Here is a 57,671-nt window from a genome sequence, read left to right as displayed (position 1 = left end):
GCGGCCGTCGGCGTGGACGCGCGGTAGTCCGCCACGAGGTCGAGGAGCGGGCTGTCCGTCTCGTGCCCGATCGCGCTGACGAGCGGGGTCCGGCACGCCGCCGCGAGCCGGACGAGGGCCTCGTTCGAGAACGGCAGCAGGTCCTCCACCGCGCCGCCGCCGCGCGCGACGACGATCACCTCGACGTCCGGGTCGGCGTCCAGCGCGCGGATCGCGTCGCCCACCTGCTGGACGGCGTGCGCCCCCTGGACCGCGACCTCCCGGATCTCGAACCGGACCCGGGGCCAGCGGGCGCGCGCGTTGACCACCACGTCGTGCTCGGCCTTGGACTCCCGGCCGCACACCAGCCCGACGACCTTCGGCAGGAACGGCAGCGGCCGCTTGCGGTCGGCGTCGAACAGCCCCTCGGCGGCGAGGACGCGCTTGAGGTGCTCGATGCGCGCGAGCAGGTCGCCGACGCCCACCGGGCGGATCTCGCGCGCCTGGAGCTGGAGCGAGCCGCGTCGCGCCCAGAAGACCGGCTTGGCGTGCACGACGACGTGCGCGCCCTCCGCGAGCGGCGTGCCGTCCAGCACGCGCGTGGCCGCGGACACGGGCAGCGACATGTCCAGGTCCGTGTCGCGCAGCGTGAGGAAGGCGGTCGACGTCCCCGGCCTCCGGTTGAGCTGCACGACCTGGCCCTCGACCCACACAGGGGCCATCCGCTCCACGTACTGCTCGATCTTGCGGGCGAGGAGACGCACCGGCCACGGGTGCTCCGCGCTCGTCTCGAGCGCGCGCGCCGGGAGCGGGCCACGGTCCCCGGGCCGGGAGCCCCGCGCGGACGCGCCCGACCGGGGGACGTCGTCGGGCGGGGGGAGCGAGGCGGTCACGGGTCCAGCCTGCCGTACCCCACCCACGTCCACCCGGCGCGCCCACCGGTCGACGCGTGCGGCGCGGGGGACGCGCGGTCGCTCACGGGGCGAGCAGGTCGACCGTCACGAGCCGGTACCCCTGGGCGCGCAGGTCGTCGATGATGCCGGGCACGGCGTCGACCGTCGTGGCGTGGATGTCGTGCATGAGGACGACGCTCCCCGGCCGGGCGCCCTCGACGGCGCGCCGTCGGGTCTCGGCGGCGTCCTTGGTCTTCCAGTCGAGCGTGTCCAGGTTCCAGAGGATCACCTGCAGCCCCGTGCGGGTCGCGATCGACCGGACGCGGTCGTCGACGTCGCCGTAGGGCGGGCGCAAGAACGTCGGCGTCGCCCCGGACGCCGTGGTGATCGCCTCCTGGGTGCGCTCGAGCTCGGCGCGCACCTCGTCGTCGTCGAGCGTCGTGAGCTGGGGGTGGTCCCACGTGTGGTTCGCGAGCAGGTGCCCCGCGGCGGCCGTGTCCCGCACCACGTCGGGGCGCTTCTCGACGTTGGTCCCGACGAGGAAGAACGTCGCGGTGACGTGCTTCTCGGCGAGCGTCCGCAGCAGGCGCTCGGTGTCCGCGCCGGGCCCGTCGTCGAACGTCAGCGCGACGCACCGGTCGACCGCGCAGTCCACGCCCTGCGCGCGTCCCAGCTCGCGGCGCTGCTGCAGCGTCAGCGCCAGCCGGTCGCTCCACACCGCCTCCGTGGCGGCGAGCACGGCGTCCCGCTGTGCCACCGTCTCGGCGACGGGTGCGCCGCCCACCCCGGCGTCGAGCGTCGTGCCGGCGGCGGCGAGCGCGGTGTCGAGCGCCGTCCGGTGCGCCTCGTCCGAGACGAGCCCGGCCGACTCCGCGAGCACCGGTCGCCCCTCGGCGACCGCGCCCTCGAGCCCGTCGTACGCCCACTGCTGCCACGCCGTCGCGACGTCCTGCGTCGCCACGGCGACCGCGGACGTCGCGTCGTCGAGCGCCTCCGGCGACGGCGTGGATCCGGTGACGACCTCGGACCGCCGCTCCGGCAGGTCGCGGGGGAAGAACGGGTTCGGGCGCGAGAGCGCGTCGACCGTGCGGACCTCGACCGGGTACTCGACGGGCGTCCCGAGGAGAGCCGCGGCGTCCGGCAGCGCCGCCGCCAGCGGGTCCCGCACGGCGGCGTCCGCGACCTGGCCGTCGCTCTGCGTCAGCACGGCGCCGCCGACCACGTCCGCGACGGCGAGCGCGGCGAGGCGGGGCACGTACGCCGCCTCCGCCGCGGCACGGGCGGTCGCGGCGTCGTGCTCGGCCCGCTCGACGTCGGCGTGGTACCGGTCGACGGACGCGACCCACCGGTCGTGCTCCACGGACGCCGCGAGGACCAGCGCGCCTGCCACCACGACCGCGACGCCGGGCACGAGCCACCACCACGTGCGCCGCCTCCTCCGCCCGGGCTCGGCAGGTCCGGCGGGGTCGGTGGTTCCCGCGGACTCGCCCGGGTCGGCGGCGGCGGGAGTCTCGGGGTCGGTCGGGTCGAGGTCGTCGGCCATCCCTCGATCCTCACGGCCGCCCGGAGGTCCGGCGACCGGGAGGGCCGTCCCGCGCGGGTGAGATCCGTCTCGGCGCTCCGGCGTCCTCGCGCGGACGCGGGGGAGGGACGGTGGAGCACCGGCGGCGGTGCTGTGACGAGGGCGGGAGGAGTGCGGGCACGGGCGACGGGTGACGGGCCTCACCGGGGTCGGCGCGCGGGCGCTCGCCTAGACTCGAGGCGTGAGCGACCTTCCCGCCGGCTCGTCCGCGCACCCGTCCGACCGCCCCGCCGTCCTGTCGGAGGCGGTCCTGCCGAGCGTCGCGCCGCGCAAGCGCGTCCTGCTCGCCGCGCCCCGCGGCTACTGCGCGGGCGTGGACCGTGCCGTCGTCGCGGTCGAGAAGGCGCTCGAGCACTACGGCGCTCCGGTGTACGTGCGCAAGGAGATCGTGCACAACAAGTTCGTCGTCGAGACGCTGAGCGAGCGCGGCGCGGTCTTCGTCGACGAGACCGACGAGGTGCCGGAGGGCGCGCGCGTCGTGTTCTCGGCGCACGGCGTCTCGCCCGCGGTCAAGGCGGCCGCGGCGGCGCGCAACCTCGACACGATCGACGCCACGTGCCCGCTCGTGACCAAGGTCCACAAGGAGGCCGTGCGCTTCGCCAAGGACGACTACGACATCCTCCTCATCGGCCACACGGGGCACGAGGAGGTCGAGGGCACGGCCGGCGAGGCGCCCGACCACGTCCAGGTCGTCGACTCGCCCGACCACGTCGACGACGTCGTGGTCCGCGACCCCGACAAGGTCGTGTGGATCTCGCAGACCACGCTGTCGGTCGACGAGACCATGGAGACGGTCCGCCGGCTGCGGGAGAGGTTCCCGACGCTCCAGGACCCGCCGAGCGACGACATCTGCTACGCGACGCAGAACCGCCAGGTCGCGGTGAAGAAGCTCGCACCGGACGCCGACGTCGTCATCGTCGTCGGCTCGGCGAACTCGTCGAACTCGGTGCGCCTCGTCGAGGTCGCGCTCCAGGCGGGTGCCGGTGCGTCCTACCGCGTCGACCGGGCGAAGGAGATCGACCCCGCCTGGCTCGACGGCGCGACGACCGTCGGGGTGACGTCGGGCGCGTCGGTGCCCGAGATCCTCGTGGACGACGTGCTCGCATACCTCGCGGAGCGCGGGTTCGGCGAGGTCGAGGAGGTCCGCACCGCGACGGAGGACCTCATGTTCTCGCTGCCGCGCGAGCTGCGCGCGGACCTCACGTCGTCGGGGTCCGACGGCGGTCGTCCGGCCCGCGGGGGCCGCACCTCGCTCTCCGTCCAGCCCGTCTGACGGTCGGGTCGTCCGTGGCCGCCGGCTCCGGACGGGCGGTCAGGCGCTCGCCCCGCCGGCTGACGGCTCCCGGCGGGAGTCCTCACGGTCCTCAGGGCGCTCGTCGATCGCGACCACGGACTCGTTCACGGACGCGAGCAGCTCGGGCGCGCTCACGGCGCTGAGCCGCGGGTTCACCGTCGGCGGCGTCGTGAGGTCGTCGTCCACGACGTGCAGGTCCGCGAACCGGCGCGCGCTGACGAGCACGCGCGTCTCGAGCGAGCCGACCGTCCGGTTGTAGGAGTCCGCGGCGCTCTGGAGCTGGCGCCCGAGCTTCGCGAGGTGCGACCCCATGACGGCGAGGCGACCGTGCAGCTCCTTGCCGAGCGTGAGCACCTGCTGGGCGTTGGTGGCGAGCGCGTCCTGGCGCCACGCGTACGCGATGGTCCGCAGCATGGCGACCATCGTCATGGGCGTGGCGATGACGACGTTCTTCGACACCGCGTGCTCGAGGAGCGACGGGTCCTGCTCGACGGCCGCCGAGAGGAACGACTCCGCGGGCACGAACATGACGACGAACTCGGGCGCCGGGCCGAACTGGTCCCAGTAGCGCTTGGCCCCGAGGTCGTCGACGTGCTTGCGCATGTGGCGAGCGTGCGCGGCGAGCCGGTCGGCGCGCACCGCGGGGTCGGTGGCGCCCTGCGCGTCGAGATAGCCGAGGAACGCGACCTTGGCGTCGACGACGACCTGCTTGCCCCCGGCGAGGCGCACCACCATGTCGGGGCGCAGCGCGCCGTCGTCCGTCGCGACCTGGTCCTGCTCCACGAAGTCGACGTGGGGAAGCATGCCGGCCGCCTCGACCACGCGGCGGAGCTGCAGCTCGCCCCACGCGCCGCGCACCTGCGACGACCGCAGCGCGGTGACGAGCTGCGACGTCTCGGCGCGCAGCAGCTCCGACGCGTCGCGGACCCCCCGCACCTGCTCGGCGAGGCTGCCGTGCGCCGCGAGCCGCGCACGCTCGGCCTCCGCGACCTCGGCGCGCACCTTCTCGAGCGCACCCGCGAGCGGCTCCACGAGGTGGCGCACCGCCTCCTCGCGGCGCTCCAGCTCCGCCGCGCCCTGCTCCTGGCTCCGGCGCAGGCGCTCCTCCGCCTGGACGAGGAACTGCTCCGTGCCCGCGGCCAGCACCTTGCGCGAGAGCGCCTCGAACTGCGCCTCGAGCCGGCGGTGGTCGCCCTGGACCTCCTCGACGCGGCGCTCGGCCGCGGCCCGCAGCTCGGCGAGCTGCTGCTCGTGCGTCGCCCGCGCGAGGTCGAGGCGCTCGTCCGCGCTGCGCTGCGCCGCGCCGAGCTGGCGCACGAAGCCCTCGCGCTCGGCCTCGAGCCGCTCCGCCAGCCCCGCGCCGCGCGCGGCCTCCTGCTGCGCCTGGCCCAGGAGCTGGGTGAGGCGGCGGACCTCCGCCGCGGCGGCGTCGGGCGACGCGCGCCGCACGGTGAGGACGAGCGCGGCGCCGCCGACGAGCCCCAGCACGAGGCCGACCGCGAAGAGCAACCATCCCGAGGTGTCCATGGCGGCACCCTCCCACGGGGGACCGACACGACGGGTCCGACACGTCGCGCGCCCCGTCCCGGCGGACACCTCGTGACAAAAGGCACCGCCCGGCGTCGGGACCCTCCGCTACGTTGGCGGCATGGTCGATCCCACGCCCCTACCACCCGTCGCCCCGGCCGGCGTGCCCGGCGCCGTGCCCGGACCGGTGACCGGGCCCGTCCCCGGGACGCAGCCCGGACCCCCCACGCCGCCCGACCCGACCGCCGCGCTCTCCCTGCGCGGGCTCTGGAAGCGGTTCGGCGAGAAGATCGCGGTCGCCGGCATCGACCTGGACGTCCCCGCGGGCTCCTTCTACGGGCTCGTCGGGCCCAACGGCGCCGGCAAGACGACGACGCTCTCGATGGCGACCGGGCTCCTGCGCCCCGACGCGGGCTCCGCGCACGTGCACGGCACCGACCTCTGGGCCGACCCGGTCGCGGGCAAGCGGCAGCTCGGCGTCCTGCCCGACGGGGTCCGGCTGTTCGACCGGCTGACCGGTGCGCAGCTCGTCACGTACGCGGGCCTGCTGCGCGGCATGGACCGGGACACCGTGGCCGAGCGCACGGCGGAGCTCCTCGCCGCGCTCGACCTCGCGAAGGGCGCCACGACGTTCGTCGTCGACTACTCGGCCGGCATGACCAAGAAGATCGCGCTCGCGACCGCGCTCATCCACGCCCCCCGCACCCTCGTCCTCGACGAGCCGTTCGAGGCCGTCGACCCGGTCTCGGCCGCCAACATCCGCGACATCCTCGCGGGCTACGTCGCCAGCGGCGGGACCGTCGTCGTGTCCTCGCACGTCATGGACCTGGTGCAGCGCATGTGCGACCACGTCGCCGTCGTCGCGGGCGGCCACGTCCTCGCGGCGGGCACGGTCGACGCGGTGCGCGGCGACCAGAGCCTCGAGGACCGGTTCGTCGACCTCGTCGGCGGGCGGCAGAGCACGGAGGGCCTCGCGTGGTTGCGCAGTTCGTAAGGCTCAAGCTCACCCTGATGGGCAACACGTTCCGGCGGAGCGTGTGGCAGACCATCGGGTTCCTCGTCGCGGCGCTCTACGGGGTGTTCGTCGTAGGGCTGCTCGTCGTCGGGATGGTGGTCCTCGGCACGGACGACCCCGCGCTCGCCGGATCGATCATGATCCTCGTCGGGACGCTCGCCGTCCTCGGGTGGTGGGTGATCCCGCTCTTCGCGTTCGGCGTCGACGCCACCCTCGACCCGCAGCGCTTCGTCCTGTTCGGCATCCCGCAGCGCCGGCTCCTCGCCGGGCTCGCGGTCGCGGGCGTGGTGTCGGTCCCCGGGATCGTCACGGCCCTCGCCGCGCTCGGCGTCTCCTTCGCGTGGTGGCGCACGCCCCTCGCGGTGCTCGCCGCGCTGGTCGGCGCCGTCCTCGCGGTGGCGCTCTGCGTCGTCGGCTCGCGGGCGACGACGACGGCCCTCGCCCCGCTGCTCGAGTCGCGCCGCTACCGCGAGGTCGTGACGATCGCCGCGTTCGTGCCGCTCGTCCTCGTCGGCCCGGCCTTCGCCTGGGTCGGCTCGCAGCTCGGGGAGGGCCCCGTCGACGGCGACGCGGTGCGGGGCATGGTGACGCGCCTCGCCGAGATCGCGGCCTGGACGCCGTTCGGTGCCCCGTGGGGCCTGGGCGCCGCGGTGCACGACGGCGCGTGGGGCCTCGCGCTCGCGCGGCTCGTCGTCGCGCTGGCGACCCTCGCGGTGGCGTGGGTCGTGTGGGACAAGGCCCTCGCCCGTGCGCTCGTGACGCCGCCCACCTCCGGGTCGGGCGGGCGTGCCAAGGGGCTGGGCTTCTTCTCCCGGTTCCCCGCGACGCCGACGGGGGCGGTCGCGGCGCGCACCGCGACGTACTGGCTCCGCGACCCGCGCTACTCGGGGTCCATCGCGGTCGTCCCGCTCATCCCGGTCGTGCTGCTCGTGGTGGGCGGGGGGTCGGGCTCCGAGATCTTCCTCGCCCTCGCGCCGTTCACGGCATGGATCCTCGGCTTCTCGATCTCGGCCGACATCGCGTACGACCACACGGCGTTCGCGCTGCACGTGTCGACGGGAGTCTCCGGGCGCGCGGACAGATGGGGACGGGCCCTCCCGGTGCTGGTCGCGGGTGGCGTCGTGACGCTCGTCTTCGCGGTGGTCTCGGTCGCGGTAGCCGGACGCTGGGACGCGCTGCCGGCGTTGCTCGGCCTGACCGTCGGCACGCTCCTGGTCGCGACCGGCGTCTCGAGCGCGACGTCGGCCCGGCTGCTGTACCCGGTGCCGAAGCCCGGCGACAGCCCGTTCAAGCAGCCGCAGGGCGCCGCGATGGCGACGCTCGTCGCGCAGTCGGTCGCGATGCTGCTCGTGCTCGCGCTGTCGCTCCCGTTCCTCGTGCCCGGTCTCGTCGCGATCCTGGCCGACCTGCCGGTCGTGGGCTGGGTGACGCTCGTCGTGGGGGCCGCGGTCGGGGTCCTCGTGCTGCTCCTCGGCGTCCGCTGGGGCGCCCGTGCGTACGACCGGCGCGCGCCCGAGCTGCTGCAGAAGGTGATGTCCGCGGCCTGACCTCCGGGCCGGGGTCCGCGCACCGCGGCCCCGGCCCGTAGACTCGGGCGACGTGGCACTCACTATCGGCATCGTCGGCCTGCCCAACGTCGGCAAGTCCACCCTGTTCAACGCCCTGACGCGCAACCAGGTCCTCGCGGCGAACTACCCGTTCGCGACGATCGACCCGAACGTCGGCGTCGTCTCGCTCCCCGATCCGCGGCTCGACAAGCTCGCCGAGATCTTCGGCAGCCAGCGCATCCTGCCCGCGACCGTGTCGTTCGTCGACATCGCCGGGATCGTCAAGGGCGCGAGCGAGGGGGAGGGGCTCGGCAACAAGTTCCTCGCCAACATCCGCGAGGCCGACGCGATCTGCCAGGTGACCCGCGCTTTCGCCGACCCGGACGTCGTCCGCGTCGAGGGCTCGACGGACGCCGAGGGCGACATCGAGACCATCAGCACCGAGCTGATCCTGGCCGACCTCCAGACGCTCGAGAAGACGGTCCCTCGCCTCGAGAAGGAGGTGAAGATCAAGAAGGGCGACGCCGCCCTCCTCGACGCCGCGCAGAAGGCACAGGCCATCCTCGAGGCCGGCACGACGCTCTTCCAGGGCGCGGCCGCCGCCGGGCTCGACCTCGCCGACGTCGCGAGCCTCCAGCTCCTCACGGCCAAGCCGTTCATCTACGTCTTCAACACCGACGACGCCGGTCTCGCGGACGACGACCTCCAGGACCGCCTGCGCGCGCTCGTCGCACCCGCCCAGGCGATCTTCCTCGACGCGAAGTTCGAGTCCGAGCTCGTCGAGCTCGAGCCGGACGAGGCGAAGGAGATGCTCGCCGAGTCGGGGCAGGACGAGGCCGGGCTCGACCAGCTCGCGCGCGTCGGGTTCGACACCCTCGGGCTGCAGACCTACCTCACCGCAGGCCCCAAGGAGGCGCGAGCCTGGACCATCCGCAAGGGCTGGACCGCGCCGCAGGCCGCGGGCGTCATCCACACCGACTTCGAGCGCGGCTTCATCAAGGCCGAGGTCGTCTCGTTCGACGACCTCGTCGCGACGGGGTCCGTCGCCGCCGCGCGCGCCGCGGGCAAGGCGCGCGTCGAGGGCAAGGACTACGTCATGGTCGACGGAGACGTCGTGGAGTTCCGCTTCAACGTCTGACCCTGAACGGTCGTGAGCGAGCGGAGCGAGACGAGACGCGCACGTCGGCTCACCCGGTCAGCCGATGCCTTCGACGATACGGAAGTCGCGCTGGAAGCCTGGAGGGAGGGCCGCCAGCGCGTCCTGGTACGTCTCGCTCTCGTAGGCCGCGGGTCGCCTGTCCGAAGCTGTCGAACTCGATCAGGACGACGCGTTCGGCGATTCCGGCCTCGTGGGCGACGACTCGACCGAAGTTCGACAGGACGCGCCCGCCTCCGGCCCGGACGGCCAGACCAGCCAGCCCGTTGTAGCGAGTCAGCCGTTCGCGGTCGGAGATGGCGGGGTAGACGCTGACCCAGTAACCCTTGGTCATGGACGCTCCGGTGTTGAGAGAGGTGGATCTGGCAGACGAGCTGGTGCGGACGGGCGTCGGCGTGCGAGAGCGAGGCAGGTCAGCGTGGTGACCACCATGATGCCGATGCCCACCAGCGCCGCGGTGGTGTAGGCGTTCTCGTCGGGGACGAGAGCGCCGGGGTCGGTGCCCACGCTGAGGACCAGGCCGCCGAGGGCGCTGCCCAGGGAGTATCCGGCGCTGCGGACGACGTAGTTGACGCTCATGGCGCTCGACGTCTCGCTGCGAGGCGTGACAGCCAGGATGACGCCCGGCATCGCGGCCGAGAATCCGCCGACGCCGAGGCCGAGCACCCCCATGGCTGCGAACAGCTCGGCCGGGTCCGACCGGGCGGCCCCGAACAGGGCGAACCCGCCGCAGACGACGAGGGCGCTGCCGGCCAGGAGAACGGGGTCGGCGACCCGCCTCCGGAGCCGGGGGATGACCTTGCCCGCGACGAACCCCAGTGCCGAGAACGGGACGACGACCAGCCCGGCGACGAAGGGCGTCAGCGCGAAGCCGTAGCCGGCACCGGGCGGCGTCTGCGCGTACCGGGCGACGAGGGTGAGCAGGAGGTGCATGCCGACTCCGCCGACGAACATGGCGAGGTTCGCCCCCGCGACCGCAGGCTGCCCGAGGCTGCGCCGTCCTTCCGATCGTTAACCCAGGACGCAGGGGACGTTGCTCGACCCGTCGTTGTTCGAGGTCGGGCCGGCTGCGAGGCTCGAGACGTACCGAGCAGCCACCAGGCAAGGAGAACTGAGATGACCTCGACGACCCCCCTCGCGACACCCCGGATGTCGAACCCGGCCACGCTCCTCGACGGCGCCTCGGGTGCGATCTTCGCGCTCATGAAGGCAGCCCGCCAGACGGACCTGCCGCACTCGACGCTCGAGCTGGTGCACCTCCGGGTCAGTCAGATCAACGGTTGCAGCGTCTGCGTCGACTCGGGCGTGCGGTCGGCGAAGCAGGCGGGCGAGACCGACGAGCGCCTCCACGCGGTGGTCGCGTGGCGCGAGACGCCGTACTTCACCGACGAGGAGCGCGCCGCGCTCGCGCTGGCGGAGAGCGTCACCCGGCTGGCCGACCGCCCGGACCCCGTCCCGGACGACGTGTGGGACGAGGCGGCGAGCTTCTTCGACGAGCGCCAGCTGGCGGCCCTGGTCCTCTACGTCGCGACGACCAACCTGTTCAACCGGCTCAACGCCACGACGCGTCAGCTCGCCGGCGCTTCCTGGGGCTGAGCGCTCCCGACCCGATCAGACGACCTGCCCCGACACTCGAGAGGCACGACGATGGCAGCTGTGCGAGACCAGAGATCCGTGAACGGCGACGAGGCGTCCGCAGGGAAGGAGATCGATGCGATCGTCGCCCACGCCGGCGGGTGGCGTGCGGAGACGCTCGCGCGTGTCCGTCGGGTGATCCTCGACGCCGACCCGGGGATCGTGGAGGAGATCAAGTGGCGCAAGCCCTCGAAGCCGGAGGGCGTCCCCACGTGGGTGTGCCAGGGGAACGTCTGCATGGCGGACCTCCTGAAGCGAGCCGTGCGGCTGACCTTTCCCGCGGGGGCCCGGCTGGACGACCCGGCTCGCCTCTTCAACGCCCGGCTGGACGGCGCCACGGTCCGGGCGATCGACCTCGTCGAGGACGCGGAGATCGACGACGACGCGCTCCGCGAGCTCGTGCGTCGCGCGGTCGCCGAGAACCGGCGAGGGTGATCCAGAGCCTCAGGGCACACCTCTGGTGAAGTACTTGAATGATCGTTGAGTACATGATTCCATGGCAAGCATGAGCTCGTCTCGTGCAGACACCCGTTCCCGAGCTGGAGGCATCGTGTCGACACCGGAGGACACCAGCGGTTCGTGGCCGTCGACAGCGGCGGAGGCCCTCGCCGCGGCCGACCAGGTCGGTCGCCGGATCCGCTCGCGCCGGCGGTGGTACGTCGTCGGCGCGCTCGTCATGGCGACCACCCTGACCGCGTTCACCGTCGCGCTGGCGTCGTGGCCGGAGCGTCTGGCCGAGGTGATCGTCCCCGGCCTCGTCGTCGTCGGCGCGACCCTCGCCCTCCTCGCGTGGTGCGGACGGACCGTCCCGGCCGCCGCCACGGCGGCGACGCAGCGCGTGCTCTTCCTCGGCGCCCTGCTCCTCGTCGTCGCGCTGCTCGTGATCCGGCTGGTCCTCCCCGAGGGCTTCTCCGGATGGGTCCTGCTCGTCGGTCTGCTGCCCGGCCTGCCCTTCCTCGAACTCGCACGGCGGGTGAGCCGAGCGTGACGCACCCGCGTCATCGCCTCGACGACCTCATCCACTCGCCGGTCCGGCTCTCGGTCATGGCCGCGCTCCGCGCCGCGGACGCCGTCCACTTCGGGCTGCTCCGGGACACGCTGGAGGTCAGCGACTCCCTGCTGTCCAAGCACCTCGCCGCGCTGGAGTCGGCCGGCTACATCGAGGTCACGAAGGGCTATGCCGGACGTCGGCCCCGCACGTGGTACTCCCTCTCGTCGGAGGGCCGGGCCGCGTTCGACGCGTACGTCGTGGCGCTGCGCGAGATCGTCGACGCGTCCGACCCCTCGGACCCGCTTCCTCGTTCCCCGGCGTGAGGCGGCGCATGCCTGTCGTGCCCCGGACCGCGGAGCGCCCCGTCGTCGCCCAGCGCGGCGGTCCGTCGTGCGCGGCGCTGCGGGCGATGCGCTCCGGCCGATCCGAAGACCGGTGAACGCCCGCCGCATCGTGAGACGCGGCGGGCGTCGTCGCCTCGCTCGGCGGCGCGTTTCACGCGTGTTTCTCTGCCGTCTCGGGGTGGCGACGCGCCCGTACCAGCCAGTATCAACTCGATAACGATCGACCGCAGCAACCGGGCAAGGGGGAGAAGCGTCGCAACTTGCTGGGTAGCGTTGCCTCAAACCGTGGTGGGCATTCCCGTCCACGCGCACCGACACCAACCGGGCGCGCGGGAGACGGGGCGGCCGGGGGGCGAACGACGCCCGTCCGTCCGCGCCCACCATCCCTTGGAGGAGGAACATTGAAGATCAGGCGCACGAGTGCCGCCCTTGCGGTGACGGTCACCGGGGCACTGCTGTTCTCGGCGTGCAGCGGCACGTCGGGTGACGGCAACACCGAGACCGACGACTCCGGCATCAACACCGAGTCCGCCGTCACCGTCGCGTGGGAGGCGCCCCTCAACGAGCTCAATCTGAGCTCCGCGAACGGCAACGCGACGCAGAACGCGGTCATCAACTACATGCTCAACGCGGGCTTCAACTACTACGACGCCGACCTGAACCTCGTCCAGGACGAGTCGTTCGGCACGTACAAGAAGGTGTCCGACGACCCGCTGACGATCGAGTACACCGTCGGGGACGACACGAAGTGGTCTGACGGCACCCCGTTCGACGCGACCGACATCCTCCTCGAGTGGGCCGGTTCCGGGACCAACCTCAACACGGTCCAGGCGGAGACCGACGAAGAGGGCAACGTCACCAACCAGGACGCGGTGGACGCCGGTGTCTACTTCGACGGCAGCTCGCCGGGCGTGGCGCTCATCCAGGACACCCCGACGATCAGCGACGACGGCAAGACCATCACGATGGTCTACTCGAAGCCGTTCGGTGACTGGGAGCTGAACTTCACCAACCAGTTCGTCCCGGCGCACGTCGTCGGCCAGAAGGCCCTCGGCATCGAGGACGCGCAGGAGGCCAAGGACGCCGTCCGCGACGCCATCGTCAACAACGACGTCGCCGCGCTGTCGAAGATCTCGGCGTTCTGGAACTCGGGCTTCGAGTTCGTCAAGATGCCGGACGACCCGGCGCTGACGGTCTCGACGGGCCCGTACACGCTCGACGCGTACGAGGAGAACCAGTTCCTCACGCTCAAGGCGAACCCCGACTTCGCGGGCCAGAACAAGGCCTCGATCGACACGGTCACGGTCCGCTACATCGACGACCCGATGGCCCAGGTCCAGGCGCTGCAGAACGGTGAGGTCGACCTCATCGGCCCGCAGGCGTCCGCCGACGTCCGCACGGCGCTCGAGGCGCTCGACGGCATCGAGACCCGCTCGGGCATCGAGGGCACGTACGAGCACGTCGACCTGGTCTTCCAGAACGGTGGTCCGTTCGACCCGGCGACCTACGGTGGCGACGCGGAGAAGGCCAAGGCCGTCCGCCAGGCGTTCCTGCTGACGATCCCGCGCCAGACGATCGTCGACAACCTCATCAAGCCGCTCAACCCGGACGCCGAGGTGCGCAACTCGAACATCCTCATCCCGGGCTCGCCGAACTACGACCAGATGGTCCAGGAGAACGGCTCGGCCGAGTACCCCGACGCCGGTGACGTCGAGAAGGCGAAGGAGCTCCTCGCCCAGGCGGGCGTCCAGACGCCGATCAACGTGCGCTTCGCGTACAACAACGAGAACACGCGCCGCGTGAACGAGCTCGCGCTCATCCAGGACACGGCGACCCAGGCCGGGTTCACGATCGTCGACACGGGCCGCCCGGCCGCCGAGTGGGGCACGCTGCTCCAGTCCGGCCAGGACCAGTACGACGCCTCGCTCTTCGGCTGGCAGTCGACCTCGACCGCCGTCACCGAGTCGGACGCCAACTTCCGCTGGTCGCCGACGCCGGGCATCAACAACTACGGCCAGTACAACAACCCGGCCGTGGACGCCGCGCTGGACAAGCTCCAGGTCTCGACCGACCCCGAGGAGCAGTTCCAGCTCCAGCTCGAGGTCGAGAAGAACCTGTGGGCGGACGCCTTCGGTGTGACGATCTTCCAGTTCCCGGCCATCCAGGGCTGGAACGACGGCCTGAAGGGTGTCGAGCCGATCACGATCAGCCCGACCATCTTCCACGGCTTCTGGAACTGGTCGTTCGAGGGCTGACAGCCCTGACCGCCTGACGTGGCCCGTCGTCGTCCGCGAGGACGACGGCGGGCCCGTCCGGACGTGAGAGACCGGGGGTCTCGACGGCCCGCCCGTCGAGGCCCCCGGTCCTCGCGTGCTCCCGTCCCCGACGTCCTGACACCGCGGCGTCCCGTGCCCCTCGGTTCACGATCACGCGAGACCCACGCGTAGAATCGACCGGCCCCAGACCCGGGGTCCCTACCGACCAGCGAGGTAAGACCTCCGATGTTCTCCTTCATCTCGCGGCGTGTGCTGGCAGGGTTGGCGACCCTCCTCGTGTCCACGTTCGCGATGTTCCTGCTCGTCAGCGCCGCGATCCGGCCGTACATCTTCATGGATCTCGAGGGCAGCACCAACCCCAACAAGGCGCAGCTGATCGAACAGCGCACGATCGACCTCGACCTGCACACGAACGTCGTCATCCGCTACTTCAAGTGGCTCGGCGACTTCGTGCAGGGGGATCTCGGCGTCGCGTGGCGCTCCGGCCAGCAGGTCACGGCCCTGCTCCAGGGCGCCGTGATCTCGACCATCCAGCTCGTCGCCGCAGCAACGGTGCTCGCGGTCGTCTTCGGCGTCATGGTCGGCATCGTCAGCGCGCTGCGTCAGTACAGCACCTTCGACTACCTGACGATCTTCGTCTCGTTCGTCCTGTACTCGCTCCCGGCCTTCTGGGTCGCCGTCCTGCTCAAGCAGTGGGGCGCGATCGGCTTCAACGACTTCCTCCGGGACCCCAACCTCTCGATCCTCGCGATCGCCGTGGTCGGCGTGATCATCGGTCTGCTGTGGTCGCTCGCGTTCGGGGGGACCGCACGACGCCGTGCGACGGTCTTCGGCATGGGCTTCGCCGCGAGCGCGCTCGCGCTGCTCTACCTCCAGCTCTCGGGCTGGTGGGCCGAGCCGAACCTCGGTCCCGTGATCATCGTCGTCACCGGCACCGCCCTCGCGTTCGCGATCACCGCGCTCGTCTCGGGCCTGCAGAACCGTCGCGCGCTCTACGCCGCTCTCACCACGGTCGTCGTCGGGGTCGTCGTCTACTTCCCGATCCAGTCCGTGCTCCGCCAGGTCGACAACTGGTGGCTCGTCCTCGTCCTCGCCGTCGTCACGGTCGCCGTCGGCATCGGGATCGGGTTCGCGTGGGGCGGCCCGGACAAGGGCGTGTCGGCGCGTGCTGCGGCGATCACGGCGTTCCTCGTGGGGTCGATGATCTTCGTCGACAAGGTGATGTCCGTGTGGCCCGCCTACTTCGCCGCCCCGGCGATCAACGGCCGTCCCATCCCGACGATCGGCAACAGCACGCCGAACCTCGGCGGCAACTTCTGGGTGCAGGTCCTGGACCAGTACACGCACCTGCTGCTCCCGACGATCGCGCTCGTGCTCATCCAGTTCGCCGGCTACACGCGGTACTCGCGCGCGAGCATGCTCGAGGTGATGAGCCAGGACTACATCCGCACGGCGCGCGCCAAGGGCCTGCCCGAGCGGACCGTCGTCATGCGGCACGGGTTCCGCAACACGCTCATCCCGCTCGCGACGATCGTCCCGATCGACGTCATCACGCTGCTGGGCGGCGCGATCATCACCGAGAAGGTCTTCGGCCGGCCCGGCATGGGCCTGCTCTTCCTGAACTCGCTGCAACGAGGCGAGATCGATCCCGTCATGGCCTATCTCGTCATCGTCGCGGCCCTCGCCATCATCGCCAACATCGTGGCTGACCTCATCTACGCAGCCCTCGACCCGCGGATCCGGGTGAACGCATGAGCAACACACCGAACGACGCGTCGCAGAGCGGCGCGCTCGAGAACCAGATCGAGCTGCTCGAGGTGGAGGGCCTGTCGCAGGGCCAGATCGTCCGGCGGCGCTTCTTCCACCACAAGGGCGCGGTCGTCGCGCTCGTCGTCCTCGTCGGCATCGTGCTGCTCGCGGTGACGTCGATCGGCGTCGCGGGCTGGAACGGCTGGTACGCCTACAAGGCGACCGGCCAGGGCTCGACGTACCCGCTCGTCAACGGCGGTGCGCCGTCGGCCGAGCACATCTTCGGCCAGGACGAGGCGGGCCGCGACGTGTTCGCGCGCGTCATGCTGGGTACCCAGACGTCGCTCCTCGTGGTGCTCTCCGTCGGCGTCATCTCGACCGTGGCGGGCATCCTCTTCGGGGCGCTCTCCGGGTTCTTCCGCGGCCGCGTGGACTCCTGGCTCATGCGGTTCACCGACCTCATCATCACGATGCCCGTCATCGTCATCGGCGCGGTGCTCGCCCTGCTCTCCGGGGGGAGCAACCCGCTCATCCTGGGTGCGTTCCTCGGTCTGGTGCTGTGGCCGCCGCTCGCGCGTCTGGTGCGCGGCGAGTTCCTCTCGCTGCGCGAGCGCGAGTTCGTCGACGCCGCGCGCGTCGCGGGGGCGAGCAGCAGCCGGATCATCTTCAAGCACATGCTGCCCAACGCCGTCGGCGTGATCATCGTCAACGTGACGCTGCTCATGAGCTCGGCGATCCTCCTGGAGACGGCGCTCAGCTACCTGGGCGTCGGCATCCAGAACCCGGCGACCTCGCTCGGCAAGCTCATCAGCGACTACCAGGAGGCGTTCGCGACGCGTCCGTGGCTGTTCTGGTGGCCGGGCCTGTTCATCGTCGCGATCGCGCTGTGCGTCAACTTCATCGGCGACGGCCTGCGCGACGCGTTCGACCCGCGCCAGAAGCGCATCCCGTCGGAGCGCAAGATGGCTCGTGCGCAGCGCGTCGCGCGTCCGACCGCCACCGCCACGCCGGGCGCGACCGGTGAGGCCGGGGCGAGCTGATGACCGCCGTCGTCGCCGCCCGCCCGAGAGGTCGTGGACCTCTCGGGCAGGGCGGCGCGCCGCGGTCAGGCGGTGAGCACCACGACCGTCCCCGCGACGAGCGCGCACAGAACGGCGAGCTGCACGACGTGCCACGTCGTGCGCGCGCCGGGTGCGCCCGGCACCGCACGGTCGAGGTGGCCGGCGGCCACGAGCAGGCCGTGCCGCTGCGTCACGGCCTCGGCGACCGTCTCGGCGTTCGTGCCGGTGACCACCCGCTCGCGGTCCACGGGGTGTCTCCGAGAACTGCGCAGCCAGCGGGCCGACCCGCTCGAGCGGGGCGCCGCCCAGGCGGTCACGCGACCGCCGGTGTAGCGCACCTCGAGCGAGTAGCGGGTCTCGACGCCCTCGTACGCGGTCCACGGCACGTGGACGGTGCGGGTGACGTTGCGGACCTCGACCCCGCCGTCGGACACCTCGACGGCGGGACGCCAGAACAGCATCCAGACGAGGTACGTCACGAGCGCGGCGGGCACGAGAGCCCCCACGACCGCGCCGACGTCCCCCGTCAGGGCCGTGCTCACGCCCAGCGCGACGGCGACGGCGCCCGTCGCCACCGTGAGGACTCGGCCGTACGTCGAACGGAAGACCAGCGTGGGACCCATGCGCCCATGCTCGCAGAGTCGCGGCGCCACGAGCGCCGGCTCCAGCAGGAAGGACACTGATCAGCGTGGCCATCGAGACGTCTCCCGCGGCCCCGGCCGCGCGCCAGGGCAGCCCCGTGCTGACCGTGCGCAACCTCGGCGTGGACTTCTACGTCGACAAGGCCTGGTACCCCGCGGCCACGGACGTGAGCTACGACCTCCACTCCGGTGAGGTCCTCGCGATCGTCGGCGAGTCCGGCTCGGGCAAGTCCCAGTCGTCGCTCGCGCTGCTGGGCCTGCTCCCGCCGAACGGTCGCGCGCGCGGTTCCGCCAAGCTCGGCGACCGCGAGCTCATCGGCATGTCGCACGGCTCGCTGCGGCACGTCCGCGGCAAGGAGATCTCCATGATCTTCCAGGAGCCGATGACGGCGCTGAACCCCGTGTACACGGTGGGCTTCCAGATCGTCGAGACCATCCGGACGCACTTCAACGTCGGCCCGGCCGACGCGAAGAAGCGAGCGATCGAGCTCTTGCGGCTCGTGGAGATCCCGGAGCCCGAGCGTCGCTTCGACGCCTACCCGCACCAGCTCTCCGGCGGCCAGCGCCAGCGCGCGATGATCGCCCAGGCGCTCGCGTGCGACCCCAAGCTGCTCGTCGCCGACGAGCCGACCACGGCGCTCGACGTCACGGTCCAGGCCGAGATCCTCAAGCTCCTGCGCGACCTGCGCTACCGCGTCGACGCGGCGATCATCCTCATCACGCACGACATGGGCGTGGTCGCGGACATGGCCGACTCGATCATGGTCATGAAGGACGGCCAGGTCGTCGAGCGCGGGACGTCGGCGGAGATCTTCGGCAGCCCGCAGCACCCCTACACGGTGCGTCTCCTCGAGGCGGTCCCGCACCTCGGCTCGAAGCGCGACACGACCACGGTCACGGACCGCGTGCCGTCCGGTGCGGCGACGCAGGACCGCGCGCTCGTCCTCGACGCGCAGGACATGGTCATCGAGTACCCGGGGCGTCGCCGCCAGGCGGCGTTCCGCGCCGTCGACGAGGTCTCGCTGCAGATCCACCAGGGCGAGGTCGTCGGGCTGGTCGGCGAGTCGGGCTCGGGCAAGACGACGATCGGCCGTGCGGCCGTGGGACTCCTGCCCGTCACGGGCGGGTCGCTCCGGATCGTCGGCAGGGACATGGTCGGCGCCAAGCCCAAGGACCTCAAGCCGCTGCGCACCGAGGTGGGCATCGTCTTCCAGGACCCGGGGTCGTCGCTCAACCCGCGTCTGCCGATCGGCGAGTCGATCGGCGAGCCGCTCATGCTCCACCGCGGGGTGAAGGGCAAGGAGCTCAGCCGCGAGGTCGAGCGCCTGCTCGACCAGGTCGAGCTCCCGCGCGCGATGCGCAACCGCTACCCGCACGAGCTCTCGGGCGGTCAGCGCCAGCGCGTCGGCATCGCGCGCGCGCTCTCGCTCGAGCCCAAGCTGCTGGTGGCGGACGAGCCGACGTCGGCGCTCGACGTGTCGGTGCAGGCCAAGGTCCTCGACCTGTTCACGGACCTGCAGCGCGAGCACGGCTTCGCGTGCCTGTTCATCTCGCACGACCTCGCGGTCGTCGAGCTCCTGTCCGACCGTATCGCCGTCATGCACAAGGGCAAGCTCGTCGAGGTGGGCGAGACGTCGCAGATCGTGCACGCCCCGAAGCACCCGTACACGCAGCGGCTCCTCGCCGCGGTGCCCGTGCCGGACCCGGCGGCGCAGCGCGAGCGCCGTGCGGCCCGGGACGCGCTGCTCGAGGCCGCGGCGCGCGACATCGCGAACGACGAGCTGTCGTCGCTGGTGGACGAGGAGCGCTCGCTCGCCGAGGCGCGCGACGACATCGACCACGAGCGCAGCGCACCCCCCACGGCGGGCGCGGGGTTCTGACGGCGCGACCCACCTCCGGTGGCGCGGCGGACGCCGCGCGGCCGACGACACCGACGCCCCGGCGCGGCCACGTTCGTGGCCCGCGCCGGGGCGTTCCGGTTGCCGGGCGCGGGGTGCGCGGCAAGCCTGGGACGCATGACACCAGCGGAGGACGACGTCCCCGGGACGCCGAGCGCGGACCGGCCCGGGCCGGGTGACGCGGGCGCCCCCGCCCGCGGGGCCACGGCCGCCGACGACCTCGACAGCCCGCGGACCGGACGTCCGGACCCCCGGGTCTTCTACCCGGCGGCCGGCCTCATCCTGCTGTTCGTGCTGGCGACCATCCTGTTCACCGACACGGTGACGGCGCTCATGAACACGCTCCAGCGCGACGTCATCGGCGTCTTCGGCTGGTACTACGTGATCGTCGTCGCCGGGTTCGTCGTGTTCTCGCTCTGGATGGGCATGAGCCGCTTCGGCGACATCGTGCTCGGCAAGGACGAGGACGAGCCCCTGTTCCGGCTGCCCGTCTGGTTCGCGATGCTCTTCGCGACGGGCATGGGGATCGGGCTCGTGTACTGGGGGGTGGCGGAGCCCCTGTCGCACTACGTGAGCCCCAAGCCGGGCGTCGAGGGGAGCGACCCGGCGCTCGCCCAGGCCGCCATGGGGCAGAGCTACCTCCACTGGGGCGTCCACGCGTGGGCGATCTACGTCGTCGCGGGCCTCGCGCTCGCGTACGCGATCCACCGCAAGGGCCGGCCGGTGTCGATCCGGTGGGCCCTCGAGCCGCTGTTCGGCGACCGGGTCCGGGGCCGGCTCGGGGACGTCATCGACGTCGTCGCGATCATCGGCACGGTCTTCGGCGTGGCGACGTCGCTGGGCTTCGGCGTCCTCCAGATCGCGGCCGGGCTCGGCTACCTCGACGTGGTGCAGCCGAGCACGGCGCTCGAGATCGGGCTCATCGCGGCGATCTCCGCGCTCGCGACGATCTCGGTCGTGTCGGGGCTGGGCAAGGGGATCAAGTGGCTGTCCAACGGCAACATGATCCTGGCCGGGGTCGTCCTGGTCCTGGTGCTGGCCCTCGGGCCGACCCTCTTCCTCCTGCGCGAGTGGGTCCAGTCGCTCGGCTACTACGTCCAGAACATCGTGCGGCTGTCCTTCGACACCACGGCCTTCCAGGGCGAGGCCGGGCTCGAGTGGCAGTCGTCGTGGACGATCTTCTACTGGGGCTGGTGGATCTCCTGGGCGCCGTTCGTCGGCGTCTTCATCGCCCGGATCTCGCGCGGGCGGACCGTGCGGGAGTTCGTCCTCGGGACGCTCCTCGTGCCGACGGTCGTCACGACCCTGTGGTTCTCCGTCTTCGGCGGGTCGGCCCTCTACCGCGAGCTGACGGAGCCGGGGAGCATGCTCGTCGACGGCGAGGTCGACACCGACACGACGCTGTTCCAGCTCTTCGACGGGCTGCCTCTCGGCAACGTCCTCTCGGTGGTGGGTATCCTCCTGATCGTCGTGTTCTTCGTGACGTCGTCGGACTCCGGCTCGCTCGTCGTGGACATGCTCGCGAGCGGGGGCAACCCGAACCCGCCCACGTGGAGCCGCATCTTCTGGGCCGGCGTCTCGGGCCTGCTGGCCATCGCGCTCCTCCTCGCCGGTGGGCTGCAGGCGCTCCAGACCGCGGCGATCCTCATCGCGCTGCCGTTCTCGGTCGTCATGATCGGGATGGCCGTCTCGACCGTCCGCGCCCTGCGCGCGGAGCACGCCGCGATCCTGCGCGCCGAGCGGAGGGCGGCGCGCGCGGCGCTGACGGAGCACGTGACCACGCGCGTCTCGGAGAGCATCTCGGAGCAGTGGGAGGAGCTCTACCCCGACCGGCCGGAGCGGTGGCGCGCGCTGACCCGGCGCCCGCGCAAGGGTTCGCCGCCGTGACGTCTCTGCCCGGTCGACGGGTCGCGGAGCGACGGTGCGGCGCCGGGGTGACGTGGGTCATGGTGGCGGGGAGCGCGACCCGGTAGGATAGCCGTGCCCGGGTGACGGCCCGTGCTCCGTGATGCCGCGGCGGGCTGCTCCCGCGCCGTGCGCGCAGAGGTGGCCGGCCGTCGTCGCCCCTCGAACCCCACGAAATGAGAACCGTAGATGTCTGTGCGCTCCGACCTGCGCAACGTGGCGATCGTCGCCCACGTCGACCACGGCAAGACCACGCTCGTCGACGCGATGCTGCGCCAGTCCGGCGCCTTCTCCGCGCACCAGCACGTGGACGACCGCGTCATGGACTCCGGTGACCTCGAGCGCGAGAAGGGCATCACGATCCTCGCGAAGAACACCGCGGTCCGCTACGCCGGCCCGGCCGCCGCCGCGGTGGGGGAGCCCGACGGCATCACGATCAACGTCATCGACACCCCCGGTCACGCCGACTTCGGCGGCGAGGTCGAGCGCGGCCTGTCGATGGTCGACGGCGTCGTCCTCCTCGTCGACGCGAGCGAGGGCCCGCTCCCGCAGACCCGGTTCGTGCTGCGCAAGGCGCTCGCCGCGAAGCTCCCCGTGATCATCGTGGTCAACAAGGTCGACCGTCCGGACTCGCGCATCACCGAGGTCGTCGCCGAGGCGACGGACCTGCTGCTCGGCCTCGCGTCCGACCTCGCGGACGAGGTCCCCGACCTCGACCTCGACGCCATCCTGGACGTCCCGGTCGTCTACGCGTCGGCCAAGGCCGGCCGTGCGTCGCTCGACCAGCCCGTGGACGGCCAGCTCCCCTCGAACGAGGACCTCGAGCCGCTCTTCACGACCATCCTCGAGAAGATCCCCGCGCCGACGTACGACGAGGGCGCGCCGCTCCAGGCGCACGTCACGAACCTCGACGCGTCGCCGTTCCTCGGCCGCCTCGCGCTGCTGCGCATCTTCAACGGCGAGCTCCGCAAGGGGCAGGTCGTCGCGTGGGCCCGGCACGACGGCACGCTCCAGAACGTCAAGATCACCGAGCTCCTCGAGACCAAGGCCCTCGACCGCGTCCCGACCGAGTCGGCCGCGCCCGGCGACATCGTCGCCGTCGCGGGCATCGCGGACATCACGATCGGCGAGACCCTCACCGACCCCGAGGACCCGCGCCCGCTGCCGCTCATCACGGTCGACGACCCGGCGATCTCGATGACCATCGGGATCAACACCTCGCCGCTCGCGGGCAAGGGCGGCAAGGGCCACAAGGTCACGGCGCGCCAGGTCAAGGACCGCCTCGACTCCGAGCTCGTCGGCAACGTGTCGCTGCGCGTCCTGCCGACCGAGCGTCCCGACGCGTGGGAGGTCCAGGGCCGCGGCGAGCTCGCGCTGGCGATCCTCGTCGAGCAGATGCGCCGCGAGGGCTTCGAGCTCACGGTCGGCAAGCCGCAGGTCGTCACGCGCACGATCGACGGCAAGACGCACGAGCCGATGGAGCGCATGACGATCGACGTCCCCGAGGAGTACCTCGGCAACGTCACGCAGCTCCTCGCGCAGCGCAAGGGCCGCATGGAGACCATGTCCAACCACGGCACGGGCTGGATCCGCATGGAGTTCATGGTCCCGGCCCGCGGGCTCATCGGCTTCCGCACGCGCTTCCTCACGGAGACGCGCGGCACGGGCATCGCGGCCTCGATCTCCGAGGGCTACGAGCCGTGGGCCGGGCACATCGAGACCCGCACGACGGGCTCGCTCGTGGCCGACCGCGCCGGCAAGGTGACGCCGTTCGCCATGATCAACCTCCAGGAGCGCGGCTCGTTCTTCGTCGACCCCACGCAGGAGGTCTACGAGGGCATGATCGTCGGCGAGAACTCGCGCAACGAGGACATGGACGTGAACATCACCAAGGAGAAGAAGCTCACGAACATGCGGTCCTCGACGGCCGACAACTTCGAGAACCTCGTCCCCCCGCGCCACCTCACGCTCGAGGAGTCGCTCGAGTTCGCGCGCGAGGACGAGTGCGTCGAGGTCACGCCCGAGGTCGTGCGCATCCGCAAGGTGATCCTCGACCAGACCGAGCGCGCCCGCGCGGTCTCGCGCGCCAAGCGCGCCTGACGTCGCCGCACGGGTGACCGTCCCCCCGGTCCCGCAGGCCGCCGTCGTGCCCGACGGCGGCCTGCTGGCCGTGCACGCCCACCCCGACGACGAGACGCTCGCCACGGGCGCGCTCCTCGCGACGTGGGCGCGCGCCGCGCAGCCGGTCACCGTGGTGACGTGCACGCGCGGCGAGCGGGGCGAGGTGATCGACACCCCGGCGCACCCGACCGGCGTCGGGCACCTGGAGGGCGACGGCCCCGCCCTCGCGGCGCACCGCGAGGGCGAGCTCGCCCGCGCGCTCGGCGCCCTCGGCGTCACGGACCACGTCTTCCTCGACACGGTCGCGCCGCCGACGGCGGGTGCGGTGCCCGACGGCGGAGCCCGCCCCCGGTTCGAGGACTCCGGCATGGCGTGGGTCGCGCCCGGTGTTGCGAGCGGGGTCGCCACGGAGCAGCTCCCGCCCCGCGCGTTCGTCGGCGTTCCGCTCGACGAGGCGGCCGCCCGGCTGGCCGCCGTCGTGCGCGACCGCCGTCCCGCGGTCGTCGCGACGTACGAGCCCGGCGGCGGCTACGGGCACCCCGACCACGTGCGCGCGCACGACGTGACGGTCCGGGCGCTGGAGCTGCTCGAGACCGCCGGCGATCCCGTCCCGGCGCTGTGGCTCGCCGTCGCCCCCGAGAGCACGGTGCGCGCGGCGCGGCGGGCGCTCGCCGCGCAGCCCGCGGTCCGCGCGCTCCTCGCCGTGGGCGCGGGCCTCACCCTGCCTGGCCCGGACGAGGCCCTGCCGCCCGTCGCGCGCCCCGACGCCTCGCTGCCCCCGCTCGTGGCGGTGCCCGTGGCACCCGTCCTCGACGAGCTCCTCGTGGCGATGCGCGCGCACGCGACGCAGGTGCAGCACGTGACCGCCGCCGCGACCGCGGGGTCCACCGCGGAGGAGGAGCCCACGGGCATCCTGGGCTGGTACGCCCTCAGCAACGACGTGCTGGCGCCCGTTCCTTCACACGAGTTCTACGCTCCCTCCGGCGGCGCTCTCCCGCGCGGCCAGGTCCGGCGCGAGCCCACGCGTTAGCCTGGGGCCCGTGGAGACCGGTATGGGGCGGCTCATCGGCCGCGGGGTGGCGAGCGCGCTCGTCGGCGTGCTCGTCGGGCTCGTCGGCACCGTCGCGCACCGGTCGCACCTGCTCGGCGTGGACCTCCCCGGAGGCGTCGGGCTGGGCATCGTCCTCGCCCTGCTGACCGTGCTCGCGGCGGGGACCCTCGCGCGCGCCTGGGGCGGCATGGCCGGCCTGCTGGGCTACGGCATCGGATGGGTCGTCGTCGTCCAGCTCCTCTCGCTCGAAGGGCCGGGCGGCGACGTCCTCGTGCCGAGCGAGCCCGTCGGGTACGTGTGGATCTACGGGGGTCTCCTCGTGGTCGCGGCGGTCGCCTTCCTGCCGCGCTCGTGGTTCAGCGACCGCCCCGTCCGCCCGGCGCTGCACGGGCGTCCCACCAGGCACGACGGACCCGAGGACCCCCTCGCGTCCCGCTAGAATTCGCGGTGCGGGTCCCCGCACACCCCTCGTCGTCGCGCGCTCGACCGCGCGCCTTTCGTCACGGAGACAGTGGATGGGTCAGCCGACCGACCGAGACGCCGAACTCGACTCCCCGCAGGACGCCGTGCCCGAGCCCGCTGCGTCCGGTGAGGAGCGCGCGCCCGTCGGTCAGACCGGTGACGACGCGCCCGCGACGCTCGACGACGTGGCGGAGCGCGAGGACGACGCGGTCCGCGGCGCCGAGACGGTCGACGAGGCGGTGCCCGGCGCGCAGGACGAGGTGTCCACGGCGCCGGAGCGGGGCGACGCGCCTGCGGCACCGGCCGGCCCGGTCGAGGACCCCACGGAGCCGGTGACGGCGGCCGCGGAGGACCAGGCGGCGGAGACTCCCACCGACCCGGTCGGGGAGCCGGACGCCGTGGCGGACGAGACCCCCGGGCACGGCACCGACGAGGCGGTGACGGATCCCGTCGGACCGGCCGAGCCCGTCGGACTTGTCGCGCCCGTGACGGAGCCCGCCGAGCCGACCGAGCCCGAGGTCGCGGAGCGACCGACGGCCGAGGCGCCGCCCGCGGGCGAGGACGTGTCGGCGGTGGCCACGGACCCCGAGGGCGACCCGGCCGGGGACGGCAGCGCCGAGGCGGGCGCGACGACCGACGACGCCGCGACGACCGACGACGCCGCGACGGTCGAGGGGCCGGCCGACGTACCCGCACCCGCCTCCGCACCGGGACCGGATGCGCCGACCGCCACCGAGGGCGTCGCCGCGTCCGCGCAGGCCGACGACGAGGACGAGCCGTACGTCCCGCGCGTGTTCGCGTTCGACCCCGACGTCCCGGCCGTGCTCGTCCCCCCGCCCGGCTCCGACGCGCAGCCCGCCGCGGTGACGGGTGACCCGTCCGTCGCTCCTGTCGACCCGCCCGCTGCGACGCCGGAGGCGGTGGGCCGAGCCGCGGCGGACGAGCCCGACGCCGACCCGACGGCCGTCGTGCCCGTCGTGCCGCCGCAGGCGCCCGTCTCGCCCGCACCCGGCGCCGCGGAGCCGACGTCGGCGGCCGACGCCACGCAGGTGATCCCGCCCGTCGACCCGTGGTCGCGGCCGGCCCCCGTCGTCCGCACGTCCGTCCGTCCGGCCCCGCAGGCTGCCACGGAGGCCGCGGCGGCCCCGACGGCGACCCCCGCGGCCGCCCCGGCGGCGGGCCTGGGCAGCGCCTTCGGCCCCGTCCCGCCCGACGAGTCGCGGGAGACCTCGCCCTTCGACGGCTTCGAGGAGGAGGCGCCGCGGCGCGGCTGGGTGCGCGGGCTGCTGTGGACCGGCGTCGGGGTGCTCGTCCTCGGCGGCCTCTACACCGGTGCGCAGTGGTTCTTCTCGGACAAGGTCCCGAGCGGGACGAGCGTCGCCGGCGTGGACGTCGGGGGACAGACCCGGACGGCGGCGCAGGACACGCTCGAGGCCGAGCTCGGGCCGCGCGCGGCCGAGCCGGTCACGCTCACGGCGGGCGAGGCGAGCACGACCCTCGACCCGGCCGCCGCCGGGCTGACCTTCGACGCCGCGGCCACCGCCGAGGAGCTCACGGCGTTCTCGATGAGCCCCGCCAGGCTCTGGCAGCACCTCTTCGGCGGCCAGGACGAGGCGCCGGTCCTCGCGGTCGACGAGGCGGCGCTCGACGCCCAGGTCGAGGCGCTGCGGGGGAGCCTCGAGATCGAGCCGGTCGACGGCACGGTGCAGTTCGTGGACGGCGCGCCGACGAGCACCCCGGCGGCCGACGGCTCGGCCCTCGTGACCGACGAGGTCCCGGCCGTCATCACCGGGAGCTGGCTCGTCACGGACGGCCCGGTCGCGCTGCCGACCGAACCCGTGGAGCCCGCGATCACGCAGGAGGAGACCGACGCCGCGCTCGCGCAGGCGCAGAAGGTCGTCTCCGCGCCCGTCGTCGTGTCCGTCGGCGGCCAGAACCCCGAGCTGCCGCCGGAGGCGCTCGCGGCCGCCGCGTCCTTCCAGGCTGCCGACGGCGTGCTCACCCTGACCTTCGACGGGGCTCTGCTCGTCCAGTCGGTGGTGGACCGGACGAACGACCTGCTCACCGCCGCGGACGACGCCCACTTCGTCTTCCAGGACGGCGTCCCCGTGATCGAGGGCGGGGAGCCGGGCACGACGATCGACCCCGCGGCCATCGCGACGGCCGTCACGACGGCGGCCTCCGGTAACGAGCGGACCGCGACCGTCGAGCTCGTGGAGTCCGACCCGGCGCAGTCGGTCGCCGCGCTCGAAGCCCTCGGGATCACGGAGAAGGTCTCGGAGTTCTCGACCCCGGTGCCCAACGTCCCGGTCCGCACCGCGAACCTGCGCCGCGGGGCGGAGAAGGTGACGGGGACCCTCGTCAAGCCGGGCGAGACGTTCTCGCTCGTCGACACGCTGTCGCCGATCACGCTCGAGGGCGGCTACTTCGCCGCCGGCATCGTCGAGAGCGGGAGGCACACCGAGGGCGTCGGCGGCGGGCTGTCCCAGATGGCGACGACCACGTACAACGCGGGCTTCTTCGCGGGGCTCGAGGACGTCGAGCACCGGCCGCACAGCTACTGGTTCGACCGGTACCCCGCGGGGCGCGAGGCGACGATCTTCGTCGGCTCGATCGACATGAAGTTCAAGAACGACACGCCGTACGGCGTCCTCATGCAGTCGTGGGTCGGCGGCGGCGAGCTGCACGTCGCGATCTGGAGCACCAAGTACTACGACGTGGAGACGTCGTCGAGCGGCAAGACGAACGTGGTCCAGCCGACGACGGTCACGCACTCGGGCGCGGACTGCGCGCCGACGCCCGCGGGCAGCCCGGGCTTCTCCATCACGAACTACCGCAAGGTCTACCACGAGGGGGAGCTCGTCAAGGACGAGTCCTACCGGTGGACGTACAAGCCGGACAACGCGGTCGTCTGCGAGTAGACGACCCGGTCCACCACACACACGGAGGTCCCATGCTCGGACGCAGCGAACGGGAGTCGGGCGCGCAGGCGCTGCTCGCGGCCACGGCGGCAGGCTGGGTCGCCGGCGACCCAGCCGAGGCGGACGCGCTGCTCGACCTCGGGTCGACGACGGCGACGCTGTCGACCGTCGCGAGCATCGACGGGCTGTCGGCCGTCGTGCACCTGGGGCACCCCGCGCAGCCGTCGCACGAGCTCGAGCGGGCGCTGCTCGCCGCGCCGCCCTCGCTCGTGCTCACGGGTGCGTCGGCCGTGCCCGCGCAGTGGGTCTGGGTGGGGCGCTCGGCCTCCGCGCGGGACCTGACGGGGCACGTCGTCGTGGACGAGGCGGGCATGCGCGACCGCCGCCACGTGCTGCGCACGATGGGCGTGAGCCCGTCCCTCGTCCCGACGCGGACGAGCCTGGAGGAGCGCGTCGCGCTCGCCGGCCCGGACGGCAGCCTCGTCGTGGAGCGCTCCGTGGCGGCGGGCCCGCTCGCCGCGCTCGGGTACACGGAGCTCTCCGGGAGCGAGGTCCTCGGGGAGGGTGCGCCCGTCTGGTACGGGCTCCTGGAGAGCCGGGACGTGGTGCCGCGGGTCGACGGCGTGGCGCAGGTCTGGCTCGCGTTCGGGCCCCGGGACGACCACCGCGGCTCGTTGCAGCAGACGCTCGGGCTCGTCGCCCGGGCCGGCATCGACCTCCAGCACCTGCGCAGCCACCGTTCGCAGACCGGGACGCACATCTTCTTCTGCGCGTTCTCCTGCCCGGACGCGGCGACGCTGGACGCCCTCGTCGCCGGGTTCGCGGAGCGCGGCGTCGCGCACCGCCTGCTCGCCGTCCTGCCCGGGCAGGAGTTCGTGCCCGGCCCGGACGCGCTCGCGCCGCGCTGGGCGTCGGCGTCGGCGCCGGACGCCGTGCGCGCGTGAGCGTCGTCGGCTACCTCGGCCCGGAGGGGTCGTTCACGCACCAGGCGGCCGCCGCGTGGTGCGCCGACCGCGGGGACGACCCGGCGTACCGGTCGGCCCGCCTCGCGGCGCGCACGACGGTGGCGGACGTGTTCGCCGGGGTCGCCGCGGGAGACCTCGCGCGCGGGGTCGTGGCGATCGAGAACACCGTCGAGGGCTACGTGGTCCCGTCGCTCGACGCGATCGTCGGGAGCGCGACGGTCGTCGCGGTCGACGAGGTCGTGCTCGACATCTCGTTCGACGCGTTCGTGCGGCCCGGCCACGGCGAGCTGACGGAGGTCACCGCCCACCCGCACGGCCTCGCGCAGTGCCAGGAGTTCGTCCGCCGGACGGGCCTCGCCCCGCTCGCCGCGTCGTCGAACGCGGCGGCGTGCCGGGACGCCGGGCCGCACCAGGTCGCGCTCGGGCCGACGATCTGCGGCGAGCTCTACGGGCTGGAGACGTTCGAGCGCGCGGTCGAGGACTTCGCCGGTGCCCGGACGCGCTTCCTCGTGCTCGCCCCGCGGGCGGAGGCGTCGGCGACGCTGGAGGGCGCGCGCACGCGCGGGGACGGGCCGTGGCGCACCATGCTCGCGGTGACCCCGGTCGTCACGGGGCCGGGCGTGCTCGCCCGGATCACACGGTCGTTCGGCGAGCGCGGCGTCAACCTGTCGAGTCTCATCACGCGACCGCTCAAGGCGGTGGCCGGCACGTACGTGTTCGTCCTGACCGTCGACGGCGCCCCGTGGGACGCGCCGGTCCGCGCCGTGCTCGACGACCTGGTCCGCGCGGGCGACTCGCTCAAGACGCTCGGGGTCGTGCCCGCGCGCGGCGAGCTGGACGAGTCGGTGCACGCCGACGTCGACGTCGCGCACGTCCCGGTGGGCAGCGTGGATGCCTCGGTGGACCCGTCCGCGCTCGCGGCGGGGCTGCTGTGGTGACGGTCGACGCCGCGCTGGCGGCGGGCACCGGGCTGCGGGTCGGGGTCGTCGGGCTCGGGCTGGTCGGCGGCTCGGTCGCGCGGCTCCTGCACGAGCAGGGCGTCGACGTGACCGCCCACGACACGACGGCCACCACGCGCGCCGCGGCCCGCGCCGCGGGCCTCCGGGTCGTCGGCGACGTGGCCGACGTGTGCGCGGCGGAGCCCGACGTCCTCGTGCTCGCGGTCCCGCTGCGGGCCATGCGGTCCGTCGCGGCCGAGGTCGCGCGGCACGTGCGCGGCGCGACCGTCGTCACCGACGTCGGGAGCGTCAAGGGCGCGGTGCGCGACGCCGTCCGCTCGGCGGGTCTCGACGCGCGCTACGTCGGGGCGCACCCGATGGCCGGTACGGAGCACTCGGGGTTCGCGGCGTCGGACCCGGCGATGCTCGACGGCGCACGCTGGGCCGTCACGGTCGACGGGACGACGCGGCGCGAGGCTCTCGTGACGCTGCTCCGGCTCGTGACCGGACCGCTGGGCGGGACCGTCCACGTCCTCACCGACGAGGTCCACGACGAGTCGACGGCGCTCGTCAGCCACGTCCCGCACGTCCTCGCCACGGAGCTCCTCGGCGTCGTCGCCGACGCGCCCGTGCGGGACGTCGCGCTCGGGCTCGCCGCGGGCAGCTTCCGGGACGCGACGCGGGTGGGGCGCACCGACCCGCGGCGCACCGAGGCGATGGTCACGGACAACGCCGCCTGGGTCGCGTCCGCCCTGCGCGTGGTCGTGCGCGACCTCGAGCAGCTCGTCGCGGCGCTCGAGTCCAACGCGCCCGTGGGGGAGTTCTTCGACCGGCCCGAGCCGGTCCGCGGTCCTGCCCCCGCGCCGGGCAGCGGGGAGCGGCGGCGGATCGACCTCGACGAGGCGGGGGAGTGGCGCACGGCGCTGAGCGACGCCGGCGCCCGGGGCGCGGTCGTCGTGGACGTCGCGGACGACGCGGTCGTCGTCGCCTGACGGCGCTATCTCGGGGACGCCGGGCGCCGCGGGGGACGGGGCGGCACCGGCTTGCCCGCCACGATCGCGTCGAGCGGGACCGTCACCAGGGGCGGGACGTCGTCGTGCGTCCCGTGACCGCGGTGCGGCGGGGCGGCGCTCCCGCCCGCGTCCTCGCGCAGGACCAGCTCCGTGGGGGTGGTCCGGACGACCACGCCGATCACGTCCGTGAGCGGCTTGCCCGCCGCGGCGGCCTCGTCGGGGGCGAGGCGACGGCGCACGACCACCCGGGTGCCCGGCGCCCACGTCGTCCAGGGCGCGTCGTCGGGCACGGGAGCGCTCCTCGGGTCTGTGACGTTCGTCCACGGGCTGGTCAGGGAGGGTCGGGCACGGTCCGACCTGAGCGATACTAGTCCTGCGTCTCCCTGTCGTGACCTCGCCCCTCGCCGGGTCGGGGTCCGGACGAATCCAGAAAGGTACTCGGTCGTGACTTACGTGATCGCTCAGCCGTGCGTGGACGTCAAGGACAAGGCGTGCATCGAGGAGTGTCCTGTCGACTGCATCTACGAGGGCAAGCGGTCGCTGTACATCCACCCGGACGAGTGCGTGGACTGCGGTGCCTGCGAGCCGGTCTGCCCGGTCGAGGCGATCTACTACGAGGACGACGTCCCGACGGAGTGGAGCGACTACTACCGCGCCAACGTCGAGTTCTTCGACGACCTCGGCTCGCCCGGCGGCGCCGCGAAGATGGGTCTCATCGAGAAGGACGACCCGATGATCGCCGCCCTGCCGCCGCAGGCCTGAGCACCCGGCACCGCCGCACGTGGGACTCGCCGACCTCTCCGGTCTCGCCTATCCCTGGGACACGCTGACCCCCTACGTCGAGCGCGCCCGCGCGCACCCGCGCGGCGTCGTCGACCTCTCGATCGGGACGCCCGTCGACCCGACGCCGGCCGTCGTGCGCGACGCCCTCGCCGCCGCCTCGGACGCGCACGGCTACCCGACGACCCACGGCACGCCGGCGCTGCGCGAGGCGGTCGCCGCATGGTTCGCGCGGCGACGCGGCGTGCCGGGCCTCGACCCGGACGCCGTGCTCCCCACGGTCGGCAGCAAGGAGCTCGTCGGGCTCCTGCCCGCGCTCCTGCGTCTCGGGCCGGGCGACGTCGTCGTGCACCCGCGCACCGCCTACCCCACGTACGACGTGGGCGCGCGCCTCGCCGGCGCGACGCCGCTCGCGACCGACGACGTCGACGAGTGGGCGGGGCGGGCCGACGTCCGGCTGGTGTGGGTGAACTCCCCGAGCAACCCGACCGGCCGCGTGCTCGACGCCGCCCACCTCGCGCGCGTCGTCGCGGCGGCCCGCGAGATCGGTGCGGTCGTGGCGAGCGACGAGTGCTACGCCGAGCTCGCCTGGGTCGAGCCGTACGCGTCGCGGGGCGTGCCGAGCCTGCTCGACCCAGCCGTCGCGGGGGGCTCGCACGAGGGGCTCCTCGTCGCCTACTCGCTCTCGAAGCAGTCGAGCATGGCCGGCTACCGCGGCGCGTTCGTCGCCGGCGACCCGGCCCTCGTGGCGGACCTGCTCGGCACCCGCAAGCACCTCGGGATGATCGTCCCCGCGCCCGTCCAGGCGGCGATGGTGGCCGCGCTGTCCGACGACGCCCACGTCGCCGCGCAGCGCGACGTGTACGCGCGGCGCCGCGAGGTGCTCGTCGGGGCGCTCGGCGACGCCGGGCTGCAGGTCGACCACTCCGAGGCGGGCCTCTACCTCTGGTCGAGGCCGGCCGGTGACCGCGCGGGCGACTGCTGGCGGACCGTGTCCGACCTCGCCGATCTCGGCATACTCGTCGGGCCGGGAGCGTTCTACGGACCGGAGGGCGCGGGCCACGTGCGCGTCGCGCTCACCGCGACCGACGAGCGCGTCCACGAGGCCGCCGCTCGACTCTCCGGAGCCTGAACTCTGACGTGACCTGCCTCACAGAGGCGTGGTGTTCTCGTGACGGTTCAGGATTGGTCACGTGCGGGTGAAGCGGGGTACGGTCGACCGCGCGGCAACGGCGCGAGCAGCAGCAGGAAGGGAACCATGACCACCACTCAGCAGGCGAAGGTCCGCCTCCTCGTCGACGACCAGGCGCAGGACCTGCCCGTGGTCGCGGCGACCGAGGGCAACGACGGCATCGTCGTGTCCTCCTTGCTCAAGTCGACCGGCCTCGTGACGGTGGACCCGGGCTTCATGAACACGGCGTCGTGCGAGTCGAGCATCACCTACATCGACGGTGACGCCGGCATCCTGCGGTACCGCGGGTACCCCATCGAGCAGCTCGCGGAGCAGTCGACCTTCCTCGAGGTCGCGTACCTGCTCATCCACGGCGAGCTCCCCGACACCCCGACGCTCGAGGCGTTCGTCGAGCGCGTGAACCGCCACACGCTGGTGCACGAGGACTTCCGCACCTTCATGGGGACGTTCCCCCGCGACGCCCACCCGATGGCCGTGCTCTCGTCCGCGATCAACGCGTTGTCGACGTTCTACCCCGAGTCGCTCGACCCCTTCGACGACGAGACGGTCGAGCTCGCGACGGTCCTGCTCCTCGCGAAGTCCCGCACCATCACGTCCTACCTGCACCGCCGCCGCGTCGGCGAGCCGCTGCTCTACCCGGACTACTCGCGCGGCTACGTCGACGACTTCCTGCGCATGACGTTCGCGACGCCGTACCAGCAGTACGAGGCGGACCCGGTCGTCGTCGACGCCCTCGACAAGCTGCTCATCCTGCACGCCGACCACGAGCAGAACTGCTCGACGTCGACCGTCCGCGTCGTCGGGTCCTCGCACGCGAACCTCTACGCGTCCGTCGCCGCGGGCGTCAACGCGCTCTCCGGCCCGCTGCACGGTGGGGCCAACGAGTCGGTGCTCACGATGCTCGACAAGATCGCGGGCGCGGAGTACGACGTCGACACCTTCATGAAGAAGGTGAAGAACAAGGAGGACGGCGTCCGCCTCATGGGCTTCGGCCACCGGGTCTACAAGAACTACGACCCGCGTGCCGCCATCGTGAAGAAGTCCGCCGACGCCGTGCTCTCGACCCTCGGCAAGAAGGACCAGCTCCTCGACATCGCCATGGGCCTCGAGGAGATCGCGCTCAACGACGACTACTTCATCGAGCGCAAGCTCTACCCCAACGTGGACTTCTACACGGGCCTCATCTACAAGGCCATGGGCTTCTCGCCCGCGATGTTCACGCCGCTCTTCGCGCTCGGCCGCATGCCCGGCTGGATCGCGCAGTGGCGCGAGATGATGAAGGACCCGCAGACCAAGATCGGCCGCCCGCGCCAGGTCTACGTCGGCGAGACCGAGCGCGACTACGTCCCGGTCTCCGACCGCTGACACCCGCACCCCGGACGCCGCGTCGCTCACCCCGGTGAGCGGCGCGGCGTCTCGTCGTTCTGGCACTCGGGTCTGCCGTCCGGTATCCCCGCTGTGGCTGGGTCCGCGGCGGGTACGGCGTCGGTGCTCGGGGCTGCCGCGCCGTCACCTCGGTCTGTCAGGCGTGGGTCTGAGGAGCGCGGCTCTGACGCCCCTTCGCATCCGACGCCGCACCCGCCGCTCGGCAGTCGTCGTACGGTTCGTCGGTGGTCGCCGCCGTACCGGGGCGACCACACGACCGCGCGACCAGGGCGCCGTCAGGACTCGTCGGGGACGGCGACGTGGACGCGGACGCGGCCCGGGTCGAGCGGGGCGAGGTCGTCGGGGTCGAGCGGGCTCCACGTCGAGTCGTCGCGAGACCACCGGCGGTCCGCGACCTCGACGGCGACGACGTTCGTCGCGTCCGCGGTGGCGACGGCCCACTGTGCGACGGCCCATGCCGCACGGTCGAGACCGCCGTCCTCGGCCGCGGTGGGCAGACCCGAGGCGTCGACCTTGAGCGTGCTCCCGTCGCCGCCGTCGAAGGGCTCGACGCGGGCGCCGTCGCCGAGGTCGCGGGCCAGGCGGTCCTCGAACGGCTGCGTGGCGGCGCCGTCGGTCGGGAGCTCGGTCGTGGCCACGGGGCCCAGGTCGCACGTGAGGGACGTGGGGGACCAGCCGGTGAGCGCGGAGGCCCAGGCGCGCGACCGGGGCTCGTGCTGCGCGTAGGCGTCGGGGAACGCGGAGCGCTGGACGGTCTGCGCGGCGACCGTGACCTCCATGCCCTCGTAGCCCTCGACCGTCTCGAGCACGTCGTAGAACGCGTTGGTCGAGTACACGGGGTCCATGATCTGCTCGACGCTGCCCCAGCCCTGGGACGGGCGCTGCTGGAACAGGCCGACGGAGTCGCGGTCGCCGTAGTCGATGTTGACGAGGCGGGACTCCTGGAGCGCGGTCGCGAGCCCGATCGTCGCGGCGCGGGCGGGGAGGCCGCGGCGCACGGCCGTGCCCGCCACGAGCGCGGCGTTGTCCGCCTGCGTGACGGACAGGTACCAGGTACGGCCGTCGGCGGTGGCCGCGCACCGCTCGGCGACGGGCGTCTCGTCGTCGAGCCGGTTGAGGGCGACGACGACGCCGCCCACCCCGACCGCGGCCACCGTGAGGAGGGTGACCGCGGCGCGGAGCGGGCGGCGCCGGCGGCGCGCCCGACCGACGTCCGGGAGGTCCCGGGGACGGGATGGTCGGGTCGCGGTCATGCGGGGCGCCGTCGTGCTCGTCGGCGGGTCAGTTGGCGTGCAGCGCGGCGTTGAGCTCGACGCCGGCGCCGGTGCGGGACACGGCCTCGACACCACCGGTCAGCGAGTTGCGGCGGAACAGGATGCCGGAGCGACCGGAGAGCTCGCGCGCCTTGACGACGAGCGGCTCGCCCGTGGCGTCGGTCTGCCCGACGACGGTCACCTTGGTCCCCGCGGTGACGTACAGGCCGGACTCGACGACGCAGTCGTCGCCCAGGGGGATGCCCAGACCCGCGTTGGCGCCGAGGAGCGAGCGCTGCCCGACGGAGATGACCTCGCGACCGCCCCCGGAGAGGGTGCCCATGATCGACGCGCCGCCCCCGACGTCGGAGCCGTCGCCGACGACGACGCCGGCCGAGATGCGACCCTCGACCATCGACGTGCCGAGCGTCCCGGCGTTGAAGTTGACGAAGCCCTCGTGCATGACGGTGGTGCCCGGGGCGAGGTGCGCGCCGAGGCGGACACGGTCGGCGTCGGCGATGCGGACGCCGGCGGGGACGACGTAGTCGACCATGCGCGGGAACTTGTCCACGCCGTACACGGTCACCGGCTGGCCGGTCGCGCGCAGGCGGAGGCGCGTCTCCTCGAAGCCGTCCACGGCGCAGGCGCCGTGGTTGGTCCACACGACGTTCGTGAGGACGCCGAAGAGGCCGTCGAGGTTCTGGCCGTGCGGGGCGAGGAGGCGGTGGGAGAGCAGGTGGAGTCGCAGGTACGCGTCGGCGGTGTCGGCGGGGGCGGCGTCGAGGTCGATCTCGGTCCGGACCACGACCACGTCCACGCCGCGCAGCTCGTCGCGCTCGGCGAGGGCGTCGAGCGAGGCGGGGACGGTCGTGTCCGCCGGTGCGGCGCCGAGCGCCGGGGCCGGGTACCAGACGTCGAGGGTCGTGCCGTCGTCGGTGACGGTCGCCAGGCCGTAGCCCCACGCCGTACGCGGCTCGGACGCGGCCGCCGAGGGGGCGGTCGCGGGGGTCGCAGAAGTCATGCGCCCCACCCTATCCGCCGCCGGTAGGGTGCTGGCGTGACCTCTCCCACCACCGGTACCACGCCCGTGCTCGACCTCCGCGGCGATCTCGTCGCGCTCTTCCGCGCGGTGTGCGACACCCCGTCGGTGAGCGGCGACGAGCGCGGGCTCGCGGACGCGGTCGAGGCGGCGCTGCGTGCGTACCCGCACCTGGAGGTCGTGCGCGACGGCGACACGGTCGTCGCGCGGACGTCTCTCGGCCGGGAGCGGCGCGTCGTCGTCGCGGGCCACCTCGACACCGTGCCGCTCACGGACCCGCCGAACCTCCCGACGCGCGTCGTCGGCGAGGGCCTGCGCGCGGAGGTCTGGGGCCGGGGGACCGTCGACATGAAGGGCGGGGTAGCCGTCGCCCTGGCGCTCGCGGCCGAGCTCGACGCCCCGGCGCAGGACGTGACGTGGGTGTTCTACGACAACGAGGAGGTCGCGTCCCACCTCAACGGGCTCGGGCGCCTCGCGCGGAACCGCCCCGACCTGCTCGTGGCCGACTTCGCCGTCCTGGGCGAGCCGACCTCGGCGGGCCTCGAGGGCGGGTGCAACGGGACCCTGCGGGTCGACGTGCGGGTGCCGGGCGTGACGGCGCACTCGGCGCGCGCGTGGACGGGTTCCAACGCGATCCACGCCGCGCACGAGGTGCTCGACCGTCTGGCGGCGTACGTGCCGCAGGAGATCGAGGTCGACGGCCTCGTGTACCGCGAGGGCATGAACGCCGTGGGGATCCGCGGAGGGATCGCGGGCAACGTGATCCCGGACGAGTGCGTGGTCACCGTGAACTTCCGGTTCGCGCCGTCGCGCACCGTCGCCGCGGCGGAGCAGCACGTGCGCGAGCTGTTCGACGGCTTCGAGGTCGTGCTCACGGACGCCGCCCCGGGCGCGCGCCCGGGGCTGGACGACCCGCTCGCGGCGGACTTCGCCGCCGCGGTGCTGGGCGTCACCGGCGGCGCGCCGGCGCCGAAGTACGGCTGGACCGACGTCGCGCGCTTCGCCGAGCTGGGCGTCCCGGCGGTGAACTTCGGGCCCGGCGACCCGCTGCTCGCGCACAAGGACGACGAGCGCTGCCCGGTCGGCGAGCTCGCGCTGTGCCGCGACGCGCTGCGTGCGTGGCTCACGGCCGCCCCCGCGGCATAGGCTCGTGACCATGAGCGACACGGTGCGTGACCAGGGTTCCGACGACGGCCTGCCCCAGGCGGGGACGGGGTACCGCAAGGGGCCGGTCCTGCTGCGCGGGGACCAGATCCCGCGCCAGACGACGGACCAGCGCCTCCTCGACACGGGGGGCAGCGCGGACTGGGTCCACTCCGACCCGTGGCGCGTGATGCGGATCCAGAGCGAGTTCGTCGAGGGCTTCGGCGCGCTGGCCGAGGTCGGCCCGGCCGTGTCCGTGTTCGGGTCGGCCCGGACCAAGCCGGACCACCCGGACTACGCGCTCGCCGAGGACGTCGGCCGTCGCCTCGTCGACGAGGGCTTCGCCGTCATCACGGGCGGCGGGCCGGGCATCATGGAGGCGGCCAACAAGGGCGCGTCCGAGGCGGGCGGGCTCTCGATCGGCCTCGGCATCGAGCTCCCGTTCGAGCAGGGCATGAACCGGTACGTCAACCTCGGCGTGAACTTCCGCTACTTCTTCGCCCGCAAGACGATGTTCGTCAAGTACGCGCAGGGCTTCGTCGTCCTGCCCGGGGGCTTCGGCACGTTCGACGAGCTGTTCGAGGCGCTCACGCTCGTCCAGACGCACAAGATCACCGAGTTCCCGGTGGCGCTCGTCGGCACGGACTACTGGAGCGGTCTGCTCGAGTGGGCACGCACGGCGGTCGCGGGACGCGGCATGATCAGCGCGCACGACCTCGACCTCGTCCACCTGTGCGACGACCCGGCCGAGGCCGTCGAGTACGTCTGCGACCGCGGCGCCGAGCTGCGCGCCGAGGAGCTCGAGGCGACCGAGGAGCTCGCCCGGGCGCAGGCCGGCGACGCGAGCTGACGGTCGCGGCGCGATGACGTCACCTGGCTCGGCCGCGCCCACCGGGCCGGGGTCCGTGCGCCGCGACGACGGTCCACTGCCCCTGCCGCCGCTCGGTGTGCCGCCTCGCGGCACGTCGCTCGTCCTGCGCGGGCGGACCCTCGCCCGGCCCGCGGTGATGGCGATCCTCAACCGGACCGACGACTCGTTCTACGCGGGAGCGCGCCAGCTCGACGACCGCGCGGCCCTCGCCGCGGTCGAGCGCGCGGTGGTCGAGGGCGCGGAGATCCTCGACGTGGGCGGCGTCCGGGCCGGCGTGGGGCCCGAGGTGACGCCCGAGGAGGAGGCCCGGCGCGTCGTGCCGTTCGTCGCGCGGGTGCGTGCGGAGTTCCCGGACCTGCTCGTGAGCGTCGACACGTGGCGGGCCGAGGTGGCGCACGAGGCGGCGCTCGCGGGTGCCGACCTCATCAACGACACCTGGGCGGGTCACGACCCTCGCCTGGTCGAGGTCGCGGGCGAGCACGGCGTCGGCGTCGTGTGCTCGCACACCGGGGGAGCGACGCCGCGCACCGACCCGTTCCGCGTCGCGTATCCCGCCCGGCCGGGAGCCGCCGACCCGCGCGACGGCGTCGTCCAGGACGTCGTGGCGACCCTCCGTGCGGCGGCGGAGCGCGCGGTCGCCTGCGGGGTCCCGCCGGCGTCGGTCCTCGTCGACCCCACGCACGACTTCGGCAAGAACACGTGGCACTCCCTGCACCTCCTGCGGCGGACCGAGGTCCTCGCGGGTCTCGGGTTCCCGCTGCTCATGGCCTTGTCCCGCAAGGACTTCGTCGGAGAGACGCTCGACCTGCCGGCCGACGAGCGGCTCGAGGGCACGCTCGCCGCGACGGCCGTCGCGGCGTGGCTCGGGGCGCGCGTCTTCCGCGCGCACGACGTGGCCGCGACCCGGCGCGTGCTGGACCTCGTCGCCGCGGTGCGCGACGAGGCGCCCCCGGCGGCCGCGCTGCGGGGCCTCGCGTGACCACGCCGCGCGCCGTGGTCGGCCCGGGCGGGAGCCCACGGCTGCTGCGTCCGGCCACCTGGCCGTGGTGGGCGCAGGTCCTCGCGGTGTTCGCCCTCGCGCGCGGGGTGAGCGCGGTGATCCTCCTCGTCGTCGCGAGGTCCCAGGAGGCGAACCCCTGGACGGACGCCGCGCCGTCGTACCTGCCGTACGTCGCGCGCATGTGGGACGCGAGCTGGTACGAGCAGATCTACGCGTCCGGCTACCCCGACACGCTCCCCGTGGGTCCCGACGGCGCCGTCGAGCAGAACGTCTGGGCGTTCTTCCCCCTGTTCCCGGCGCTCGTCCGCGCGCTCGACGCCGTGACCGGCCTCGGGTGGGACGTGCTCGCGCCCACAATCGCGCTCGTGTGCGGCGCCGGTGCCGTGCTCGTGATCCACCGCCTCGTCACGACGGCGGGCGCCGCGGCGGTCGAGCGCAGGCCGGGCCTGCCGCTGGCGACGGTCCTGCTCGTGAGCGTGTTCCCCTCCAGCCCCGTGCTCCAGGTCGCGTACACGGAGTCGCTCGCCCTGCTCCTCGTCGCCTCCGCGCTCCTGCTGCTGGCCCGGCGCCGCTACGGGTGGGCGGCGCTCGTGATCGGCCTCCTCGGCTTCTCGCGCGCCGTCGCGCTGCCCATGGCGGCCGTCGTCCTGTGGCACGGTCTCGTCCGGTGGCGCCGGGGCGACCTGCGCGCCCCCGACGCCGCGCGCCTCGGCGGGCTGCTCGCGGTCGCCGTGGCCAGCGGTCTCGTGTGGCCGTGGGCGTGCAGCGTCGTCACGGGCGTGCACCAGGGGTACTTCCGCACGCAGGAGGCGTGGCGCGGGGGCGCGGAGGTCGTGCCGTTCGTCCCGTGGGTCGACGTGTCGCGGTGGCTCCTGGGCGACGGCGGTCCGTGGGTCCTCGCCCTCGTGCTGCTCGCGACGGCCGCCCTCGTGCTCAACCCGGTCGCGGCGCGGCTCGGCCCGGAGATGCAGGCCTGGTCCGGTGCGTACCTCGCCTACCTGGTCGCGGCGATCCAGCCGGGCACGTCGCTGGTGCGGTTCCTGCTGCTCGCCTTCCCGCTCGCGGCGGTCACCGTCGGGTGGACACGGTCGCGCCTGTGGCTGGCCGCCGTGACCGTCGCCGGCGTCGCGGGCCAGGTGTGGTGGGTGTGGTCGCTCTGGCGGCTCGTCCCGCCGTCCGGCTGGCCGCCGTGACCCGGACGCCCGGGATGTCGGCACGGGTGAACTAGACTGTCCTCGGGCGTCGTCCGAGGTCGGACGCCCCTCCTCGCGCGCGCGGGGTGGACTCGGGACAACGGAAATGGAGTGCCATCGATGGCTGCGATGAAGCCGCGGACGGGTGACGGGCCGCTGGAGGTCACCAAGGAAGGGCGAGGCATCGTCATGCGGGTCCCGCTCGAGGGTGGCGGACGCCTGGTGGTCGAGCTCAACGCGACCGAGGCCAGCGAGCTGGGTGAGGCGCTCCAGGCCGTGGTGGGCTGATTGCCCGCACGTGAGCGCCGGGCGGCCCGTCTCCCCGGGCTGCCACGCGCGCTGCCCGAGGTGGTCGGCGCCCGGGGTGCCCTGAGCGACGCGGCGCTCCTCGACGACACGCAGGTCGACGCGGTCGTCGTGGCCGTCGCGCCTCCGCGCGAGGCCGAGGACGGTCTGCAACCGCGCGCGGGGACCGTCGACGCCACTGTGCGGTACGGCGTCGACCTGGCGGAGCTCGCCGAGCGCGCGGGCGGGCGTGCCTTCCGCGGCGCCTCCGGAGAGGTCGTGCGCGTCGACCTGCCGCGCGCGCACGCCGGGTCCGCGACGCGGCTCCCGTGGGTCGGCCTGCCTCCCCGGATCCTGCTGCTCGGGGTGGGGACCGGGACGACGACGGACCTCCGGCGCGCCGGCGCCGCGCTCGCTCGCGCGTCGCGCGGCCTGGAGCGCGTCGTCAGCGCCGCCACCGCCGACGCGGGCCCCGACGAGGTCCGGGCGTTCGTCGAGGGCTACCTGCTCGCCGCGTACGACCAGCCCCGCCAGAGCGGGTCACCACGGCCCGCGGCGGAGGCACCCGCGGAGCAGCTCGTCCTGCTCACGCCCGAGGACCGGCCCGACGTCACGACGCCGATCGAGGCCGCGCACCGCGCGGCGGCGGCGACCTGGCTGGTGCGCGACCTCGCCAACATCCCGTCCGACGTGAAGGACCCGGCGTGGTTCGCCGACCGCGCGGTCGAGCTGGCCGACGCGCTCGGGCTCGACACGACGGTCCGCGGCCCCGCCGAGCTCGGTGCCGAGGGCTTCGGGGCGACCCTGGCGGTCGGGGCGGGCTCCGCGCGCCCACCGCGCCTCGTGACGGTCACCTACGACCCCGCCGACCACGGCGTCCTCCCGGTGGAGGCGGGCTCCGCCGCGCGGCACGTCGTCGTCGTCGGCAAGGGCATCACGTACGACACGGGCGGGCTCTCCATCAAGCCGCGCGAGGCGATGGTGCCGATGAAGACCGACATGGCGGGCGCCGCCGTCGCCCTGGCGGTCGTGCTCGGCGCCGCGCGCGCACGCTCCGACCGGCGGGTCACCGCGGTGCTCCCGCTGGCCGAGAACCACGTGGGCGCCGCCTCGTACCGCCCGGGGGACGTCCTGCGCACCTGGTCGGGTCGGACGGTCGAGGTGGCGAACACCGACGCGGAGGGCCGGCTCGTCCTCGCCGACGCGATCGCGTACGCCGTGGCCGAGCTCGCGCCCGACGTGCTCGTCGACGTCGCGACCCTGACCGGAGCGGCGAGCCTCGGGCTCGGCCGCGGGCACGGCGCGCTGTTCGCCACGGACGACACCGTGGCCGGGGCGCTGGAGGACGCGGCGCTCGCCACCGGCGAGCGCGTGTGGCGGCTGCCGCTCGTCGAGGACTACGCGGGCGCCCTGCGCTCGGACGTCGCCGACCTCCGCCACGTCCCCGTCGAGAGCCCGGGCGGCGGGTCGATCACGGCCGCGCTGTTCCTGCGCGAGTTCGTCGGGGACGTGCCCTGGGCGCACCTCGACGTCGCCGGTCCGGCGCGGGCGACGGCCGACCGGCACGAGGTCGTCGCCGGGGCCACCGGGTACGGCGCGAGGCTCCTGCTCGAGGCGATCGACCGGCTCTGACCGTCGCCGGCGTCAGCGGCGCACGGCGAGCAGGAGGCCGTCGCCGCTCGGGAGCAGCGCCGGCAGGACGCGCTCGTCCGAGCGCAGCGACCGGCCCACCTCGCGGACGATCGTCGTCACCTCGTCGCGCCGCGCCGGGTCGGCGACCCGGTCGTGCGACAGCGCGCCGTCGACCGCGAGCACGCCGCCCGGGCGGAGCAGGCGCAGGCCCTGCTCGACGTACTCGGGATAGCTGTGCTTGTCCGCCCCCACGAGCACGAGGTCGTAGGCGCCGTCGGTGAGGCGGGGGAGGACCTCGCTCGCACGACCCGGGATGGTGCGGGTCCGTGCCGAGGGCACGCCCTCCTCCGCGAAGGCCTCCTTCGCGGCGCGCTGGTGCTCGACCTCGACGTCGATCGTCGTGAGCACGCCGTCCGCCGGCATGCCGCGCAGGAGCCAGAGCGACGCCACGCCGGTACCGGTGCCGATCTCGACCACCGCGCGGGCGGCCAGCGAGGCCGCGAGCACCTGGAGCACCGCCCCCACGCCGGGGAGGACCGTCGGGCAGCCGAGCTCGGCGGCGCGGTCGCGCGCACGCAGGAGGACCTCGTCCTCGGGGACGAACTCCTCGCTGTACACCCAGCTCGCCGCCTTGGCGCTGCGGTGGGTGCCGACGTCGCTGGTGATCGGTGCCTCCTGGTGGTCCGTCGTCCGCGCGTGCGGCCCGGGACGGGACGTCCCCGGCGGGTGCGCTGCCTCGGATCGTACCCGCCCCCTCCCACGGCGGCCCGCTCCCGCGCCGCGCGTGTGTGCACGGGCCGTGGACGTCGCGCGCACGTCCCGCGCGGGAGGGGGAACACCGGGAGGATGCCGGACGTTCTTCTGGGACGATGGACGACGTGGACGACGCACGACCAGGGACGAGCACGCACGGGACGCAGGACGGGAGCGGGTGGGTGCCGCCGTCGTGGGACCAGATCGTCCGCGAGCACTCGGCACGCGTCTACCGGCTCGCGTACCGCCTCACCGGCAACCGGCACGACGCCGAGGACCTCACGCAGGAGACGTTCGTCCGGGTGTTCCGCTCGCTGTCGAGCTACACGCCCGGCACGTTCGAGGGCTGGCTGCACCGGATCACGACGAACCTCTTCCTCGACCAGGTGCGGCGCAAGCAGCGGATCCGCATGGAGGCCATGGGCGACGACGACGGCCAGTACCCGGCCCGCTCCGAGGCCCAGCCGGAGCGCGGCTTCGAGCACGCCAACCTCGACCACGACGTGCAGCGCGCGCTCGACGCGCTCTCGCCCGAGTACCGGGCCGCCGTCGTGCTGTGCGACATCGAGGGCCTGTCCTACGAGGAGATCGCCGTGACGCTCGGGATCAAGCTCGGCACGGTCCGCTCCCGCATCCACCGCGCACGGTCCCAGCTCCGCGCCGCCCTCCCGCACCGCGACCCCGCGGACCGCCCGGCGTCGGACGACGTGCCGACGCCCGTGGTCGCCCGGGGGGTGGCGTGACGCACCTCGGCTCCCGCCTCTCCGCGCTCGTCGACGGGCAGCTCACGCCCGCCGAGGCGGAGCGTGCGCTCGAGCACGTGGCGTGCTGCCCGCGGTGCGCCGCCGAGCTGTCGGCGGCGCGCGCCGCGCGCCGGGCGCTGAGCTCCGCCGGGCCGGTCGAGCCCGCGCCCGACCTCGCGGCCCGTCTGCTCGCGCTGTCCGCCCAGATCCCCTCGACCGACGGCGACCCGCTGCGCTCCGCGCCCGTCGCAGGCGACCCCTGGACGCAGCCCGTCCCCCTCCCGCGCGGCGCCTGGAGCGGCGAGGTGCGCCGGGGGGCGGTGCGCCGACGGGTCGTCGGGCTGGTCGTGGGCGGTGTCGGCGTGGCCGCGATCGGCCTCTTCGCGCTCGGGGAGAGCCCGGTCGTCACCCCCGACCTCCATCGCAGCGACCCCCTCAACGTGCTGGCGCAGGCCGCGCCCCGGGCCACCGGGGCGCTCGTGGTGGGCGGGGCGCGCGCCTCGGACCGGTCCGCGGGCGGCGAGGCGTCCGACGGCGACGGCGCCGCGGCGCTCGCGGCGCTCGACGCCCAGGGCTGGACCTGCCCGACGGCGCTCCCGGCGGGCTTCAGCGTGGTCGACGTGCGGGACGACGCCGCGCGGGGCGTCGTCGAGATCGACCTCGAGGCGCCGGGCGGCGAGGCCGTCGTGCGCGAGCAGTCGGGTCTCCTGGACACCGCCGCGCTCGCGGGCGGGGAGACCTGGGACGTCGACGGCCGCCGGGTGCACGTGCTGTCCGAGGCGCCGTGGCACGTCGTCTGGCAGTCCGGCGACACGGTGATCGACGTCGTCGCCGACACCGAGCAGGAGACGGTCGCCGCCCTCGTGGCGGCCTTCCCGGCCCGTGACTACGATGCCGGGGTCCCGGCGCGCATCTCCCGGGGCTGGACGACCATGACAGGAGCGCTCGGCACCTCATGACCGACCCCCAGACGGGCCCTCAGCCCGGCCGTCAGACCGGCACCGAGCACCCCGGGGCGCCCGACGCCGCACGGAACCCGTTCGCGCCGCCGTCCGCGTACCGCAGCGTGCCGCCCGTCCCGCCGTCCGCGCCGGTCGGCCCCGGTCCGGTCCCGCCCCCGCCGGGCGCGGCCGTCCCGCCCCCGAGCGGGCCCCCGCCGGTCCCTGCTCCGGACGTCGCGCAGCCCGTCGCGCAGGATCCCGCGGACCCGTGGCAGACCCTGCGCTCGTTCGGCGAGCCCGAGCCGCCGTCGGCGCCGACGCGACCCGGCGGCTCGGTGGACCCGACGCTCGTCGGGGTGCCGCGGGGTCCCGCGTCGCCGTCGCCGGGGCGCGGGCTGCGACCCGCCGTGGTGGCGGGCGTCGCCGTGCTGGCGCTCGTCGCGGGAGCGCTCGGCGGCGTCGCCGCCGACCGGCTCCTCGGGCAGGACACGCCCGGGGCGTACTCGTCGGCCCTGCCGCCGGCGAGCGTCGAGCCGGGCGCCGACCGCCCTGCGGGCTCGGTGGCGGACATCGCGGCCACGGTGCTGCCGAGCGTCGTCTCGCTCCAGGTCCGCGGGTCCGACGGCGTCGCCACGGGGTCCGGCTTCGTCCTCCGCGAGGACGGGTACATCCTCACGAACAACCACGTGGTCGCGGGGGCCGCCGACGGCGGGGACGTCGTCGTGCTGTTCTCGGACGGGCACGAGAGCCCGGCCGAGCTGGTCGGCCGGACCGTCGACTACGACCTGGCCGTCGTGAAGGTCGACGACTCAGGTCTGACACCGCTCGCGCTCGGCGACTCCGACGCCGTCGTCGTCGGGGACCCCGTGGTCGCGGTCGGAGCTCCGCTCGGTCTCAACGGGACCGTCACCACGGGCATCATCAGCGCGCTCAACCGCCCGGTCCAGGCCGGCGCCGCGGCCGAGACGGCGTTCATCAACGCGATCCAGACCGACGCGGCGATCAACCCCGGCAACTCCGGAGGCCCGCTCGTCAACGGACGCGGCGAGGTCGTGGGCATCAACTCCGCCATCGCGCAGCCGCCGGGCAGCGCCTCGGCGACGGGGAGCATCGGTCTCGGCTTCGCCATCCCGTCCAACCAGGCGCGCCGGACCGCGGAGCAGCTCATCGCCGACGGCGTCGCGACCTACCCCGTGATCGGCGTGCTGCTCGACCAGCGGTACCAGGGCGAGGGCGTCCAGGTGTCGACCGACTCGCAGTCCGGGACGCCCGCGGTCACGCCCGACGGCCCGGCCGACGCCGCCGGGATCCGGCCCGGAGACGTGATCCTCTCGATCGACGGCCGGCCCGTCACCGAGTCGGACGAGCTCATCGTCGCGATCCGGGCGAAGGCCCCGGGAGACGCCGTGACGCTGCGGGTCCGCACGGGGGACCAGGAGCGCGACGTCCGCGTCGTCCTCGACGAGGCCACGAGCGAGTAGTCTGTCGGCGTGTTCGGGATCAACGGAGCCGAGTTCATCGTGCTCCTCGTCGTGGCGGTCGTCGTCATCGGTCCTGAGCGTCTGCCGCGCTACGCGGAACAGCTCGGGTCGTTCGTCCGCTCGGCCCGAGGGTATCTGCGGGACGCCAAGGCCCGCGTGGACGCCGAGATCGGGGACGAGATCGCGGACGTCGACTGGTCGAAGCTCGACCCCCGCCAGTACGACCCGCGCCGGATCGTGCGCGAGGCGCTCCTCGACGACGAGCCCGTGCGCGAGCGGGTCGCGCCGCCCCCGCCACCTGCCCCCTCGCCGGTGCCGCCGGGCAGCCCCGCACCGTTCGACGACGAGGCCACCTGAGGCCGTCGCCGACCGTCCGCGCGACGGGAGGCGATTCGTTCCGGCACGGCACCACCTGTCAGAATGGGGCAATGTCCATCGAGGCGACGCACACCGGTCCGGCACCGGTCCCGGAGACCGCGCAGGCGACCGGGAACCCGACCAGCACCCAGCCCCGGATCCTCTCCGGCATGCAGCCCACGGAGGACTCGCTGCAGCTCGGGAACTACATCGGCGCCCTGCGCCAGTGGGTCGCCCTCCAGGACTCCTACGACGCGCTGTACTGCGTCGTCGACCTCCACGCCCTGACGGTCAACCCCGACCCGGAGCGCCTGCGCGAGCGGACGCGTCGCACGGCGGCGCAGTACCTCGCCGGCGGCGTCGACCCGGAGCGGTCCGCGCTCTTCGTGCAGTCGCACGTGCCGCAGCACGCGGAGCTCTCCTGGGTCCTGTCCTGCCAGACGGGCTTCGGCGAGGCCGGCCGCATGACCCAGTTCAAGGACAAGTCCGCGAAGCAGGGCGCCGACGGCACGACCGTGGGGCTCTTCACCTACCCCGTCCTCATGGCGGCCGACATCCTGCTCTACGACGCCGCCCTCGTGCCGGTCGGGGAGGACCAGCGCCAGCACCTCGAGCTCACCCGTGACCTCGCCGAGCGGCTCAACGCCCGCTTCGGCGACGGGACGGCCGTCGTGCCGGAGGCGCACATCGTCCGCTCGGTGGCCAAGATCTACGACCTCCAGGAACCGACGGCGAAGATGAGCAAGTCCTCGTCGAACGGCAAGGGCGTCATCTGGCTCCTCGACGACCCGAAGGTCGCCGCGAAGCGGATCCGGTCCGCCGCGACGGACTCGGACTCCGAGATCCGGTACGACCCGGTCGCCAAGCCCGGCGTGTCCAACCTCCTCACCATCTACTCCGCGCTCACCGGCCGGGACGTCGAGGCGATCGCCGCCGAGTACGACGGCCAGGGGTACGGACGGCTCAAGGTCGACCTCGCCGACGTCGTGGTCGACTTCCTCGTGCCGTTCCAGGAGCGGGCCAACACCTACCTCGCGGACCCCGCCGAGCTCGACGCGGTGCTCGCACGCGGTGCCCAGAAGGCGCGCGAGATCGCTGCCGGGACGCTCGCGCGCATCTACGACCGCGTCGGCCTCCTGCCCGTCGGGGGGCCGACCGCGTGAACCTCCCGGAGCGTGGGCCGGACCAGGTACGGATCGGCATCGCGATCGAGGTGCCCGAGCCCTTCGCGACGCAGCTCCAGGACGCGCGCGCACGGTTCGGCGACCCGCTCGCGCGGTCGATCCCGCCGCACGTCACGCTCCTCGGGCCCACCGTGCTCGACCCGGCCGAGCTCGACGCGGCGCGCGCCCACCTCGCCGCCGTCGCCTCGACCGCGGCGCCGTTCCAGGTCCACCTGCGCGGCAGCGCGACGTTCCGGCCGATCTCGCCGGTCGTGTTCATCCAGGTGGTCGAGGGCATCGCCGAGTGCGAGCACCTCGAGAGCGCCATCCGCACCGGTCCGCTCGCCCAAGAGCTCCGGTTCAACTACCACCCGCACGTGACCGTCGCGCACGAGGTCCCGGACGCCGCGCTCGACGCCGCGTTCGAGGAGATGGCCACCTACGAGGCGCGGTTCGAGGTCGCCGGGTTCTCCCTCTACGAGCACGGCGACGACGGCGTGTGGCGCCCCGGACAGGTCTTCCCGCTCACCGCGGATGCCGGGACCGCGCCCTCCTCGTAGGGTTCGGGGCGTGACGCTGCCTCCCTCCGCCGCTCCCAGCGCCGTCCGGCGCACGAGGGAACGCGTGGAGGCGCTCGTCGAGTGGTGGAAGGACAGCCGTCCCGGGCGCGCGACCTACCGCTACCTGTACGCACGCGGTGCCCTGCTGTGCGGCGGCATCGCCTACTCGGCCCTGTTCTCCCTCTTCGCCGCGCTGACCATCGGCTACACCGTCTTCATGCAGGTCCTCGGCGGGAGCCAAGAGCTCATGGACGCCGTGTTCGGCGAGATCAACGAGCTCGTCCCCGGCCTCATCGCGGTCGACGGGGAGAAAGGCGTGATCGACCCGGACGACCTCCTCCTCCCGCCCGGCCTCAGCGTCACGAGCATCGTCGCCGGGGTCGTGCTGCTCTTCTCGGTCGTCTCCTTCTTGTACCACCTGCGCGGCGCCGTCCGGACGATGTTCGGCGTCAGCGACATCGGGCAGAGCCCCGTCCTCGCGCGCGCACGCGCCCTCCTCGGCTTCTTCCTCCTGGCGCTGAGCATGCTCGTCTCCGCCGTCGCGAGCATCGCCGTCTCCTCGATCGGCTACCAGCTCCTGGAGGCGCTCGGGCTCTCCGGAGGGCCCGCGATCCTCGTCACCGGCGCCGGGCTCGTGGTGAGCGTCCTGCTCGACGCGCTCGTCGTCGTCGTGGTGGTCACGCTGCTGGCCGGCGTCCACGTGCGCCGCCGCGACCTCCTCGTCGGGTCGCTCACCGCCGCCGTCGCGTTCGGCGTCCTGCGCTACCTCGGGTCGTCGTTCGTCGCGGGCAGCGCCAGCAGGAACGCGCTCCTCGCGTCGTTCGCCGTCCTCGTGACGCTCCTCATTCTCGTCAACTTCACCGCGCGCATCCTCCTCGCGGTGTGCGCCTGGATGGCGAACCCGCCCCGCCCGCCCGACCCGGAGCCCGACGGCCCCCGGCACGCCCGCGAGGGTCGCCCGGAGCTCCCCGTCGTCGACGGCACCCCCACGACCGACGCCCGGCACGCGCGCGTCGCCCGGCACGCGGCGTCCGCGGACGTCGGGGTCTCCGTCGTGGCCGTGTCGACGGAGGAGCGTCTCCGCGCCGGGCAAGGGTCCGGCCGACCCTGGAGCCCGATCGTCCGCGGTGTACGCCGCGCTCGCCTCCCGCGCGGCGCGTAGCGGTCGGCGTCTGCGCCGGGTACGCGGTCAGGGTTTCGTGCCTGCGGGGTCGGGTCCGCGGTGGCGGGCGGTTCCTGGTCGAGATGCGAGTAGTGGCCCCTGCGGGCCTCGTTCTCGGGGCGATTTCTCGCTTCTCGTCAGCACGCGTGCGGCTCGTGGTGGCGCGTGGCGTCGTCGGCCGTGGGGCGGGCCGAGTGCGACGGGTCGACGTGTCGGCGGGTCAGGGATCTGGCCTGGGCCTGGAGGCTCGGGGGAGCGCTGACAGGTGCGGTCACGGCTCGACCACGCGGACCGCGAAGCCCCGTACGGACGGCGCAGGGCGCCGACCGTGGCGGTCGGCGCCCTGCGTGCGGGACGTGCGGGGGATCAGAAGGCGCGCGTGATCATCGCGCGCTTGACCTCCTGGATCGCCTTCGTGACCTCGATGCCGCGGGGGCAGGCCTCGGTGCAGTTGAAGGTCGTGCGGCAGCGCCACACGCCCTCCTTGTCGTTGAGGATCTCGAGGCGCTGCGTGGCGCCCTCGTCGCGGCTGTCGAAGATGAACCGGTGCGCGTTGACGATCGCGGCGGGGCCGAAGTACTGGCCGTCGGTCCAGAACACCGGGCACGACGACGTGCACGCCGCGCACAGGATGCACTTGGTGGTGTCGTCGAAGCGCTCGCGCTGCTCCGCGGACTGGAGGCGCTCCTTGCTGGGCTCGTTCCCGGACGTGATGAGGAACGGCATGATCTCGCGGTAGGAAGCGAAGAACGGCTCCATGTCCACGACGAGGTCCTTGACCACGGGCAGGCCCTTGATGGGCTCGACCGTGATGGGCTTGTCGGGGTTGACGTCCTTGAGCAGCGTCTTGCACGCGAGACGGTTGCGGCCGTTGATGCGCATCGCGTCGGACCCGCACACCCCGTGCGCGCACGAGCGGCGGAACGTGAGCGAGCCGTCGTGCTCCCACTTGATCTTGTGGAGCGCGTCGAGCACGCGGTCGGTGCCGTGCGCGAGGACGGTGAACTCGTCCCAGTACGCCTCCTCGCCGTGCTCCGACTCGGGGGAGTAGCGGCGGACGCGGAGCGTGACCTCGAACGAGGGGATCTCTCCGGCCTTGGCCTCGGCGGCCGGGCTCTCGAGTGTGGCAGTCATCAGTACTTCCGCTCCATGGGCTCGTACCGGGTCTGGGTGACGGGCTTGGAGCCCAGGGCGACCTTGTAGCCGTCGAACTCCTCGACGTGGTCGAAGTAGCCGGCGACGTGCCCGTCGGCGACGTCGCTGGCCGAGGTGGGACGGCGGTACGCCATCGTGTGCAGCATGTAGTTGGCGTCGTCGCGGTCGGGGTAGTCCTCGCGGTAGTGACCGCCGCGCGACTCCTTGCGGTTGATCGCCGCGACGACGGTGACCTCGGCGATGTCGAGGAGGAACCCGAGCTCGATGGCCTCGAGCAGATCCGTGTTGAACAGCCGACCCTTGTCCTGGACCGAGACGTTCTTGTACCGCTTCTGCAGGTCGCGGATGTCCGCGAGGGCCTGGTTGAGCGACTCGCCGGTGCGGAACACCTGGGCGTTGGCGTCCATGGTCTCCTGGAGCGCCTTGCGGACGTCGGCGACGCGCTCGCCGTCGGGACGGTTGCGCATCTCCTCGAGCTGCGCGATCACGGCCGCGGCGGGGTTCTCCGGGAGCTCGGTGTAGGAGGCCGTCGCGGCGTACGCGGCGGCGGTGCGGCCCGCGCGCTTGCCGAAGACGTTGATGTCGAGCAGCGAGTTGGTCCCGAGGCGGTTCGAGCCGTGGACGCTCACGCACGCGACCTCGCCGGCGGCGTAGAGGCCCTTGACGACGTTGTGGCTGTCGCGCAGGACCTCGGCCTCGACGTTGGTCGGGATGCCGCCCATCGCGTAGTGCGCCGTCGGGTACACGGGCACGGGCTCGGTGTAGGGCTCGATGCCGAGGTACGTGCGGGCGAACTCGGTGATGTCGGGGAGCTTCGCGTCGATGTGCGCGGGCTCGAGGTGCGTGAGGTCGAGCAGGACGTAGTCCTTGTTCGGCCCGGCGCCGCGGCCCTCGCGGACCTCGTTCGCCATGGACCGGGCGACGATGTCGCGCGGCGCGAGGTCCTTGATGGTGGGGGCGTAGCGCTCCATGAAGCGTTCGCCGTCCGCGTTGCGCAGGATGCCGCCCTCGCCGCGGGCGGCCTCCGACAGGAGGATGCCGAGGCCAGCCAGGCCGGTCGGGTGGAACTGGAAGAACTCCATGTCCTCGAGCGGCAGGCCGCGACGGTACGCCAGCGCCATGCCGTCGCCCGTGAGCGTGTGCGCGTTGGACGTCGTCTTGAAGATCTTGCCCGCGCCACCGGTGGCGAAGATGATCGCCTTCGCCTGGAAGACGTGGATCTCGCCGGTCGCCAGGTCGTAGGCGACGACGCCGGTCGCGGTGACCGTCTCGCCGTCGGGGATCTCGCCCGTGGAGAGGTCGTGGTCGGTGATGAGGTCGAGCACGTAGAACTCGTTGAAGAACTCCACGTCCTGCTTGACGCACTGCTGGTAGAGCGTCTGGAGGATCATGTGGCCGGTGCGGTCCGCGGCGTAGCAGGAGCGGCGCACCGCGGCCTCGCCGTGGTTGCGGGTGTGCCCGCCGAACCGGCGCTGGTCGATGCGGCCCTCGGGCGTGCGGTTGAAGGGCAGGCCCATGCGCTCGAGGTCGAGGACCGCGTCGATGGCCTCCTTGGCCATGATCTCCGCGGCGTCCTGGTCGACGAGGTAGTCGCCGCCCTTGACCGTGTCGAACGTGTGCCACTCCCAGTTGTCCTCCTCCACGTTCGCGAGGGCGGCGCACATGCCGCCCTGCGCGGCGCCCGTGTGCGAGCGCGTGGGGTACAGCTTGGAGATGACGGCCGTGCGGACCTTGCCGGACGACTCCAGCGCCGCGCGCATCCCGGCGCCGCCTGCGCCGACGATGACGACGTCGTACTGATGGGTTTGCATCGGGGTCGATGCCTCCTGGGAGAGAGCCGGGTGGAGCGAGAAGACGGGGGCGAGCTGCGGGAGGTGCTCAGGCCGTGCAGAACGACGCGAGCAGCTCGGCCGGAGCGTTCGCGGGGCACGGGTCGAACGTGAAGATCACGAGCGTGCCGAGGACCGTGACGATCGTGAACGCGAGGTACAGCGCGAGCTTGAGGACGAGGCGAGTGCCGTCACGCTCGGCGTAGTCGTTGATGATCGTGCGCACGCCGTTGGTGCCGTGGAACATGGCCAGCCACAGCATGAGCAGGTCCCAGATCTGCCAGAACGGCGAGGCCCACTTGCCGGCGACGAAGCCGAAGTCGATCGCGTGCACGCCCTCGCCGACCATGAGGTTGACGAAGAGGTGACCGAAGATCAGCACGATCAGCACGACGCCGGAGGCGCGCATGAAGATCCAGCTGTACAGCTCGTAGTTGCTGCGCGTGGCCTTGCGGCGCTTGTACGGGTCGCGCGGGCTCGCGACCGCCGAGGCCGTGGTCGTGGTCGACATCAGTGCCCCCCTCCGAAGACGTTCATGAGGTGACGCGGCAGGAAGCCCGCCATCGTCACGACGAAGAGGCCGACGACGATCCAGAGCATGGTGCGCTGGTACCGCGGGCCCTTGGCCCAGAAGTCGATGAGGATGATGCGGATGCCGTTGAAGGCGTGGAAGACGATGGCCGCGACCAGTCCCGCCTCGCCCAGGCCCATGATCGGCGTCTGGTACGTCCCGATGACGGCGTTGTAGGCCTCGGGCGACACCCGGACGAGCGCCGTGTCGAGCACGTGGACGAGCAGGAAGAAGAAGATGAGCACGCCGGTCACGCGATGCGCGACCCACGACCACATGCCTTCACGGCCGCGGTAGAGCGTGCCAGCTGGTGCACTGGGCACTTTGGGGGCCTCCTGTGGCGAGATCAGGGGGGAGATGTCAGGTTCCGGCCCTGGCCCGGAACTCCCTCAGTCCGGACCGCGGGACCGTCGTCGGCATCGGTCTCTGGGCTTCCACCATAGTGACATCGGCGTCATGATGCGGACCGTCGGAGGCGGCGGAACGCCCCTGCGCGGGGGGTTTGTGACTGATCCCACAGCCCGCGGGGGAACTGTGCGGCTCACTATGCTGCCCTCATGGCCTCCTCGTCCGCCGGGCCGATCCCCGGCTTCCACGCCGTCGTCCCGGCAGGAGGCGCGGGCACGCGGCTGTGGCCGCTCTCGCGCGCCGGCTCGCCCAAGTTCCTCCTCGACCTCACCGGCTCGGGCCGCTCGCTCCTGCAGGCGACGGTGGACCGGCTCGTCCCGCTCGCGGGAGAGCAGGGCGTCGTGCTCGTCACGGGGGACCGGCACGTCGCCGCCGCACGCACCCAGCTCCCCGGCCTGCCGGCCGAGAACGTGCTCGCGGAGCCGTCGCCCCGGGACTCGATGGCGGCCATCGGCCTCGCCGCGGCGGTGCTCGAGGCGCGGCACGGCGACGTCGTCGTCGGCTCGTTCGCCGCGGACCAGGTGATCACGGGGCGCGACTCCTTCGAGTCGTCGGTGCGCGAGGCGGTGGAGGCGGCCCGCGCGGGCTACGTGGTGACGATCGGCATCGCGGCGTCGCGGCCGTCGACGGCGTTCGGGTACGTCCACAGCGGCGCGCCGCTCGGCGTCGCGGGGGCGCCGAGCGCGCAGCACGTGCGCGGCTTCACGGAGAAGCCGGACTCCGCGACCGCGCAGCGCTACCTCGCGTCCGGCGAGTACCGGTGGAACGCCGGCATGTTCATCGTCCGGTCGTCGGTCCTCCTGGGGCACCTCGCGGACCAGCGCCCGGAGCTGCACGACGGCCTGCGCGCGATCGCCGCGGCGTGGGACGGCCCCGACCGCGACCGCGTGCTCGCGGAGCGCTGGCCCGCGCTCGAGCGGATCGCGATCGACCACGCGGTCGCCGAGCCCGTCGCGGCCGTGGGCGGCGTGGCCGTCGTCCCCGGCACGTTCGGCTGGGACGACGTGGGGGACTTCAACTCGCTCGCCGCGCTGCTGCCCTCGGTCGACGGCGCCGGCTCGAAGGTCCTCGGTGACACGGGTCGGGTCGTCCGTCGCGAGAGCGCAGGGTCCGTGGTCGTGCCGGCGAGCGACCGGGTCGTCACGGTGCTGGGCCTCGACGACGTCGTGGTCGTCGACACCCCCGACGCGCTGCTCGTCACCACGCGTGCGCGGGCCCAGCAGGTGAAGTCGATGGTCGACACGGTGCGCGAGCTCGGGATGGACGAGCTCCTGTGACCGCCGACGTGACCCTCGCCGCCCGCATCGCCGCCGCCGCGGCCCGCCACGTGGACGAGGTCGTGGCGATCCGCCGCGACCTCCACGCCCACCCGGAGGTCTCGCGCGCCGAGACGCGGACGACGGCGCTGCTCGCCGACCGGTTGCGCGCCGCGGGGCTCGAGCCGCGGCTCCTGCCGGGCACGGGCCTCGTGTGCGACGTCGGCCCGCAGCCCGGGGACGGGGCGGCCACGGGGTCGCCCGTCCCGGGCCGCGTCGCCCTGCGGGCCGACATCGACGCGCTGCCGCTCCAGGACAGGTGCGACCTCCCGTGGGCCTCGACGGTCCCGGGCGTCGCCCACGCCTGCGGCCACGACGTGCACACCGCGGTGGTGCTGGGTGCCGGCCTCGTCCTCGCCGACCTCCACGCGCAGGGCGAGCTGCGCCGCGGCGTGCGGCTCGTCTTCCAGCCCGCGGAGGAGGTCCAGCCCGGCGGGTCGCTCGACGTCCTCGCCGCGGGCGCGATGGACGGCGTCGACGAGATCTACGCGGTGCACTGCGACCCCAAGGTCGACGTGGGCCGCATCGGGACGCGCATCGGTCCGATCACGTCGGCGTCCGACGAGGTCTCCGTGACCATCGCCTCGCCCGGGGGACACACCTCGCGCCCGCACCTCACGGGTGACGTCGTCTACGCGCTGGGTCAGGTCATCACGCAGGTCCCCGCGGTGCTGGGCCGGCGGCTGGACCCGCGCTCGGGCGTGAACCTCACGTGGGGCGCCGTGCACGCGGGGTCGGCGCACAACGCGATCCCGAGCACCGGGACGGTGCGCGGCACGCTGCGCTGCCTCGACGTGCGCGCGTGGGAGTTCGCGGGTCAGGTGCTGCACGACGCGGTCGAGCAGGTCGTCGCGCCGTACGAGGTCGAGGTGACCGTGCACCACACGCGCGGCGTGCCGCCGGTGGAGAACGACGAGCGCTGCACGGGTCTGCTCGAGGCGGCCGCGCGCGACGTCCTCGGCCCCGACTCCGTGCTGCTCACGGAGCAGTCGCTCGGCGGGGAGGACTTCGCCTGGTACCTCACGAAGGTCCCCGGCGCGATGGCCCGGCTGGGCACGCGGACGCCCGGCGGGCGCAGCTACGACATCCACCAGGGCGACCTGCAGGTCGACGAGCGCGCGGTGGACGCCGGGATGCGCCTGCTCGCCCGTGTCGCCGCCGGTCAGGACGGGTGAAGCGGTCCCGACTCGTGGACAGGCGTGTGTCACGCCTCAGACGCAAAGTGACGCTTGCATAACGAAGCAGCGGCGTTACCGACAAGTAACGTGCAAGACCCGTCGGGCTGATTAGTGTTCGGTCCTATAGAGGCCGACGGACCGGTCCTCCCGTGCAACGGCGCTCGGGAGGGCCCAGGGGTCCTTCCCTGCGCGGCCCTGCTACGAGAACGACAGGAGCTATCAGGTGAAGAGAGCGACTCAGGTCACCGCGCTCGCGGCGGTCGCCGCGCTCGCGCTGGCCGCGTGCGGCGCCGCGCCCGAGGACGACGAGACGACCGGCGGCGGCGAGAACACCGCGGGCGGCAACTCCGACTTCTCCGCGTGCATGGTGTCCGACGCCGGCGGGTTCGACGACCAGTCCTTCAACCAGTCGGGCTACGAGGGCCTCATGCAGGCCAAGGACGAGCTCGGCATCACGACCCACGAGGTCGAGTCGCAGGCGGACACGGACTACGCGCCCAACATCGACAGCCTGGTGCAGCAGGGCTGCAACCTCATCATCGGCGTCGGCTTCCTCCTCGAGGACCCGATCCAGACCGCTGCCGAGGCCAACCCCGACACGCACTTCGCGCTGATCGACTCCTCGTTCTCGGACGCGGACTTCAACCCGGTCGAGATCGACAACGCCAAGCCGATCCTCTTCAACACCGCCGAGGCCGCGTTCCTCGCCGGGTACCTCGCGGCGGGCATGACGGAGTCCGGCACGGTCGCCACGTTCGGCGGCATCCAGATCCCGTCGGTCGCGATCTTCATGGACGGCTACGTCGACGGCGTCGCGAAGTACAACGCGGACAACGGCACCGACGTCAAGGTCCTCGGCTGGGACAAGGCGGCCCAGACGGGCACGTTCACCGGCGACTTCGACAACCAGGCCAACGGCCAGAACGTCACGCAGGGCTTCATCGACCAGGGTGCGGACATCATCATGCCCGTCGCCGGTCCGGTGGGCCTGGGCGCGGCGGCCGCGGCCGAGGGCGCGGGCGCCAAGATCATCTGGGTCGACTCGGACGGCTTCCTCACGACGGACTACGGGAGCCTCATCCTCACGTCGGTCATGAAGCAGATCGGCCCGGCCGTGTTCGACACGGTGAAGGAGTCGGCGGACGGCAACTTCACCAACGAGCCGTACGTCGGCACGCTGGAGAACGAGGGCGTCGGCCTCGCGCCGTTCCACGACTTCGAGGACGCCGTCCCGGCGGAGCTCCAGGACCAGCTCGCGCAGTACCAGGAGCAGATCATCGCGGGCGACCTCGTCATCGAGTCGCCGAACGCGCCGT

At 73.4% G+C, this 57,671-nt stretch carries 53 protein-coding genes (1 of these 53 running past the window's edge); 39 read left to right on the top strand and 14 right to left on the bottom strand.

The features are described from left to right. Positions 1-872, bottom strand: the 5' portion of a protein-coding gene (gene xseA, locus ABWU78_RS13785; protein WP_253051045.1) for an exodeoxyribonuclease VII large subunit. Its footprint begins 487 nt before the window's first position; only the first 872 of its 1,359 coding nucleotides appear in the window; the start codon lies at positions 870-872; its stop codon lies off the left edge, out of view. 82 nt (positions 873-954) lie between these two features. After that, positions 955-2,415 carry a polysaccharide deacetylase family protein gene (locus ABWU78_RS13780; protein ID WP_253051046.1) on the bottom strand — a complete coding sequence of 487 codons (1,461 nt, stop codon included), beginning with the start codon at positions 2,413-2,415 and terminating at the stop codon, positions 955-957. Between the two features lie 274 nt (positions 2,416-2,689). Between ABWU78_RS13780 and ABWU78_RS13775 the strand changes: the two genes are divergently transcribed. Continuing rightward, a complete protein-coding gene (locus ABWU78_RS13775) occupies positions 2,690-3,727 on the top strand; it encodes a 4-hydroxy-3-methylbut-2-enyl diphosphate reductase (protein ID WP_253051436.1) in 1,038 nt (345 codons plus the stop codon). Positions 3,728-3,766: 39 nt separating this feature from the next. On the opposite strand, the gene rmuC is transcribed toward ABWU78_RS13775, so the two are convergent. Next, positions 3,767-5,275, bottom strand: coding sequence for a DNA recombination protein RmuC (gene rmuC, locus ABWU78_RS13770; protein WP_439158708.1), 1,509 nt, complete (start codon positions 5,273-5,275; stop codon positions 3,767-3,769). 121 nt (positions 5,276-5,396) lie between these two features. Between rmuC and ABWU78_RS13765 the strand changes: the two genes are divergently transcribed. The 3 genes from ABWU78_RS13765 to ychF are packed head-to-tail and all read left to right on the top strand — an operon-like array spanning position 5,397 to position 8,975. Beyond that, complete coding sequence (locus tag ABWU78_RS13765; protein ID WP_439158707.1) at positions 5,397-6,269, top strand: ABC transporter ATP-binding protein; 873 nt, start codon at positions 5,397-5,399, stop codon at positions 6,267-6,269. Next, complete coding sequence (locus tag ABWU78_RS13760) at positions 6,251-7,837, top strand: hypothetical protein (protein ID WP_253051049.1); 1,587 nt, start codon at positions 6,251-6,253, stop codon at positions 7,835-7,837. The genes ABWU78_RS13765 and ABWU78_RS13760 overlap by 19 nt, the downstream gene beginning before the upstream one ends. A 52-nt stretch (positions 7,838-7,889) precedes the next feature. Further along, a complete protein-coding gene (ychF, locus tag ABWU78_RS13755; protein WP_253051050.1) occupies positions 7,890-8,975 on the top strand; it encodes a redox-regulated ATPase YchF in 1,086 nt (361 codons plus the stop codon). A gap of 49 nt (positions 8,976-9,024) precedes the next feature. Here ychF and ABWU78_RS13750 read toward each other — a convergent pair whose 3' ends face one another. Together ABWU78_RS13750 and ABWU78_RS13745 are read right to left on the bottom strand one after the other, a co-directional pair. Continuing rightward, complete coding sequence (locus ABWU78_RS13750; RefSeq protein ID WP_439158706.1) at positions 9,025-9,327, bottom strand: DUF1330 domain-containing protein; 303 nt, start codon at positions 9,325-9,327, stop codon at positions 9,025-9,027. Beyond that, the gene (locus ABWU78_RS13745) at positions 9,324-9,926 is read right to left on the bottom strand and encodes an MFS transporter (protein WP_439158705.1); all 603 of its coding nucleotides are present in this window, start codon (positions 9,924-9,926) and stop codon (positions 9,324-9,326) included. The genes ABWU78_RS13750 and ABWU78_RS13745 overlap by 4 nt, the downstream gene beginning before the upstream one ends. A gap of 183 nt (positions 9,927-10,109) precedes the next feature. Here ABWU78_RS13745 and ABWU78_RS13740 point away from each other — a divergent pair, with 183 nt between their 5' ends. From ABWU78_RS13740 to ABWU78_RS13710, 7 genes are all read left to right on the top strand, one after another. Continuing rightward, positions 10,110-10,589, top strand: coding sequence for a carboxymuconolactone decarboxylase family protein (locus ABWU78_RS13740; RefSeq protein WP_353707974.1), 480 nt, complete (start codon positions 10,110-10,112; stop codon positions 10,587-10,589). A gap of 60 nt (positions 10,590-10,649) precedes the next feature. Continuing rightward, a complete protein-coding gene (locus ABWU78_RS13735) occupies positions 10,650-11,063 on the top strand; it encodes a DUF1801 domain-containing protein (RefSeq protein WP_439158704.1) in 414 nt (137 codons plus the stop codon). 115 nt (positions 11,064-11,178) lie between these two features. Continuing rightward, positions 11,179-11,616: a hypothetical protein gene (locus tag ABWU78_RS13730; protein WP_353707976.1), complete on the top strand. Its 438-nt coding sequence runs from the start codon at positions 11,179-11,181 to the stop codon at positions 11,614-11,616. Then, the gene (locus ABWU78_RS13725; RefSeq protein ID WP_253051057.1) at positions 11,613-11,942 is read left to right on the top strand and encodes a winged helix-turn-helix domain-containing protein; all 330 of its coding nucleotides are present in this window, start codon (positions 11,613-11,615) and stop codon (positions 11,940-11,942) included. The genes ABWU78_RS13730 and ABWU78_RS13725 overlap by 4 nt, the downstream gene beginning before the upstream one ends. Positions 11,943-12,364: 422 nt before the next feature. Next, positions 12,365-14,218 (top strand): ABC transporter family substrate-binding protein, encoded by a 1,854-nt coding sequence (locus tag ABWU78_RS13720; RefSeq protein WP_439158703.1) that lies wholly within the window; start codon positions 12,365-12,367, stop codon positions 14,216-14,218. A 246-nt stretch (positions 14,219-14,464) separates the two neighbouring features. Then, the gene (locus tag ABWU78_RS13715; protein WP_253051059.1) at positions 14,465-15,994 is read left to right on the top strand and encodes an ABC transporter permease; all 1,530 of its coding nucleotides are present in this window, start codon (positions 14,465-14,467) and stop codon (positions 15,992-15,994) included. Then, entirely contained in the window at positions 15,991-17,028 is a 1,038-nt protein-coding gene (locus ABWU78_RS13710; RefSeq protein WP_253051060.1) for an ABC transporter permease, read from the top strand. The genes ABWU78_RS13715 and ABWU78_RS13710 overlap by 4 nt, the downstream gene beginning before the upstream one ends. A gap of 65 nt (positions 17,029-17,093) precedes the next feature. Here ABWU78_RS13710 and ABWU78_RS13705 read toward each other — a convergent pair whose 3' ends face one another. Then, a complete protein-coding gene (locus ABWU78_RS13705; protein ID WP_439158702.1) occupies positions 17,094-17,672 on the bottom strand; it encodes a PH domain-containing protein in 579 nt (192 codons plus the stop codon). A 65-nt stretch (positions 17,673-17,737) separates the two neighbouring features. On the opposite strand from ABWU78_RS13705, the gene ABWU78_RS13700 reads away from it, so the two are divergent. The 9 genes from ABWU78_RS13700 (at position 17,738) to ABWU78_RS13660 (ending at position 30,943) form a co-directional block, all read left to right on the top strand. Then, positions 17,738-19,570 (top strand): ABC transporter ATP-binding protein, encoded by a 1,833-nt coding sequence (locus tag ABWU78_RS13700; RefSeq protein ID WP_439158701.1) that lies wholly within the window; start codon positions 17,738-17,740, stop codon positions 19,568-19,570. Positions 19,571-19,705: 135 nt separating this feature from the next. Beyond that, positions 19,706-21,475 (top strand): BCCT family transporter, encoded by a 1,770-nt coding sequence (locus ABWU78_RS13695; protein ID WP_253051063.1) that lies wholly within the window; start codon positions 19,706-19,708, stop codon positions 21,473-21,475. Between the two features lie 207 nt (positions 21,476-21,682). Next, positions 21,683-23,593 (top strand): translational GTPase TypA, encoded by a 1,911-nt coding sequence (gene typA, locus ABWU78_RS13690; RefSeq protein WP_253051064.1) that lies wholly within the window; start codon positions 21,683-21,685, stop codon positions 23,591-23,593. A gap of 13 nt (positions 23,594-23,606) precedes the next feature. After that, entirely contained in the window at positions 23,607-24,644 is a 1,038-nt protein-coding gene (locus tag ABWU78_RS13685) for a PIG-L family deacetylase (protein WP_439158700.1), read from the top strand. Positions 24,645-24,654: 10 nt separating this feature from the next. Next, positions 24,655-25,104, top strand: coding sequence for a hypothetical protein (locus ABWU78_RS13680; RefSeq protein ID WP_439158699.1), 450 nt, complete (start codon positions 24,655-24,657; stop codon positions 25,102-25,104). Between the two features lie 76 nt (positions 25,105-25,180). Further along, positions 25,181-28,048, top strand: coding sequence for a VanW family protein (locus tag ABWU78_RS13675; protein ID WP_439158698.1), 2,868 nt, complete (start codon positions 25,181-25,183; stop codon positions 28,046-28,048). 32 nt (positions 28,049-28,080) lie between these two features. Beyond that, positions 28,081-28,992 carry a hypothetical protein gene (locus ABWU78_RS13670; RefSeq protein ID WP_439158697.1) on the top strand — a complete coding sequence of 304 codons (912 nt, stop codon included), beginning with the start codon at positions 28,081-28,083 and terminating at the stop codon, positions 28,990-28,992. After that, positions 28,989-29,951, top strand: coding sequence for a prephenate dehydratase (locus ABWU78_RS13665; RefSeq protein WP_439158696.1), 963 nt, complete (start codon positions 28,989-28,991; stop codon positions 29,949-29,951). The genes ABWU78_RS13670 and ABWU78_RS13665 overlap by 4 nt, the downstream gene beginning before the upstream one ends. Further along, positions 29,948-30,943, top strand: a complete 996-nt coding sequence (locus ABWU78_RS13660) for a prephenate dehydrogenase (protein WP_439158695.1) — start codon at positions 29,948-29,950, stop codon at positions 30,941-30,943. The genes ABWU78_RS13665 and ABWU78_RS13660 overlap by 4 nt, the downstream gene beginning before the upstream one ends. Before the next feature lie 5 nt (positions 30,944-30,948). Here ABWU78_RS13660 and ABWU78_RS13655 read toward each other — a convergent pair whose 3' ends face one another. Next, a complete protein-coding gene (locus tag ABWU78_RS13655) occupies positions 30,949-31,254 on the bottom strand; it encodes a putative acetyltransferase (RefSeq protein ID WP_253051071.1) in 306 nt (101 codons plus the stop codon). Between the two features lie 154 nt (positions 31,255-31,408). Here ABWU78_RS13655 and fdxA point away from each other — a divergent pair, with 154 nt between their 5' ends. The 3 genes from fdxA (at position 31,409) to ABWU78_RS13640 (ending at position 34,301) form a co-directional block, all read left to right on the top strand. After that, positions 31,409-31,726 carry a ferredoxin gene (gene fdxA / locus ABWU78_RS13650; protein WP_024841122.1) on the top strand — a complete coding sequence of 106 codons (318 nt, stop codon included), beginning with the start codon at positions 31,409-31,411 and terminating at the stop codon, positions 31,724-31,726. A 19-nt stretch (positions 31,727-31,745) separates the two neighbouring features. Then, a complete protein-coding gene (gene dapC / locus ABWU78_RS13645; RefSeq protein WP_253051072.1) occupies positions 31,746-32,876 on the top strand; it encodes a succinyldiaminopimelate transaminase in 1,131 nt (376 codons plus the stop codon). 126 nt (positions 32,877-33,002) lie between these two features. After that, positions 33,003-34,301 carry a citrate synthase gene (locus ABWU78_RS13640; protein WP_253051073.1) on the top strand — a complete coding sequence of 433 codons (1,299 nt, stop codon included), beginning with the start codon at positions 33,003-33,005 and terminating at the stop codon, positions 34,299-34,301. A gap of 296 nt (positions 34,302-34,597) precedes the next feature. Here the strand turns inward: ABWU78_RS13640 and ABWU78_RS13635 are convergent, their stop codons facing one another. Together ABWU78_RS13635 and dapD are read right to left on the bottom strand one after the other, a co-directional pair. Next, positions 34,598-35,575, bottom strand: a complete 978-nt coding sequence (locus ABWU78_RS13635) for a hypothetical protein (RefSeq protein ID WP_290444909.1) — start codon at positions 35,573-35,575, stop codon at positions 34,598-34,600. A gap of 28 nt (positions 35,576-35,603) precedes the next feature. Then, positions 35,604-36,596, bottom strand: a complete 993-nt coding sequence (gene dapD / locus ABWU78_RS13630; protein ID WP_439158694.1) for a 2,3,4,5-tetrahydropyridine-2,6-dicarboxylate N-succinyltransferase — start codon at positions 36,594-36,596, stop codon at positions 35,604-35,606. 36 nt (positions 36,597-36,632) lie between these two features. Between dapD and dapE the strand changes: the two genes are divergently transcribed. The 6 genes from dapE (at position 36,633) to ABWU78_RS13600 (ending at position 42,738) form a co-directional block, all read left to right on the top strand. Next, the gene (gene dapE / locus ABWU78_RS13625; protein ID WP_439158693.1) at positions 36,633-37,760 is read left to right on the top strand and encodes a succinyl-diaminopimelate desuccinylase; all 1,128 of its coding nucleotides are present in this window, start codon (positions 36,633-36,635) and stop codon (positions 37,758-37,760) included. Positions 37,761-37,770: 10 nt separating this feature from the next. Further along, positions 37,771-38,607 (top strand): TIGR00730 family Rossman fold protein, encoded by an 837-nt coding sequence (locus ABWU78_RS13620; protein ID WP_047233518.1) that lies wholly within the window; start codon positions 37,771-37,773, stop codon positions 38,605-38,607. A 13-nt stretch (positions 38,608-38,620) separates the two neighbouring features. Next, a complete protein-coding gene (gene folP / locus ABWU78_RS13615; RefSeq protein WP_439158692.1) occupies positions 38,621-39,607 on the top strand; it encodes a dihydropteroate synthase in 987 nt (328 codons plus the stop codon). After that, positions 39,604-40,821, top strand: coding sequence for a hypothetical protein (locus ABWU78_RS13610; protein WP_253051078.1), 1,218 nt, complete (start codon positions 39,604-39,606; stop codon positions 40,819-40,821). The genes folP and ABWU78_RS13610 overlap by 4 nt, the downstream gene beginning before the upstream one ends. Before the next feature lie 120 nt (positions 40,822-40,941). Beyond that, positions 40,942-41,109 carry a DUF3117 domain-containing protein gene (locus ABWU78_RS13605; protein ID WP_064506638.1) on the top strand — a complete coding sequence of 56 codons (168 nt, stop codon included), beginning with the start codon at positions 40,942-40,944 and terminating at the stop codon, positions 41,107-41,109. Continuing rightward, a complete protein-coding gene (locus ABWU78_RS13600) occupies positions 41,110-42,738 on the top strand; it encodes a leucyl aminopeptidase family protein (RefSeq protein WP_253051079.1) in 1,629 nt (542 codons plus the stop codon). Between the two features lie 12 nt (positions 42,739-42,750). Here the strand turns inward: ABWU78_RS13600 and ABWU78_RS13595 are convergent, their stop codons facing one another. Continuing rightward, positions 42,751-43,356, bottom strand: a complete 606-nt coding sequence (locus ABWU78_RS13595) for an O-methyltransferase (RefSeq protein WP_269430019.1) — start codon at positions 43,354-43,356, stop codon at positions 42,751-42,753. A 251-nt stretch (positions 43,357-43,607) separates the two neighbouring features. Here ABWU78_RS13595 and sigE point away from each other — a divergent pair, with 251 nt between their 5' ends. The 7 genes from sigE (at position 43,608) to ABWU78_RS13560 (ending at position 49,898) form a co-directional block, all read left to right on the top strand. After that, complete coding sequence (gene sigE / locus ABWU78_RS13590; RefSeq protein WP_439158691.1) at positions 43,608-44,234, top strand: RNA polymerase sigma factor SigE; 627 nt, start codon at positions 43,608-43,610, stop codon at positions 44,232-44,234. Continuing rightward, positions 44,231-45,193: a zf-HC2 domain-containing protein gene (locus tag ABWU78_RS13585; RefSeq protein WP_253051081.1), complete on the top strand. Its 963-nt coding sequence runs from the start codon at positions 44,231-44,233 to the stop codon at positions 45,191-45,193. Before sigE ends, ABWU78_RS13585 begins: the two co-directional genes overlap by 4 nt. Next, positions 45,190-46,656: a S1C family serine protease gene (locus ABWU78_RS13580; protein WP_253051082.1), complete on the top strand. Its 1,467-nt coding sequence runs from the start codon at positions 45,190-45,192 to the stop codon at positions 46,654-46,656. Before ABWU78_RS13585 ends, ABWU78_RS13580 begins: the two co-directional genes overlap by 4 nt. Positions 46,657-46,665: 9 nt before the next feature. Continuing rightward, entirely contained in the window at positions 46,666-47,013 is a 348-nt protein-coding gene (locus tag ABWU78_RS13575) for a twin-arginine translocase TatA/TatE family subunit (protein ID WP_253051083.1), read from the top strand. 71 nt (positions 47,014-47,084) lie between these two features. After that, a complete protein-coding gene (gene trpS / locus ABWU78_RS13570) occupies positions 47,085-48,176 on the top strand; it encodes a tryptophan--tRNA ligase (RefSeq protein ID WP_290444915.1) in 1,092 nt (363 codons plus the stop codon). Beyond that, positions 48,173-48,736 (top strand): 2'-5' RNA ligase family protein, encoded by a 564-nt coding sequence (locus ABWU78_RS13565; protein WP_253051084.1) that lies wholly within the window; start codon positions 48,173-48,175, stop codon positions 48,734-48,736. Before trpS ends, ABWU78_RS13565 begins: the two co-directional genes overlap by 4 nt. A 10-nt stretch (positions 48,737-48,746) precedes the next feature. Then, positions 48,747-49,898, top strand: coding sequence for a YihY/virulence factor BrkB family protein (locus ABWU78_RS13560; RefSeq protein WP_439158690.1), 1,152 nt, complete (start codon positions 48,747-48,749; stop codon positions 49,896-49,898). Positions 49,899-50,264: 366 nt separating this feature from the next. Here the strand turns inward: ABWU78_RS13560 and ABWU78_RS13555 are convergent, their stop codons facing one another. From ABWU78_RS13555 to sdhC, 4 genes are all read right to left on the bottom strand, one after another. Continuing rightward, a complete protein-coding gene (locus tag ABWU78_RS13555; protein WP_253051086.1) occupies positions 50,265-51,032 on the bottom strand; it encodes a succinate dehydrogenase iron-sulfur subunit in 768 nt (255 codons plus the stop codon). After that, positions 51,032-52,864 carry a succinate dehydrogenase flavoprotein subunit gene (sdhA, locus tag ABWU78_RS13550; protein WP_253051087.1) on the bottom strand — a complete coding sequence of 611 codons (1,833 nt, stop codon included), beginning with the start codon at positions 52,862-52,864 and terminating at the stop codon, positions 51,032-51,034. The genes ABWU78_RS13555 and sdhA overlap by 1 nt, the downstream gene beginning before the upstream one ends. Before the next feature lie 67 nt (positions 52,865-52,931). Then, positions 52,932-53,393, bottom strand: a complete 462-nt coding sequence (locus ABWU78_RS13545; RefSeq protein WP_047233508.1) for a succinate dehydrogenase hydrophobic membrane anchor subunit — start codon at positions 53,391-53,393, stop codon at positions 52,932-52,934. Continuing rightward, positions 53,393-53,776: a succinate dehydrogenase, cytochrome b556 subunit gene (sdhC, locus tag ABWU78_RS13540; protein WP_087471554.1), complete on the bottom strand. Its 384-nt coding sequence runs from the start codon at positions 53,774-53,776 to the stop codon at positions 53,393-53,395. The genes ABWU78_RS13545 and sdhC overlap by 1 nt, the downstream gene beginning before the upstream one ends. A 234-nt stretch (positions 53,777-54,010) precedes the next feature. On the opposite strand from sdhC, the gene ABWU78_RS13535 reads away from it, so the two are divergent. The 3 genes from ABWU78_RS13535 to ABWU78_RS13525 all read left to right on the top strand — a co-directional run. Next, positions 54,011-55,138, top strand: coding sequence for a mannose-1-phosphate guanylyltransferase (locus ABWU78_RS13535; protein WP_253051088.1), 1,128 nt, complete (start codon positions 54,011-54,013; stop codon positions 55,136-55,138). Continuing rightward, positions 55,135-56,352 carry an amidohydrolase gene (locus tag ABWU78_RS13530; RefSeq protein WP_253051089.1) on the top strand — a complete coding sequence of 406 codons (1,218 nt, stop codon included), beginning with the start codon at positions 55,135-55,137 and terminating at the stop codon, positions 56,350-56,352. Before ABWU78_RS13535 ends, ABWU78_RS13530 begins: the two co-directional genes overlap by 4 nt. Before the next feature lie 226 nt (positions 56,353-56,578). Continuing rightward, on the top strand, positions 56,579-57,671 hold a 1,093-nt coding region (locus ABWU78_RS13525), incomplete at its 3' end, for a BMP family lipoprotein (RefSeq protein WP_253051090.1).

The organism is Cellulosimicrobium sp. CpK407 (genome assembly GCF_051844275.1).
Classification (GTDB): Bacteria; Actinomycetota; Actinomycetes; order Actinomycetales; family Cellulomonadaceae; genus Cellulosimicrobium; species Cellulosimicrobium cellulans_G.
Note: the sequence above shows the minus strand (reverse complement) of the source record. Positions and strands in the feature narration are given on the sequence as shown.

Bases quoted from the DNA above. Each gene is read 5' to 3' on its own strand.
- sigE (WP_439158691.1), top strand. From the start codon at position 43,608: ATGGACGACGTGGACGACGCACGACCAGGGACGAGCACGCACGGGACG.
- ABWU78_RS13750 (WP_439158706.1), bottom strand. From the start codon at position 9,327: ATGACCAAGGGTTACTGGGTCAGCGTCTACCCCGCCATCTCCGACCGC.
- ABWU78_RS13580 (WP_253051082.1), top strand. From the start codon at position 45,190: ATGACCGACCCCCAGACGGGCCCTCAGCCCGGCCGTCAGACCGGCACC.
- ABWU78_RS13695 (WP_253051063.1), top strand. From the start codon at position 19,706: ATGACACCAGCGGAGGACGACGTCCCCGGGACGCCGAGCGCGGACCGG.
- ABWU78_RS13745 (WP_439158705.1), bottom strand. From the start codon at position 9,926: ATGCACCTCCTGCTCACCCTCGTCGCCCGGTACGCGCAGACGCCGCCC.
- ABWU78_RS13670 (WP_439158697.1), top strand. From the start codon at position 28,081: ATGCTCGGACGCAGCGAACGGGAGTCGGGCGCGCAGGCGCTGCTCGCG.
- ABWU78_RS13705 (WP_439158702.1), bottom strand. From the start codon at position 17,672: ATGGGTCCCACGCTGGTCTTCCGTTCGACGTACGGCCGAGTCCTCACG.
- trpS (WP_290444915.1), top strand. From the start codon at position 47,085: ATGTCCATCGAGGCGACGCACACCGGTCCGGCACCGGTCCCGGAGACC.
- ABWU78_RS13715 (WP_253051059.1), top strand. From the start codon at position 14,465: ATGTTCTCCTTCATCTCGCGGCGTGTGCTGGCAGGGTTGGCGACCCTC.
- ABWU78_RS13740 (WP_353707974.1), top strand. From the start codon at position 10,110: ATGACCTCGACGACCCCCCTCGCGACACCCCGGATGTCGAACCCGGCC.
- ABWU78_RS13710 (WP_253051060.1), top strand. From the start codon at position 15,991: ATGAGCAACACACCGAACGACGCGTCGCAGAGCGGCGCGCTCGAGAAC.
- rmuC (WP_439158708.1), bottom strand. From the start codon at position 5,275: ATGGACACCTCGGGATGGTTGCTCTTCGCGGTCGGCCTCGTGCTGGGG.
- ABWU78_RS13765 (WP_439158707.1), top strand. From the start codon at position 5,397: ATGGTCGATCCCACGCCCCTACCACCCGTCGCCCCGGCCGGCGTGCCC.
- ABWU78_RS13640 (WP_253051073.1), top strand. From the start codon at position 33,003: ATGACCACCACTCAGCAGGCGAAGGTCCGCCTCCTCGTCGACGACCAG.
- folP (WP_439158692.1), top strand. From the start codon at position 38,621: ATGACGTCACCTGGCTCGGCCGCGCCCACCGGGCCGGGGTCCGTGCGC.
- ABWU78_RS13620 (WP_047233518.1), top strand. From the start codon at position 37,771: ATGAGCGACACGGTGCGTGACCAGGGTTCCGACGACGGCCTGCCCCAG.
- ABWU78_RS13635 (WP_290444909.1), bottom strand. From the start codon at position 35,575: ATGACCGCGACCCGACCATCCCGTCCCCGGGACCTCCCGGACGTCGGT.
- dapD (WP_439158694.1), bottom strand. From the start codon at position 36,596: ATGACTTCTGCGACCCCCGCGACCGCCCCCTCGGCGGCCGCGTCCGAG.
- ABWU78_RS13555 (WP_253051086.1), bottom strand. From the start codon at position 51,032: ATGACTGCCACACTCGAGAGCCCGGCCGCCGAGGCCAAGGCCGGAGAG.
- ABWU78_RS13780 (WP_253051046.1), bottom strand. From the start codon at position 2,415: ATGGCCGACGACCTCGACCCGACCGACCCCGAGACTCCCGCCGCCGCC.
- ABWU78_RS13535 (WP_253051088.1), top strand. From the start codon at position 54,011: ATGGCCTCCTCGTCCGCCGGGCCGATCCCCGGCTTCCACGCCGTCGTC.
- typA (WP_253051064.1), top strand. From the start codon at position 21,683: ATGTCTGTGCGCTCCGACCTGCGCAACGTGGCGATCGTCGCCCACGTC.
- sdhA (WP_253051087.1), bottom strand. From the start codon at position 52,864: ATGCAAACCCATCAGTACGACGTCGTCATCGTCGGCGCAGGCGGCGCC.
- ABWU78_RS13605 (WP_064506638.1), top strand. From the start codon at position 40,942: ATGGCTGCGATGAAGCCGCGGACGGGTGACGGGCCGCTGGAGGTCACC.
- ABWU78_RS13545 (WP_047233508.1), bottom strand. From the start codon at position 53,393: ATGTCGACCACGACCACGGCCTCGGCGGTCGCGAGCCCGCGCGACCCG.
- ABWU78_RS13675 (WP_439158698.1), top strand. From the start codon at position 25,181: ATGGGTCAGCCGACCGACCGAGACGCCGAACTCGACTCCCCGCAGGAC.